This is a genomic window from Ensifer sp. LC163 (assembly GCF_001695855.1).
Lineage (GTDB): Bacteria > Pseudomonadota > Alphaproteobacteria > Rhizobiales > Rhizobiaceae > Ensifer.
In genome coordinates this window covers 171,237-218,198 of record NZ_MBSS01000066.1, presented here as the reverse complement: position 1 = coordinate 218,198, position 46,962 = coordinate 171,237, and the positions used below count along the sequence as shown (strand labels likewise).

Here is a 46,962-nt window from a genome sequence, read left to right as displayed (position 1 = left end):
GTGTAGGCCGTCTTGACGGTGGTGTAGAATTCGGCGGCATAACGACCCTGCTCGCGCGCGCCATGGGAGGAGCCCTTGCGGCCACCGAACGGCACGTGGAAATCGACGCCGGCGGTCGGCAGGTTGACCATCACCATGCCGGCCTCGGCCTGGCGCTTGAAATGCGTCGCGTGTTTCAGACTGGTGGTGGCAATGCCCGACGACAGGCCGAACGGCGTGTCGTTGGCGACGCTGAGCGCCTCGTCATAGTCCTTCACCCGGATCACCGACGCGACCGGTCCGAAGATTTCTTCGCGCGAGATGCGCATCGCATTGGTCGCCTCGGTAAACAGTGCCGGCTGCAGGTAGAAGCCGGGCGTGTCGCGCTGCAGCAGCTCGCCGCCGAAGGCGAGCCTGGCGCCTTCCTGCTTGCCGATGGCGATATAGTCGGTGTCCTGGTTGAGTTGGCTCTGGTCGACCACCGGGCCGATATGGGTGCCGGCCTTGAGCGCGTCGTCGATGACGAGGCCCTTCATCCGTTCCCCCATCGCCGCCACGAAGCGGTCGTGGATGCCGTCGGTGACGATCAGCCGCGACGAGGCGGTGCAGCGCTGGCCGGTGGAGAAGAAGGCGGAGTTGACGGCGGCTTCGACGGCAACACCGAGATCGGCGTCGTCGAGCACCACGAACGGGTTCTTGCCGCCCATCTCCAGCTGGTACTTGCGATTGTGCTCGACCGAGGCCAGCGCCACGCGTTTGCCGGTGCCGGTCGAGCCGGTAAAGGTGATCGCCTGGATGTCGGGGCTGTCGAGCATCGCCTGGCCGACGACCGAGCCCTTGCCCATCACCAGGTTCAACACGCCCTTCGGCAGGCCGGCGCGCACGAGGATATCGACGATCGCCCATGAGCAGCCGGGCACCAGTTCGGCCGGCTTGAAGACGATGGTGTTGCCGTAGCACAGCGCCGGTGCGATCTTCCAGGCGGGAATGGCGATCGGAAAGTTCCACGGCGTGATGATGCCGACGACGCCGACCGGCTCGCGGCTGATCTCGACGCCGATGTTCGGGCGCACCGAGGGAATGACCTCGCCGGCCAGTCGCAGTGTCTCACCGGCGAAGAAGTCGAAGATCTGGCCGGCGCGCACCGTCTCGCCGATGCCTTCGGCCAGCGTCTTGCCTTCCTCGCGCGACAACAGCCGCCCGAGTTCGTCCTTGCGCGCCAGGATCTCGTCGGCGGTCTTTCGCAGGATGGCGTGGCGTTCGAGGATGCCGGAGCGCGACCAGGCCGGAAACGCCGCCTTGGCGGCGGCAATCGCCGCCTTCGCATCCTCGGCCGAGGCGCGGGCATAGTCCCCGATCACGTCGTTGGTGTCGGACGGGTTGATGTTGTGGACCACTTCGCTGCCGGTGATCCATTCCCCATCGATCAGGTTCCTGTGCATGATATCTGTCCTCCGCGGCGATGAGCGCTTGAAATCTGTATTGGCTTATCCGACGGGAGAGGGCGCGAACAAAGAACAATCTTTCGAGCCCACAATTGCCGAAACGGCAAACCTCGGCGAAACCTGGGCGTTGCCATATCGGCAATGCCAACCGCTAAAAATTGTGCTTTATGAGATGCCGAATTCCATCATCATCGGTCCCGGCGATGAGGCGGCATCTAACCCTGAGCAGCAAGATCTCATCGCTCCCATAACAAGCAAGGGGAACGATATGTCTCATTTCATCATGAACCGCCGGGGTTTCCTTTCAAATGCCGCTGCGATAGGTGCGATCGCCGCGACCCACAGCCTTGTCAATGTTTCGGTCGGCCGGGCTGCCGATCCCGCCACGATTCGAATGCAGCTCGGTTGGCTGCCCTCAAACGGGCTTCTCGGAGAACTCGTCGCTCGCAAGAAGGGCTACTACACCGAGAACGGTGTCGAGCTGGAAATCGTACCCGGCGGACCGAATGTCGACGGCGTCGCCGGCGTCGCGGTCGGCCAGTCGACGATCGGCCAGATTTCCTCCAGCCCGTCGGTCATGCTGGCCCGTTCGGCCGGCGCGCCGATCAAGGCATTCGCGGCCGGCTACCAGAAGCATCCCTTCGCCTATTTCTCCCGCAAGGCAAATCCCATCGCCAAGCCCGAGGACATGATCGGCAAGACAATCGCTGCGATCCCTACCTCGGTTATCCTTCTGCGCGCACTTCTCGCCAAGAACGGCATACGGGAAGACCAGGTCAAGATCGTCAACATGGGTTCGGACATGAACCAGCTGGTGACCGGTCAGGCCGATGCGGTCTGTGGCTGGCTCACCAATGTCAATGCCCTGAAGGTTCTGGGGGACGACCGGGTCGACCTGACGCTTTGGGACGGCGGCATCCGGCTCTATGCCAACGTCTATTATACGACGGACGATCAGCTGGAAAATCACGCCGACCATCTTGCAGCATTCGTATCAGGTGCGGCACGCGGATGGGGGTATGCGCGCGACCACCAGGAGGAGGCCGTCGACATCCTGCTCGAAGCCTATCCGAACCTCGACAAGGCAAGCGAACTCGAGGCAATCGGGCCGCTGATGAAGTTCGTATTCAACGACACCACCGCTGCCGTCGGCTGGGGCGGCATGGAGCGGGCGAACTGGGAGGAGCAGATCAAGACCTATGCGGACCTCGGCCAGTTCAAGGGCCCGGTCCCCAATGCGGACGATGTCTACACGATGGCAATCCTCGATGCCACGGCCGATGTCCGCAAGAGCGTAGGGTAAGGCGATGCTGGAAACGCTTAGCAGATCCAAGCAGGCGTCGGTCGGTGCCGCCAGTGGCTCGGCGGTATCAGTGACGAACCTTCATATTCGCTTCGGCGCGAATGATTCCAGCTTTACCGCACTCTCCGACGTTTCGGTCGAGATACCGGCCGGTTCGCTCGTAACCATGCTCGGCCCTTCCGGTTGCGGTAAGTCGACGTTGTTGCGAACGGTCGCTGACCTCGTGCATATCAGCGATGGGTCGGTATCCGTGCATGGACAGACGCCGCGCAAGGCACGCGAGGGCCGCGACTTCGCCTTCGTCTTCCAGGAAGCGACGTTGCTGCCATGGCGCAATGTGATCGACAACGTGCGCCTGCCGCTGCTGGTGGGAAAGCGCGAGGCAGGCGCGACCTACGCCGATCCGGAAGAATTGATCGCCCTCGTCGGACTGAAGGGGCGCGAAAAGGCGATGCCGCACGAACTGTCGGGCGGTCAGCGCCAGCGCGTGGCGATCGCCCGCGCGCTGGTCACCCGCCCCCGTATCCTGTTGATGGATGAACCGTTCGGAGCGCTCGACGAGATTACGCGCGACAAGCTGAATGAGGAATTGCTGCGCCTCTGGCAAGAAACAGGGACCACGATCCTGTTCGTTACGCATTCGATCCCGGAGGCAGTCTTTCTCGGTCAACACGTCCTGATGCTTGCGGCCCATCCCGGCCGCGTCAAGGAGTTCATGACGGTCGACCTGCCCTATCCGCGATCCCTTGCGATGCGCGACACGGTCGAGTTCATTCGCGTTACCGCCCACCTGCGCACACTTTTGGGAGAATGCTGATGGCAAATGTGCTTCCTTCGCAAGCGGAAGGCCGCGCTTTGGTAGACGGCAACAGGTTTAAGATGCTCGATGCCGCCGCTGGTGCAGCCCTGCGTCACCTGCCGGCCACGCTCGCGATCCTCGGCTGCATCCTGCTGTGGCAACTCGTCGTTTGGGGCTTTTCGGTGCCAACGTTCATGGCGCCCGGTCCGCTCGACGTGATCAAGGCGTTCGGCGAAAACGCCGGCGTACTGTGGGCGAATTTCTGGCCAACGCTGATGGAGGCAGTTCTCGGTTTCGTGTTCGGTAACGTCGTTGCCGTCCTGCTGGCGGTCTGGTTCGTCCACAGCCCGCTCGCCGAGCGAGCGTTCTATCCGATCGCCGTGATCATCAAGTCGATACCGATCATCGCGCTTGCGCCGATCCTGGTGTTGCTCGTCGGTAACGGCATTGCGCCGAAGATCATCATCGCGGGCCTGATCTGCTTCTTCCCGACGCTCGTCAACATGGTGCAGGGACTGAAGTCGGTGAGCCCGGCAATGCTCGATCTCATGCGCATCCTGTCCGCCAGCAACTCCGAGATTTTCTGGAAGGTTCGTCTCCCAAGCTCGCTGCCCTTTCTTTTCGCGGCGCTGAAGATCGCGGCAACCAGCAGCGTGATGGGTGCTATCGTCGCGGAGTGGATCGGATCCAGCTACGGCCTTGGCGCTCTGATCATCGAGGCGACCTATAATTTCCGCTCGCCGCTGCTTTATGCGACCGTGGTGATCGCCGCCTCGCTTGCCGTGGTTCTCTTCTTCGCCGTTTCGTTTGCGGAATCGAAGATCGTCCGCTGGAAGCCGACGACGGACCACTGACCCCCAAACACTCGCTGCCGGACCTGGATATTCAGGTCCGGCCAACCGACGAAGTCACTGGCTGTGAACTCCTTCACATTTCGCCGGACACTTCCCCTATGGAGGAACGATAATGGAAACAATCAGGGAACCTTCGCGCAACGCCAGGATCGTCGACCGCTCGGACGTGGTCGTCGTCGGCGGTGGCCCGGCAGGGATCTCCGCCGCCGTGTCGGCGGCGCGCACCGGGGCCAGCGTCACTCTTCTTGAGCGTTATCCCTATGTCGGCGGACTTGCCTCAGGCGGCATGGTTCTGGTGCTCGACGATATGGTCAATGGGGTTGAAATCACCGTGCGCGGCATCTGCATGGAGATGATCGAACGGATGAAGACGCTCGGTCTCTGCGTCACGCCGACGGATGGCGACCGCCAGCTCGACCTTCGCGATACGCCGGAAGCCTGGCGCCGGTGGGCACGCTGCGGGTTGTTCGATTTCCACACACCGACCGCGCCGCATCCGATCTGCTACGCGGCCGCATTCGATCCCGATGCTTTCAAGCGCGTCGCCTATGACGTCCTGCGCGAATCCGGTGTGAAACTCAGGACGCACAGCTGGTTCTCGTCGGCGATCGTCGAGAACGGTGCGATCAAGGGTGTGGTCTGCCAGACGAAATCAGGCCGGGAGGCGATCATGGGTGACGTGGTGATCGACGCGTCGGGCGACCTCGACGTCGCCGCCGATGCCGGCGCTCAGCATACGGACGGCAACTTCATCCTGACCACGGTTTCCCGCTGGGGTGGTATCGACACCGACGCGGCCGAGCGGTTCGAATTCGAGGAACCGGAAAAGTTCAAGGCGCTCGATCATGAGGCCAAGCGCCTGATCGGCGGTTGCTGGTCGTTCTGGTGGCTGAAGACGCCGCTGCCGGGCATCATCTGGCTGAACTGCCCGCATATGCCGAAGCTCTCCGGTCTGAGCGTCGAGGACCTGACCTATGCGGAACTCGAGGGCCGCGCCCGTATCGCCCGCCTGCTCGAATTCGCTCGGGTGAACTTGCCGGGCTTCGAAAATGCCCATGTCATCGATTTCGCGCCACAGACGGGCGTGCGCCAGTCGCGACTGCTCCAGGGCGAGTATGTCGTCACCAAGGACGACGTGATGAACCGCCGTCACTTCGCCGATACGGTCTGCCGTGGCCGTGACTACTACACGCCCTACCGGGCCATGCTGCCGAAGGAGGTAGACCAGCTGATCGTCGCGGGCAGGCATTACTCTGCGACGATCCAGGCGCAGAAGTCGAGCCGCGAGATACCGCCGTGCATGGCGATGGGCGAGGCGGCCGGCGTCGCTGCCACCGTGGCGCTCAACGCCGGCGTGAAGGTGCGGGACGCCGATGTCAGGGCGATCCAGAAGCAGCTGCGGGCCCAGGGAGCCGATCCCGGGGACGTACCATCCGAAAACGCAACCTATCTGGAGACTGCAGAATGACATCACTTCCCCTCGACGGTATCCGCGTCGTCGATTTCACCCAGGTCATGCTTGGTCCCTGCTGCACGCAAATGCTGGCCGACTATGGCGCAGAGGTCATCAAAGTCGAAAAGGCAAAGATCGGCGATCTCTCACGCTGGTCGCTCGGGTCGGACCCGGACGGCCTCAACAATCCGGTCTTCTCGTCGCTCAACCGCAACAAGAAGAGCCTGGCGCTCGACCTCAAGCAGGACGAGGCGCGGGCAGCGGTGCGCGCCCTGATCGACACGGCCGACGTGGTCGTCAACAATTTTCGTCCCGATGTCATGGAGCGCATGGGCTTCGGTTACGAGGAGCTTCGAAAGACCAATCCGCGGCTGATCTACGCCGTCGGTACCGGCTTCGGCCTGGAAGGCCCCTATCGGCATAAGGGTGGGCAGGACATTCTCGCGCAGGCGCTTTCGGGCGTCATGCGGCGAAAGTCGGACGCGAGCCACCCGCTGTCGATCTATGCGACGCCGCTTGCCGACTACTCCGCCGGCATGCACCTCGTGCAGGGCATCCTGCTTGCGTTGCTGCACCGAGAGAAGACCGGTGAAGGCCAGCAGGTCGCGGTCAGCCTCTACAGCTCCATGCTCGCCATGCAGATGCAGGAAGGCACCACGCATATGATGCGGGAGAAGGACCTGAACTGGGGTGCTTTCCCTCTGACGGGCGTGTTCGAGACCACGGACGGCGCGATCGTCATGGTCGGTGCCTTCAAGCAGAACCCGTTGCGGGATATTTGCACCGCTCTGGAGATCGAGGACCTGTCCCTGCAGCCGCAATTTGCCGACTTCGACGCTCAGATGCAGCGCCGCCCGGAATTGCAGCAGCTCTTTCGTGAGGCGTTCGCCAGGAACAGCAGTGCGCATTGGCTCGCCCGCCTGGAGCAGGTGGACATTCTCTGCGCGCCGGTGCGTTCGCTGCCCGAAGCCCTCGACGACGAGCAGACGGCGATCAACGGCATGATCCTGGACGCTGGCGAAACGAAAGCCGGTCCGGTGCGTCTGGTTGGCTCGCCGATCGACATGTCTGCGGCGTCTGTGACGGTGCGCATCGCCCCGCCGAAGCTCGGTGAGCATAATGACGAGATCCTCTCGGCGCTGGCCGTCCGCCAGGGAGATGCGGCATGAGCGTCGAATTTCTCGTAGAGGACCGCGTTGCCACCATCACGCTCAGCCGTCCGGAACGGATGAATGCGGTGGACGTGGCAACCGAACGCGAGCTCGAAGCGATCTGGGAAGAGATCGAAGCTCGCGACGACATCAGCTGTGTCGTCCTGACGGGCGCCGGCGAACGGGCTTTCTGCGCCGGTGCCGACCTGAAGGGGGCTGAGACAACCGGCCTCGAATATTGGAGCGAAAGCCGGCCGAACGGTTTTGGTGGGCTGGCCTTTCGCCGCTCGCTGGATGTTCCCGTCATCGCCAAGGTCAACGGTTATGCGCTCGGCGGCGGGTTCGAGATGGTGCTCGGCTGCGATATCGTCGTTGCCTCGACGACGGCGGCGTTCGGCCTGCCGGAGGCCCGTGTCGGACGCCTGCCGCTCGATGGCGGCATGGTCCTTCTGCAACGCAGGATCCCCCACAATCTTGCGATGGGCGTGCTGCTGACGGGCCGGAGGTTTTCCGCAGCCGAGATGCAAGGGTTTGGCATCGTCAACGAGGTGGCCGAACCGGAGGAACTCGACGCTGCCGTTGCGCGCTGGGTCAGTGAAATCGTCGCCTGTGCGCCGCTTTCGCTCCGGGCGATCAAGCAGACCGTCAATCGCACCGGGCATCTTTCGCCCGCCGAGGCTCAGGGCCTGCGAACGCCCGCGCTCGTCAAGGCGCTCAAAAGCGAGGACGCCCTGGAAGGTGTCAACGCTTTCCAACAGAAGCGTGCGCCCGTTTGGAGGGGACGGTGAGCGTGCTATAAGTCCGTGCCCAAGGGGAGGGAAGGTTCGAATTGCATGCACGCCAGCATCCTGAAATATTTTGTCTCGGTCGCGCGGTCCGGTTCCATTCGCAAGGCGTCCGAGGAGCTTCATGTGGCGTCCTCGGCGGTCAGCCGGCAAATCAAGAAACTGGAGGACGAGCTCGGCATCGCTTTGTTCGAGCGACTCTCGAATGGCTTGAGGCTGACCGTTGCCGGGGAGAACGTGCTGCGCCATGCCCGGGCCACGCTCGAGAATTTCGAGCTTCTGCGCAGTGACCTCGGCGCATTGCAGGGAAAGAAGACGGGCCGTGTGCAGATGTCCTGTCTCGACAGTCTGGCCATCCAGTTTTTACCGGACATGGTGAACGCCTTCCACAGCATCCATCCCGGGGTGAGTTTCCATATCCACACGGCCGGTCACGGCAACATCAGTAGCCTGGTGGCCGAAGGCGACGTCGACATGGGGTTGACCTTCGATCTGGCCCGGCCGGACGACACGGAGATGCTCTTTCGCGTACCGATGCCACTGATGGCTTTCGTCGGGCGTGGGCACCCCCTGGCCAGACAGCGGCAGGTCTCGCTCGCCGAGTGCGCCCAGTACGATCTTCTGCTGCAACTCGACACGCAACCTATCCGTTCGCTCATCGAAATCGAACTGTCCGTCTTCGAGCGGACCGGGCGGCCCTTTGTGCTTTCGAACAGTCAGATGATGCTCAAGCCGTTCATCATCTCCGGTCAGGGCGTGGCCTTCTTCACGCCGATCGGTTTCCTTGCGGAGATCAAGGCGGGCGATGTCGTCGCCATACCGCTTTCCGGGTCGCGCCTTCAGAACCTGCACATCGGAATTCTCGTGCAGCGGCGTCGGCAGCGCACACACGCGGCGGAGGCCGTCATCGAGTTCGTCGGCGCGGAACTGCTGAGGTTCAGCGACCAGATCATGGAGGCAATCCGCCCATGAACGCAGAACCGATCCCGGGGCGACTGCTCTTGCGTCCCGGTCATGAGGCTGCACGGCGCGAGACGGACCTTCTGCGTCATTTGCCCGATGGTGTCTCACCGGCAACGATCCCGGCCAATGCTCTCCTCATGCCGCCGCCCGTCAACGCCCATGACCACGGCTACGGCATCCGCACGCTCGATTTCGGCAACATCGACGATGCCCTAGAAGTTTGGATCCCAGGCCTCCGGCTCAGACCGCGGACCGACCCTTACCTGGAAGCGCTCGTGGCGTTCTCCCGGCTCGCGCAAACGGGCGTCGGTGCGACCATGCATTGCCACAACTCGTTGAATATCGACAGGCTGGTGGAAGAGGCTGGCGCCGTGATGCGCGCTGCTCATGACGTGGGCATAAAGCTCGCGCTCTCCTGTCCGCTGCTTGACTACGACCCCTGGGCCTATGATGGCGGGCCGCAGCGACTGCGGCCGTTTCTCGCCACGGCAGACTGGGACGAGCTCAGTGCCTCGATCCCGAAATATGCGCCGCCCTCGATCCAGATTTCGGCGGCCGACGCGGTCGCCGCCGCAAACACCAGCCCGCTGATCGACGTTCAGTATGGTCCGATTGGGCCGCAGTGGTGCTCCAACACGCTGCTCGAAAATATCGCCGAAGCCTCTGCTGCAACAGGCCGACGCATCCATATGCATCTGCTTGAAAGCCCAAGGCAGAGGCAGTGGCTGGACCGGCGCTTCCCGCAAGGGGTCGTGCGATATCTCGACGATATCGGTTTCCTCTCGTCCCGCCTCGCGGTTGCCCACGGCGTTCAGGTGCGGCCGGATGAGCTGGAGCTACTGGCTGCGCGCGGTGTGCAGCTCGTTTCCAATCCGTCGGCAAATTTGCGCCTGCGTTCCGGCGTGGCGCCGGTCGCCGCCATTGCGGAAAGCGGGCCGGCTTTCGCCTTCGGTCTCGACGGGACAGGGTTCGACGACGATCAGGATTTTTGGCGGGAGCTGCGCCTTGCGCATTTGCTGCATGGCGGCCAAGACATGGCGCGGACCTTTACGGCGGCACAGGTGTTCGACGCGGCGATCCATGTCGGCGCCAAGGTCGTGAATGCGGCGGTGAACGAAGATCTGGTGCTCATCGACTACGGCGCGTTGATCGCCGACAGTCTGACGGACGATCTGGACGAGGCGGAGGTTCTGCTCGCCCGGATGACTGCGGCCCACGCGAAGGGGCTCTACGTCGGCGGACAGGAGATCATGCGCGATGGAAGGCTGACCCGGGTCGATTATGAAAGCGCCCGTGCCGAACTCCTGCAGCAGGCGCGCGCCGATCTTCCTCGGCTGACCGGCGAGCGTGAGCGCGTGACCAAACTCGCCGCTGCGACGCGGGCCTATTACTCCGGCTGGTGAACCTGGGCTGCGAGGAGGTCAAGCGTCTCCCGGTGCGTAGCCCCAAGTGAAGCTTGTGGCGGAGCGGCATTGTACCAGACCGGATTTCCTGACCTCTTGGCGACCAGGTATTTGACGGCTGGGATCAGCGGGCTGGCGGATATCGCCTGTCGCAACCGGAGCACGCGATCCCGCAAAGGAGCATCGGCCTGGTCTTTCCAGAGCCTGGCCGACAGCACCGGAGCGATATTGACCGTTGCGGAAATCGTGCCGGCGTAGTTGTCGGCGCCGGCAGCGGCGAGTGTCGCCTCGTTGCTGGGGAAGACGGCGAAGTTCGGTATCTCGGCCAGCTGACGGGCATAGTCGAGCTCGCCTGAGCTGTCCTTGGCGCCCTTGATGCGGTCCGGAAACGCTTCGGCAAGCCTCGCGGCAAAAGCCGGGTTGAAGGTGATGCCGGTCATCTGCGGAAAATTGTAGAGATAGATCGGGATCGGGCTTTTCGCGGTGCGTTGGACGAGCCGCGCAAACCAGGCGAAAAGCCCGTCGTCCAAAGCTGGCTTATAGTAATAGGGTGGCAAGACCAGCGCCGCCGCATAGCCGAGGCGATCGGCAAGTGTCGTCAGGGCGATCGTCGTCTCGAGATCCGGCGTTCCCGTGCCGACCATCAGCCTTTTCGTATCCAGCGCCTCGGCGGCTGCAACCATGACCGCACGGCGCTGCTCGAAGGAAAGCGAGTTGGCTTCGCCGGTCGTCCCAAGCACATTCAGGCCATCACAGCCATTGTTCAGGCACCAGCGGGCATGTTCGACAAAGGCAGCGGTATCGATCCGGCCCTGGTCGTCGAACGGCGTCGGCACGGCGGCAACGACGCCACCGAATTCTGTCACAGACATGTCTCGTTCCTGTTGCTGAAGTGTTGCTAGGCTACGGTTGCTGCTTTCTCGAAGGCGGCAACGAACGGGTGGTCCAGCGCTGTGGAGCATCCCTTGCTCCAACCGCCCGGCGATCCCATTCCAGTGACGTCGGAGCCGAAGAACTCTTTGTTGACGGCGATGAAACGGCGCTGGCTGTCAGGGATTTCTTGGTCCCAGACAATGGCGTCGACAGGACAAATCGACAGACAGAGCCCGCAATTTATGCATTCTTCGGGGTGGATGTAGAAGGTACGACCACCTTCGTAGATGCAGTCCACGGGGCAGGCCGCGGTGCAGTCGCCGTCCTTCACGTCGATGCAGGGCTCTGTAATGACATAGGCCATGTTGCTTGCCTCTGAGGAGTTGCTTGCAAGACCAATGTTTCAGAGTTTCTCCTGGCGAAGAAGCATAGATATTCGCAACAGCGGTTGCCAAAAAGGCAACGTTTGGCGGCTGGCAGCCGCAATCAGCTCAAAGTCTCGTTGGCGCTTGACGACATCATCGACATTGCCCGGTCGCTGGCCGGGGCGGGCAGGTGAGGGAGTCCCGAATCTGCGATCGCGATCGATCGCACGCAAAGCGATGCCCGCCACGAAGATGTTCGCGGCGGGCCGTTTTCATTGGAGGCGTCGTGCGACGGTGCCTCATTGGCGGATCGCTGGTTGCGGCGTCACCCACCTGTAACCGGCACGGGCCGCTCTTCGGGGGTGAAGAACACGTCGGCGTGCATGTCGTCCTTACGCAATCCGCGCGCAAAAGTCGCATCCATCGCCGCATCGACCATCGGTGGCGGGCCGGCCACATACGCTTTCCAGCCGTCCAAGTCCGGAAGGTCCTTTCCTACGGCCTGGGTCACCAAACCGGTGCGATACTGCCCGGACAGCGCCTCCGACAGCACCGGGACGAAGGTGAGATTGGGATGCCGTTTGGCGAGCGCCTGAAAGTGCTCGACCAGATAGAGGTCGCGTTCGCCCCGGACACCGAAGTAGACATGGATCGGTTGCTTCACGCCGTGGGCGAGAGCGGTTTCGACAATTGCCTTGATTGGTGCCAGCCCAGAGCCGCCTGCGATGCACAGGATCGGGCCGGAATGGTGCTGGCGCAGGTAGGAGGACCCTAGTGGAAATTCGAGCGTTGCCTTGTCGCCGGACTTCAGCCTGCTGTGCACATGCTGCGATGTGACGCCACCCGGAACGCGGCGAATGTGGAACTCAAGGCCGTCATCGCCATCCCGATTGGCCATGGAGTAGCTGCGGGCAGGCGCTCCATCAAAGCTGACCTGCGCATATTGCCCCGCGGCAAACCGCAAGGGAGGCCCGTCCTCCATCGTAATCCGGACGAACTTGATATCGTGGGTGAGGTCATCGAGATTGGTCACGATGCCCTTAAGCCGTCGCGGTGGCTGGACGGCATCGTTGTCGTCGCTGCCAAGCCATGCCACGGCCGTACTCGTTATGGGAAGCGCCCGGCATGCGAGGATCAGGCCATCGGCTTTCTCTTCATCGGTAAGCGCGAAGCGCGAATGCTGGAGCTGTTCCACCTCCCCCTCGACCAGCCGAGACTTGCAGGAGCCGCAGCGCCCGGACTTGCAGCCATGAGGGTAAGGAATTCCGGCAGTGAGTGCCGCGTCGAGGATGGTCTGCCCGACCTGGACCTCAAGGCTCGTCCGGGCCGGCCGGATGTCGACGAGTTTGGCTGTCATATCCAAGCTTCCCTCAAACGTCTTTCGACAGACGAAGCGCCGTTATCAGCGCTGGCTTCTGGCTTTCGAAGGTGCCGTAGAAAACCTCGTCGTTGATGATCGTGATGGGCGCTACCCGCACCCCTGTGCGTGCTTTCGCCTCCTCGGTGATCTCCGGATCGGAAAGGTCACGCTCGTCAAACGCGAGGTCCTCCCTAAGAAGCCAATTCTTCAGCGCGCGGCAATCCGGGCAGTTCGGCGCGGTGTAGATGAGGATATGCGGTGTGCTGGCTTCGGTCATGTTTTGCCTTTCTGTGAATTCCACATGATTTCGCTTGCAGCCGGTCGCCCTGGAACGGCCGGACTGAGGAAGATGGCCGTCAGGGTGCGGCTTCCAGCGCCTGTAAGGTCAAGGAGTGTTTTTGCATTAGTCGCGGCGTGGCGCGCCGGCGCTGTCTTCCATCACCTCAACGGGCGTGCGACTGCGCCGAGGCGAGGCTGGATCGACAGATCCTCATCCTCCGGATCAGTCTCGAGGCCTTGCAGGATTGGGCAATGGGGGCGGTGGTCGCCGTGGCAGGCGTTGACCAGCATTGTGAGCGTATGGGCCATGTCCTGAAGACCCTTGATCTTCTTTTCCAGTTCGTCGATGTGGCCCTGTGCCAGGCGCTTGATCTCGGCGCTCTGCCGGGTCTCGTCACGCCACAGGCCGAGAAGATCGCTGATCTCGGCAACCGAAAAACCGAGATCGCGCGCGCGGCGGATGAAGCGCAGCATATGCACGTCGGTGTCCGAATAATCGCGGTAGCCAGACGACTTTCGGTCAGCAGCCGGAATGAGGCCGGTCTGCTCGTAGTAACGAATCATCTTGGCCGAAACGCCCGATGCTTTTGATGCCTGTCCAATGTTCATCAGTATTCTCCCTAAAATGGTGCAGCAGCCGACCCGGAGATAGGGGCCGCTGCTGCGGTTCGTCAGTTCGCCACTTTGAACGTGCGCAACCGCAGCGCATTGCCGAGCACGAACACACTCGATAGTGCCATGGCGCCCGCGGCAAAGACTGGCGACAGCAAGATGCCGTAGGCCGGGTGGAGAACGCCCGCCGCGACCGGGATCAGAGCCGTGTTGTAGGAAAACGCCCAGAACAGATTTTGCCGGATGTTGCCGATCGTCGCCTTTGACAGAGCGATCGCGTTCGGTACGCCCTGCAGGCTGCCGGACATCAGGACCACGTCCGCCGCCTCGATTGCGATGTCCGTACCTGTGCCGATGGCGAGACCCACATCCGCCTCCGCCAGCGCCGGGGCGTCGTTAATGCCGTCGCCGACGAAGGCGACCTTGCCGAACTTGGCCCTGAGGCGGCGAACCGCATCGACCTTGCCGTCCGGCAACACTTCCGCCACCACCTCGTCGATCCCCAGCCGAGCCGCTATGGCCTTGGCCGTGCGGGCATTGTCGCCGGTGATCATCGCGACCTTGAGGCCGAGATCGTGCAGGGCCTTGATTGCCGCAGGCGTGGTGTCCTTGATCGGGTCGGCCACGGCGATGATCGCCGCGAGCTTGCCGTCGATCGCGGCATAGAGGGGCGACTTGCCCTCGTTGCCCAGACGCTCGGCAACCCTGGAGAACGCTGCCACGTCATGGCCGAGTTCGACCATGTACCGGTCTGCGCCGATTTCAACGCGCTTGCCGTCCACCATGGCCTTGACGCCGAAACCCGTCACCGATTCGAAGTCCGACACGGCCGGCAGCGAGATGCCTTCCCCGGTGGCCGCGTCCACGATCGCACGGGCAATTGGGTGTTCCGATTTGGTCTCGACGGCGGCGACAAGACCGAGCACGTTCGACCGGTCGAAACCAGCAGCCAGTTCCAGATCGGTCAGGGCCGGCTTGCCCTCGGTCAGAGTACCAGTCTTGTCAAGCGCCACGACCTTGGCGTCCTTCAACAACTGGAGCGCTTCCCCCTTACGGAAGAGCACACCGAGTTCGGCGCCGCGACCGGTGCCAACCATGATGGAGGTCGGCGTCGCCAGACCCATGGCGCACGGGCAGGCGATGATCAGGACGGCGACGGCATTGACCAGCGCGAAGGTAAGCGCGGGCGACGGGCCGAAGTAGAGCCAGGCCGCAAAGGTCAGCGCCGCTACGGCGAAGACTGCCGGTACGAACCACATGGTGACCTTGTCGACCAGCGCTTGGATTGGCAGCTTGGAGCCCTGAGCCTCTTCGACCATGCGGATGATCTGCGAAAGCACCGTATTGCCGCCGACCGCCGTCGCGCGGAACGCGAACGCGCCCTTCTGGTTGACCGTGCCGCCGACGACCTCGCTACCCACCGACTTCGAAACCGGGATCGGCTCGCCTGTAATCATCGACTCGTCTACATAGCTGGCACCTTCGACCACCTCGCCATCGACGGGCAGACGTTCGCCAGGACGAACCTCGACGATATCGCCGGAAACGACCGAGCCGATAGGCAGATCGACAGCCTTGCCGTCCCTGCGGACGCGCGCCGTCTTGGCTTGAAGTCCAGCCAGGCGCTTGATCGCTTCGGATGTCCGGCCCTTCGCGCGGGCCTCGAGCAGGCGACCGAGCAGAATAAGCGTCACGATGACCGCGGCTGCTTCAAAATAGACGTTGATCGTTCCGGGCGGCAGGAAGCCGGGTGCGAAGGTCGCGACCAGCGAGTACCCATAGGCTGCAAGCGAACCGACCGCCACAAGCGAGTTCATGTCCGGGGTAAGGCGCCAAAGCGCCGGGAGCCCCTTGTCATAGAAACGAATACCCGGAATGAAGAGCACAAGCGTTGTCAGTGCGAACTGGATGTACCAGCTCCACTGCATGCCAATCGTCGATTCGATGAGGCCGTGTACACCCGGAATGAGGTGCGATCCCATCTCGATGAGAAAGATCGGCGCGGTAAGCACCGCCGCGACGGTGAAGTCACGGGTCAGTTCGTGTCGCTCTGCTTCCTTCTTCTCTGTTCGCTCGGCGTTGTCATCCTCGCCGCCATTGCCGGCGGCCGCGCCGATCACCTTTGCCTCGTAACCGGCATCTTCGATCGCCGCAATCAGGGTCGCCGCATCGGCGTTTCCGTGGATCGTGGCGCGCTCTGTCGCCAGATTGACGACCGCTTCCGTCACGCCGGGGATTGCCTTCAGAGCGCGCTCGACGCGGCCGACGCAGGATGCGCAGGTCATACCCTCGATCGATAGTTCCGTGGGACCAGCCGAACCGGCAGATTTCGCCGGCACGGAATAACCGACGTTTTCGATGGCTTCGACAAGCTTTTCTCGGCCGACGGCCGATTTGGTCGTGATGCTCGCCCGTTCCGTCGCCAAGTTGACCGACGCGGTCTCAACACCTGGTACGGCCTTCAGGGCTCTTTCAACACGCCCAACGCAGGACGCGCAGGTCATGCCCTCGATGGGCAGCGATATTGTTCCAGACAAGTCTGTTGCTCGAACGGGGGCATTCATAGCCGCTCCTTTTCTCGTTCCGAAATTCAAGTTCGGACGGAAGGTGAGGCTTCCAACAATGGGAAGGTCAACACCAAATTTTCCATTTCTGCACCTCTTGACCTTGCCATTGTTGGAAGCCTCACCTTGAGCGTCATGAGACCCAAACCAAGGAGAATTCTCATGGAACTCAGAATCGAGAACATGACCTGCGGCGGCTGCGCCAAATCCGTGACAAGGGCGATCCAGTCAGTCGATCCCAACGCCAAGATTGAGACCAATCCTGCCGCCCGCACGGTCAAGGTCGAGACGACCGCTACCTCGGCGGCCCTTCAACAGGTTCTCGAAGAAGCCGGCTATCCGGCAACCGCGAACGGAACGGGAGCGATATGATGAACAAGCTCACCCCGATCTTCATCGCAGGTGCGATCGCCATCAGTGCGGGCCTCGCGATCGCGCAGAGCCAAATGGACAAGGACGATCCCATGCAAGGTCACGATATGCCGGGAATGAACATGTCGGATTTGGAGGTGCCGGCCTCCGACAACCCGTCCACGAAAGCTTACAGAGCCGCCAACGACAGCATGCATGAGATGATGGTCGAGTTCACCGGCGATGCCGACATCGACTTCATGCGCGGCATGATCCCGCACCATCAAGGCGCGATCGAAATGGCGAAAGTCGTGCTTGAATACGGCAAGGACCCGGAGGTCCGCAACCTCGCCGAAGAGGTGATCAAGGCCCAGGAAGGCGAGATCGCCATGATGAAGAAGTGGCTCGCCGACCGCGGCAAGTAGCAACCGGAGGGTGGCTCTCAGGAGCCGCCTAAGAAAGAAACTCAAGACATAGTCGAGCGGCCTCGCCGTTGACTGTCAAACGACAGAGAGGAAGACGATCGATGCACCGGCGGACTTTTCTGGCGAGCCTTGCGGGTCTCGTCGTTGCCGGGCCCGCGGCAGCCCAGATGAAGCACGATATGGGCGGCATGAGCGGCCACGGTAATCACAACATGCCCGCGACGGGCACCAATCCGGTTTTGCCGGAAGGCCAGCCGCTCAAGGAGTTGCCACGGCTGTCCAACCAGTCGGCCGTGCCGGGCGTATTCAAAGCAGAGCTGGCAGCAGAACCAGGCGTCGTGCGGTTCGCCGAAGGGCTCAATACGCCTGTGCTGCTTTACAACGGCACCAACCCCGTGATCGAGGCAAGTGAGGGCGACAAAGTCGAGATCAGCTTCAAGAACAAGATTCCAGGCGAACCCACGACGGTCCATTGGCATGGCATGCCAGTGCCGGCCGACCAGGATGGCAATCCGATGGACCCCGTAACCTCGGGTGGCGAGCGCATCTATGCGTTCGAACTGCCGGAAGGCAGTGCGGCATCTTACTGGTTTCATCCCCATCCCCACGGCTTGACCGCAGAGCAGGTCTATCGCGGACTCGCGGGTATCTTTCTGGTCAAACCGAAGGACGATCCCATCCCGCCGGAATATGGCGACACGATCCTGATGCTCACCGATCTCAGAATTGCCGCCGACGGGAAGATACCGCAAAGCACGATGACCGATCTTATGAACGGCCGCGTCGGGGATCATGTGCTCGTCAATGGGCAGAAGAACCCGGCGATGGCCGTAGCGCTTGGCGAAAGGCGCCGTCTACGTCTCTACAACGCGACGAACGCGCGCTTCCTGCGGCTGAAGTTCGAGAATGCCAGCATGACCGTGATCGGAACGGACGGCGGTCTGATCGAAGCGCCCGTCGCCGTCGATGAACTGCTGCTCACGCCGGCCGAGCGCGTTGAATTGATCGTTTCCTTCGACAAGCCGGGAGCGGCCAGGCTCACGACGCTCGAATATGAGCGCGGTTGGATGGGGCCGGGCAAGCCGAACGAGGCCGGCATGGTCCTGCTGACGGCAAACGTATCGGATGAGGCGGTGGCTGCGATGCCGCCCCTGCCGGCAAAGCTGCGCTCCATTGAATCTCTTGGGAATCCGGTTGTCACGCGCCGGTTTGTGCTCACGGAATCCATGGGCGGAATGAACCATGGCAACATGTCCATGCCCTCCGACAGCATGGAGATGAAGTTCCTGATCAACGGTGCCAGCTTCGACATGAACCGCATAGACGAAGTCTCGAAAGTCGGACAGGTCGAGCTTTGGGAGGTCGTCAACGAGGCGGATATGGATCATCCGTTCCATGTGCATGGGACGCAGTTTCAGATCGCAGAGCACGAGAAGGACGGGAAGGTAACCACGCCATCCTATCGCGCGTGGAAAGATACCGTGAACATCGTGGCCGGCGAGACGGTCCGGATTTTGCTGCGCCAGGATCTGCCGGGGTCGCGCATGTATCACTGCCACATCCTCGAGCACGAACAACTCGGTATGATGGGCACGGTCGACGTTCAAGCCTAGTCTGGATCAGCGAATGAAACAAAGGCCCGCCGCGAAGATGTTCGCGGCGGGCCTTTGTCATTGGGGGGCGAGCGACGGGACCTCATGCAGGCGCCGGCAACATCAACGGGTGTTCTGCATTCCAATGACCTTGTCGGACCAGGGATCTCAGCCCGTCGCCAAATGTCAGAATATGGGGTTGGAAGGCGGTGTCTCTGCTGATCGAACACGCTTGCGCTCCGCCGTAGCTAATTTATGTGCCGGCCTCATCGGTCTTGTCCTTAAGCGGGCGGCCGTAGATTCACTCCGTCATCACTGAATCGCGGGCTGGGCCGATGCATCTGGCCGTTGGGTCGCGACATTGTCGTGTGTTGTGATTGCTCACTCTTTGGGTAGATTGGGGCTCGACATATCAATGTGGACTAATTCTCGCTCTGAATGAGACTGCGAGCTTCGTCCCGTCTACAGGTAGTTCAAGTACATGACCTCTCGTACGCCGAAAGCCAACGTTGCAAAGCAGGACGACCTCGCAAGACGAGTTAGTCCAGCGGTATCCGACCAGCCCTTGGATCATTCCTCTCTGTCGCACAACGAGATCACAATTCTAGCGGAAACCTTCCGCCTGCTCGGCGATCCGTCCCGACTGAAGATCCTCCTAAGCTGTCTGGCCGGGCCCATATCGGTGGGCGACATCGCCGAAAGACTGGATCTGTCGCTGTCCCTTGTCAGCCATCACCTGCGCCTTTTGCGAGGAGCGCATCTCGTCAAGGGCGTGCGTCAGGCCAAGCAGATATTCTACGAGATCGCCGACCAGCACGTCAGCCAAGTGCTGCAGGACATGGCAACGCACATCTCGGAAGACCATGCGGACGAGTGAACTCGGCCAGCACAGCGGCGCCTCAGTCGACGTATTGCCGGCAGAGTCTGCGGACGTCGATGGCGCCCACCCGGCCGTCGTCCCAAATGCCAACACGGATAGGCGCCAGGGATTTTAATCGACTAACACTTGAATAGATGTTCAATTGTGGTATCGACTTCTTTCGAAGCCACGCAGCTGACTAAGGGCGAACACGCCCCAGCTGCGCCGGCGAGAAAGGAGATCGGAATGACAACAGCACTTTCAACGTCGAGCGTAGGTGAACGGCTCGGCTTCCGCGTCGACGGCATGGATTGCGCAAGCTGCGTCGGCAAGATCGAGACTGCGTTGGGCCGTTTGGGGGAATCTCCGACGTCGCCGTCAACTTCGCCAACGAGACATTGGCGCTTTCGCGCGACCCCTCCAGCAAGACGACAGCGAAGGACATCGCCAGGAAGATCCGTTCGCTAGGATTTGATGTCACGGAGCTGTCGGCATCCGCAGTCCCTTCGGCGCCAGCCGAGCGCTCGGGCTCTCATACCGGGCATGACCACAGCGGCTGCTCCGGCCATCATGACCACGATCACGGCCATGTGGAGCACGATGACCGCGGCTGCTGCGCCGCCGACGATCACAAGCATGATCACGGGCATGGTCATCATGATCATGATCACGGAAGTTGCGGCGGACATGATCACGCGGCACATGCTTCCACCCCACGCGCCGCGCCAAGCTCCCCGCCCAACGTTTCGATGCGGGTCGAGGGTATGGATTGCGCGAGCTGCGTCGGCAAGATCGAGGTCGCGCTGGCCCGCATGAGCGACGTCTCGGATGTGCGCGTAAACTTCACGACAGAAACGCTTGAGCTCACGCTTGCCGCCGGCTCGATCGCCAAGGTCGGCGACATTGAGAGGATGATCAAGAGTCTCGGCTTCGGGGTGTCTGACACACGCCAGATGTCGTCTTCATCCGACGCTGCTGTCGAGGTCGTACCGGGGCCGGCGATGCGCAATCAGCGCTGGTGGCAGACCCGCAAGGGCAAGCATGTTCTCGGTCTCGGCCTACTAATGGGCTCGGCTTATGCCATCGCCCAATTCATCCCGCTCTACGCGGAATGGATCTTTGCCGCTGCCGTCGTGGCAGGGGTTATCCCGTTCGCCCGCAAGGCCTTCGCGCTCGCAATGTCCGGGTCTGCGTTCTCGATTGAGACGCTGATGTCGGTGGCCGCAATCGGCGCCCTTGTCATCGGCGAGGCGGAAGAAGCCGCTGCGGTCGTATTCTTGTTCGCTGTCGGCGAGCTCCTTGAAAGCGTGGCCGCAGGGCGGGCGAGGGCCGGCATCAAGGCGCTTGCGTCACTCGTGCCGAAGACGGCGGTTCTGATTGACCCCAATGGTGGCCAGCGTAGCGTTCCTGCGGCTGCCTTGCGCGTGAACGATCGTGTGCTGGTGCGTCCGGGTGACCGCGTACCGGCTGACGGGCAAATCGTCCAGGGGGCCTCCAGCCTGGACGAGTCTCCCGTCACCGGCGAATCCATGCCGCGTGCAAAGGCAAGGGGGGACAGCATTTTTGCCGGTTCGATCAACGTCGACGGTGTTCTTCAGGTTTGCGTCAAGAAAACGGCCGCCGACAACACCATCTCGCGCATCATCCATCTCGTTGAGCAGGCTCAGTCCTCCAAGGCGCCGACCGCACGCTTCATCGAGAAGTTCAGCCGCTACTACACCCCTGCCGTGATGCTCATCGCGGCCCTGATTATCATGGTGCCCCCCGTGGCCATGGGCGCGGACTGGGATACGTGGCTATACCGCGGCCTCGCGCTGCTGCTGATCGCTTGCCCCTGTGCGCTGGTACTGTCCACCCCCGCCGCGATTGCCTCGGGCCTGGCTGTCGGCACACGCCGCGGCCTGCTGATCAAGGGAGGCAACGCGTTCGAAACCATCGGCAAGGTCAACGCCATCGCCTTCGACAAGACGGGCACCTTGACCGAGGGCAAGCCGCGCGTCACTGAAGTCTTCGCTTGTGGGAAGAATGAAGAGAACGACGTTCTTGCCTTTGCCGCGGCAGTAGAGAGTGGTTCGAACCACCCGCTTGCGCGGGCGATCATAAGGCATGCGGAAGCCGCCGGGATCGCTATCCCACCCGCAAACGACGCATCCGCGACGGCCGGCAAGGCGGCACATGCCACGGTCGGTGGCCGTCGCCTGGCTATCAGCTCTCCGACACATGCCGAAACGGCGGCAACCCTCGGGGTCTTGGAGCAAAAGGCCATCGAGAAGCTTGAGGAGGGCGGCAATACCGTCGCGGTTCTCTTCGACGAGCAGGCGAGGGAGGTCCTTGGTCTTGTCGCCCTGCGCGATGAGCCGCGACGTGATGCGCGCGAGGGTGTCGGCCAACTCAAGGCAATGGGCATTCGCTCTGTCATGCTGACCGGCGACAATCGACGCACCGCCCAAGCGATCGCCAAGGACCTCGGGATCGAATGGAAGGCCGAGCTGCTACCCCAGGATAAGCTTAATCTCGTCAATGAGTTGAAGCAGAAGTCCAAGGTGGCCATGGTCGGCGATGGCATCAACGATGCCCCGGCTCTGGCGACGGCCGATGTCGGCATCGCCATGGGTGGCGGCACCGACGTGGCGATCGAGACAGCGGATGCCGCCCTTCTGAAGAGCCGTGTCACCGACGTCGCCCATCTCGTGGCACTTTCGCGCGCTACCATGGCCAATATTCACCAGAATGTGGTCTTTGCTCTGGCGCTGAAGAGCCTCTTCCTGGTCACCAGCATCCTCGGCATCACGGGTCTCTGGATCGCTGTTCTCGCCGACACTGGCGCCACCGCGATCGTGACACTGAACGCGCTGCGGCTTCTGCGCTTCAAGGGCGCGAAATCGGCCGATGGTGGCCGGGACGAAGGCTTGCCTTCGCGCCCACTGGTCCCGGCCGAGAGCCGTTGACTGATCGCGTCAGGCAAGCCGCCGATCATACGTGATTGGCGGCTTTCCACCTGCTGGACCACTTCGCAGCAAAGCCGATCCACGGCGCCCATCCGAAGACGAACTCCTCTCATCCAAACTATGTCGGCGAAGTAAAGCATGCCGTTGGCCGCGACGGATGCGTCACGGGCCTCTTCGGAAATAACTTTCTAGGGGCCTTGACCTTTCCATCGTTGGAAACCGCACCTTCGTCAAAGAATCGTCCGCTGCCGTCGCCTGCCGGCCGGGCGCGTGCACAAATGAAGGTGAACGAGCATGAGTAAAAAAGCCGCCATCCTGTTCTTAGCCGGTGTCGCCGTCGCCGGGGGCACTTTTGCCCTTGTCTATGGCGATGAAGCGGGAACCTACACCAGTCGCCTCTTTGAGCTTGCCTCGTCGGCCAGTGCGTCCGAGGCAGTCGCGGCCGGAACCGGGGGAACGCCCACGCCCCAGGTTCCGGTCGCCGAGGTTATCACACGCGAGGTTGCGCCTTCGGTGGAGTTCACCGGCCACCTCGAAGCGGCCAAGGCGGTTGACCTGCGCCCGCGTGTCGGCGGCGCCATCGACGTCGTAAGTGTTCCCGAAGGCGGTCTCGTGCGCCCGGGTCAGCTCCTGTTCCAGATCGACCCCAGGCCGTTCCAGGTTGCCCTGGATGCCGCCAAGGCTCAGTTGAAACAGGCGACCGTTCTGCTTGATCATGCAGACATCGCTTTCGGGCGAGCCGAATCGTTGGCGCCGAACGGCACGGTGTCGCGCAAGACCTTTGACGATGCTGAGGCCACCCGCCGCCAGCGCCAGGCACAGGTCGAAATCGCCAAGGCAGCCGTGGCCGCCGCCGATCTCGATCTGTCTTTCACGCGCGTCACGGCTTCGATTGGCGGGCGGGTCGACCGGGTGCTTGTCACCGAAGGCAACCTGGTTACCGGCGGCAATGCGGGAGCTTCTACGCTTCTCACCACGATTGTCTCGACGGACCCCGTCCACGTCTATTTCGATATAGACGAGGCCACCTTTCTCGATTTCGTTGCTCGGGCCCGCCCAAACGAGAGCGAAAATGCAACCGAGAAACTACCGGTGCAGGTCGGTCTTATGACCGATGCCGGTTTCCCCCATGCCGGCGTCCTCGACTTCATCGGCAACCGTGTCGAACGGAGCACCGGCACGATCCGAGCCCGGGCCATCGTCCAGAACCCGGATGGTCGGCTAGCTCCCGGTCTCTTTGCGCGGGTGAACCTGGTTACGGCGGAGCCGGCTCACACCGTGCTGATCGACGATCAGGCGATCGGTATCGATCAGGGCCGCCGCTATGTGCTGGCGCTTGGGCTCGAGAACAAGGCCGAGTACCGCCCGGTTGAACTCGGACCGATGATCGACGGTTTGCGCGTTGTCTCTAGCGGCCTCAAGCCGGGCGAGAAGATCATTATCAAGGGGCTCGTTCGTCCCGGAATGGAAGTGGACCCGCAGATGATTTCGATGCTGCCAGCCCAATCCGCCGATGGCGACCGGGCGGCGGCTGAAACCCAGGAGGCGCGTCGATGAATATCCCTCGCTTCTTCGTCGATCGCCCGATCTTCGCGGTCGTTCTGTCTGTCTTGATGCTGATCGCCGGTGGCCTGACGCTCCTGAAGCTGCCATTGAGCGAGTACCCCCAGGTGACCCCGCCCACCGTGCAGGTCACCGCAAGCTATCCGGGCGCCAATCCCGAAGTGATCGCCGAAACGGTTGCCGCACCACTGGAACAGGTGATCAACGGCGTCGAGAACATGCTCTATATGAGCTCGCGGGCCGCGACCGACGGACGCATGACGCTGACGGTGACCTTTCAGCAGGGCACCGATCCCGACATGGCGCAGATCCAGGTGCAAAACCGCGTGTCGCGCGCGCTTCCGCGTCTGCCGCAGGAAGTGCAGCGGATCGGCGTCGTGACGCAGAAGACCTCGCCCGACATCCTGATGGTCGTGCATCTCGTCTCGCCCGACGAGCGCTATGATCCTCTCTACCTCTCGAACTTCGCCACTTTGCAGGTGCGCGACCAGCTTGCGCGCCTGTCAGGTGTGGGTGACGTTCTGGTCTGGGGTGCTGGCGAATATTCGATGCGGATCTGGCTCGATCCGGCCAAGGTGGCGGCGCGCGGCCTGACTGCCTCCGACGTGGTGGCGGCAATCCAGGAGCAGAACGTCCAGGTGGCAGCCGGCTCGGTCGGCCAGCAGCCGGACGCCTCGGCGGCGCTCCAGGTCACGGTCAATACCCTTGGCAGGCTTTCGAACGAGGAGCAGTTCGGCGACATCGTCGTCAAGACGGGTGTCGACGGCCAGATCACCCGTCTGCGGGATGTTGCCCGTATTGAACTTGGTGCGGACTCCTACGCGCTGCGCAGTCTTCTTGACGGCAAGCCGGCGCTGGCGCTGCAGATCATCCAGAGCCCCGGCGCCAACGCGCTCGACGTGTCGAGCGCCATTCGCGGCACCATGGAAGAACTACAGAAAGGTTTTCCTGAGGGTATAGAGTATCGCATCGCTTACGACCCTACCGTCTTCGTCAAGTCTTCTCTGGAAGCCGTGGTGATGACACTGCTCGAAGCCACCGCGCTGGTCGTGATCGTGGTCGTGCTCTTCCTTCAGACTTGGCGCGCCTCGATCATCCCGCTGGTTGCCGTGCCGGTATCGTTGGTCGGCACATTCGCCTTTATGTACATGTTCGGCTTCTCGCTGAACACGCTGTCGCTGTTCGGGCTCGTCCTGTCGATCGGGATCGTGGTCGACGACGCCATCGTCGTCGTCGAGAACGTCGAGCGTCACATCGCGCTGGGCGAAACGCCGAAGGAGGCAGCGCGCAAGGCCATGGACGAAGTGACCGGACCGATTATTGCCATTACTTCGGTGCTGTCGGCCGTGTTCATTCCGTCAGCATTCCTGTCCGGCCTGCAAGGGGAGTTCTATCGGCAGTTCGCTCTCACGATCGCAATCTCGACGATCTTGTCGGCGGTCAACTCTCTCACGCTTTCTCCTGCGCTCGCAGGCGTGCTCCTGAGGCCGCACCACGGCGACGTGAAGCGCGACCGGCTGACGATCATAATCGACACCCTGTTCGGGCGGTTCTTCCGGTCGTTCAACCGCTTCTTCGACAGCGCCTCGAATGCCTATGTCTGGTCGGTGCGCCGCGCCGTGAGGCTCAGCGCGCTCGTCTTGCTTGTCTACGCCGGCCTGGTCGGAATGACATGGATGGGGTTCCAGACTGTGCCCAACGGGTTCGTGCCGGCGCAGGACAAGTATTACCTTGTCGGCATCGCCCAGCTTCCGACCGGAGCCTCGCTCGATCGGACCGAGGCGGTCGTCAAGAAAATGTCGGAGATCGCGCTTGCCGAACCGGGCGTTGAAAGCGTCGTCGCGTTTCCGGGTCTTTCGGTCAATGGCATGGTCAATATTCCGAACGCCGCGGTGATATTCACGATGCTCAAGCCCTTTGACCAGCGCAAGGATCCATCCCTGTCGGCGTTTGCCATAGCTGGTCGCCTGATGGGCAAGTTCAGTCAGATACCCGATGGTTTTGCCGGCATCTTCCCGCCACCACCTGTTCCGGGCCTTGGCTCGACCGGCGGTTTCAAGATCCAGATCGAGGATCGGGCGGGACTTGGCTTCGAGGCGCTGGCGCAAGCGCAGGGCGCGATCATGGGCAAGGCGATGCAAACACCTGAGCTGGCTGGCATGCTCGCGAGCTTCCAGGTGAATGCGCCGCAGGTGCAGGTGGACATCGACCGGGTGAAGGCGAAGTCGCAGGGGGTGCCGCTCAACACGATCTTCGAGACGTTGCAGGTCAACCTTGGCTCGCTCTACGCGAACGACTTCAATCGTTTTGGCCGCACCTACCGCGTAATGGTCCAGGCGGACGCGCCATTCCGTATGCAGCCGGAGGACATCGGCCGACTGAAGGTGCGGAACGCGGCGGGGGAAATGATCCCGTTGTCGGCCCTGCTGACCATCAAGCACAGCTCCGGGCCGGATCGCGTCATGCATTACAATGGGTTCCCGTCGGCCGATATCAGCGGTAGCCCGGCGCCCGGATACTCGTTCGGGCAAGCGACCGCAGCCATAGAATGGGTCGCATCGGAAACGTTGCCACCCGGCATGGCCTTTGAGTGGACCGAGCTCGCCTATCAGGAGAAACAAGCCGGCAACACGGCTCTGTACGTCTTCCCACTGTCTGTTCTGCTCGCGTTTCTGATTCTCGCGGCGCAGTATAACAGTTGGTCATTGCCGTTCGCCGTGTTGCTGATCGCCCCGATGGCGTTGCTTTCCGCGATCGCAGGCGTCTGGTTCACGGGAGGCGACAACAACATCTTCACGCAGATCGGCTTCGTCGTTCTCGTGGGTCTCGCAGCCAAGAATGCCATCCTGATCGTCGAGTTCGCCAGAGCGAAGGAAGACGAAGGCGTCGATCCCCTGAACGCCGTGCTGGAAGCAGCCCGGCTTCGCTTGCGGCCGATCCTGATGACCTCACTCGCCTTCATCGCCGGTGTCGTGCCGCTTGTTGTTGCCACGGGGGCTGGTGCCGAGATGCGGCATGTCATGGGCATCGCAGTCTTCGCCGGCATGCTCGGCGTCACCCTGTTCGGCCTCGTCCTGACACCGGTGTTCTACGTCGTCGTGCGCCGCCTGGCGATCAGCCGCGAGGCGCCAACGAGCTCCGGTCCGGCCCTGGAAACGCACGTCTAGGCGATTCGGTGTCTGAAGCTGCACAGAGGGCCTGTCGCTGCCCCTGTGCAGCTTGACGTGCCCAAGGCGCCGCCAGTTCCTAGGGTTGCGCATGATGAAACGAAGCCCCATGACGTTGAGCATTGGTGAATTGTCTGCCGCGACTGGCGTCACTTCCTATTCGCTGCTCGGAATGTCAGCGTGCAAATTCCAACCGTGGCACCGTCAAGCCTCAATTTCTTCATCTCAAGGACTTGACCTTGCAACGGTAGGAAGCCCCATTTGTCGTGGAGGCAAAAACAAGGAGCCTCCATGTATCTCTTTACTGTTCCCAACATGACGTGTGGCGGTTGCGCCAAATCGGTCGCCAGAGCGCTGCAGAGCGTCGATGCTGGCGCGAAAATCGAGACCGATCCGCCGAAGCGGGAAGTCCGAGTCCAGACCTCTGTGAGTGAGGCGGATCTGCGCGCGATTCTGTTTGAAGCCGGCTATCCGGTCGAGGATGAGACGGATGCCGCCTGACGCATTTCGCTTGTGTCAGCGCAAGCTTGCGCTGGTGATGCAGGCGGCGGCGGTGCCTTTGGCAATCTAAGCAAGAGGGCAGCTTTCCGGCTGCCCTCTGTGTTTGTGTCTGGGTTCTGGCTGCCGTCGCAAGCCAGCCAGAAGCGGTACAGGAGAGCGGCTTTCCAAGAACACCTCAATACCGAGGTTGCCGCCGCTGAAGGTCAAGGGTTGCGCAGCAGGCTGAGGATTCTCATTCACTGTGAAGACGGACCGATCTTTCCAAGACGCTTGAACTGTCACAATCACTTGTAGCCACCAATTGCGGCTCCTTCGCGCTGTGCGCCTGGTGACACGCGTCCGACTTTCAAGCAAATGTTCTATGAAATACCCGACAGGCGAGGGCGGCGTCTCAGCGCCTGCCCGATCGGCGTAAAAATCCCCACCGCAACCAGGGCGATTTAAAGGGATCGGGGAAAACATAAGGCGCTCGTAACATGCGGCGATCCCGCCGAGGTCTATGGGAGAGGGGGTTGGTTATCCAATCCCGACGCTCGGAGCTGTAAATGGCGAGGATGGGAAGGACGACCTCTGGAGGGTTGTCGTTGCACCGCCTGCCTCGTAGGCTTCTTCCGAAGGGACAGTGCCATCCGCTTCGTGCTGTAAATACCAGATATCAATCGGCAAGCGCCGTCCAGCGAGCGCTACTTCATTCTGTACCGTCCACAGCGCCCGTGGTGCAGGTTTGCGCAACTGGTTGATCAGCGCCGATGAGACAACAAGCGGCGAACTCAGAGCCTTCGTAAGTGCCTCAAGTCGCTGGGCGACATTGACCGCATCTCCAATGACTGTGAATTCGCTATGGCATCCGCTGTCCAGGATGCCGCCGACAACTGACCCATAGTGCAACCCTATGCCAGCGTTTAGGGCGGGAAACCCGCTTAGTAAACTCTGGTGCTTCCAGTCGCGCAATGCATGGACGAGGTCCAGAGCACAAGCCAGCGCACGGTCCGCATCATCCTTCATTGCTGTCGGTTGCCCGAACACCGCCATGACGCCATCACCGATGAACTTGTCGACGGTTCCGCCGTGCTCGAAAATAACTCCGGATACGAGATGACGGTATTGTGCCAGGACTGTTGCGAGTTCTCGAGCCGGTGCTGTCTCAGCAAAACTGGTGAAGTCGCGCAGGTCGACGAACATGATCACGGCATTGCGACGTTCGAGTTCGAGGGCCGAACTTCCCTCCTGAAGATCGGCGACGACGAGTGGCGAGAAGAACCGGGAAAGATTCAGGCGTCGCCTGTCTGCCAACAGCGCCTCCTTTCGCGTTCTGTCGTGATCCCTAGCCAAGAGGTAGATGGCAAAGGCGGTGAAGCCATAGCTCACCGTGAGGCCAAGGTCTTGATTGAAAAAGGAAGCAATGAACGAAACTGCGTTAGCCGTTTGATGCCTGGCCGCGGTAACCGCAAGCATCACGACCCAGGCAACAAGGACGATGCCTGAAAAGACAAGGACCAGCCGACGGTCGAGCTTCAGACCAACATGATTGAGGAGAATGAACGCGACAACGAGACCGGTGGTTGTAACATTGTGGTTCTCGGTGGTTGGACCGCCAAGAATGTGGGCGTAGAGGATCAGCGCGACCAGCAGCGCATCAAGAACGACAAAAACCGTTATTAGCCAGGATCGGCCGGGCAGGAAGCGGGCACGCGTCACAGATGCGATGCTGATGATCAGGTAGCAGAGGACGACGGCGAAATGTGTTCCTTCGGCCCCCGCATCCCCACCAAGCAGGAAATTGGCGAGAAGGATGATGAAGGCGACGAACCGCAGAAGTATTGAGCGGATTTCCCGCTCGAAATCCCAGTCGGCGCTGAGTGAGGACGTCATGTTCTTCTCTGAACGGGCGGGTCGGTTTTGGAGCCTCTCACGGTCAGCCAAGCCCGCTTGCTCTAGGCATCATGAGGGACAAGCCGCGGCCATATTTGAGGCCGCGCTCTCGTTTGTTTCCTATTTGGCCTGCGTGACCGTCAACGTGCCATCGACGCGCTCGGCGATGAACTCGACGCTCGCGCCTTCCCAAAGCTTGTCCATAAGTGTGCCATCCTGAACGCGGAAGACCATTGTCATCGCTGGCATCTCAAGGTCTTTCAGTTCCTCATGAATGAGTGTGACTTTCTTCGCGTTCACGTCCACATTCTTGACGGTTCCCTCGCTGAACTCCGCTGCGAGTGCTCCGTCGACCAAGCCGAGCGCGACGGCGGAGGCAAGCGCAAGTTTGATGAGTGCTCTCATTGTTCCGTTCCTTTCAACGTGAATACTTGGCAGCGACGCGGACGTCGCCGTGCATTCCGGCGTCCAATGGTCGAGCGCGACGCGCGTCGATTCTGCGGCGCAGCTCGACCTGCCCGCTTGTCGAAACAGCGCTTGGGACCCTTGTAGGGCTTCCAACGATAGTAAGGTCAAGAGGTTGCACCGCGAACGCCCAGAGGCCCGCGAAAGGAACAGACTTGGATGAATTTACGCCATTTGCCGTGCTTCTTGGATGGTAGCGTCGCCTTAGATTATTGAATGACGCAAGACGCGATATCAAGCCCGCGTCAGGCGGCCATCGACAAAGCGATTTCGTTCCACACCGACCTGGCTGAAGCACGCAGTTCGCGGTGATCTTCGGCCGTGAGGTGTTCGCGCTGGAGATGGAAGAGATTGGAAATCGGACCGTGGATGGAGACGAAACGCCAGCATTGCGCCGGTGACTTGAACCGGATCATACCCCGCTCCCGTCGTCGTACGGCCAGATGCGAATTCTCTGCCCGATTGTTGAGGTCCTTGTGCGAACGATGCTCGATACCGGGCATCAACTGGGTTTGCCCTTTGACCACCGCCACAGTGAACGCGCAAATTCCGGGCCGAATTTCAAAGTCCATTCCGAGACGGTCTGGAACGAGACCTCGATACCGCGCTCGGCCAGCAGATTCTCGACATGGCGCAGTGATTGCCAGGCTTCGGCATCTGCCCCGAAACGTACCGATGCCCGCCGCCGCCAATGCGGCGGCGGGCGGATGTTGCCGGCTTCAGGATTGTGCTGCCTTAGCTCGTTGCTGGCGATACTGTACGGTCGGGAGGCCGCCCCAGCCCCAGTTGTCGAGATCAACCTCTTCGATCACCACGTAGGTCGATTCAAGTGGCTTGTTCAGGACGTTGAGGAGCACCTCGCTGACACCCTTGATGATCGCGGCCTTCTCTTCTGCGGTGACCGAATTGCGGCTAGGTGCGCTTCCCTCGCGGGTAACCTGTACGGTGACGATAGGCATTGCAGTCTCCTTTTCGAGAGTGATTTGGCATTGTTTCACGGCGACCGCGCGCATAACTGCGGCGCGGTGCCTTTGACGTACTGATTACCAGCGCCCGGCGTTCTGGCCGCCGTCGACGTGGAGGATCTCGCCGGTCACGAAGCCCGCGTTCTCCAGGTAGAGGACGGCGTCGACGATATCGCGCGTTTCGCCCATCCGACCGACGGGATGCGGGGTCGAGAGCGCCGCGTGCGTTTCAGGCGGATGCATCGGGGTCTTGATGATGCCCGGGGAGACCGCGTTGACGCGCACGCCGCTCTTGGCGAATTCGATGGCCAGTGCCTGGGTGACAGAGTTCAGGCCACCCTTGGTCAGCGAAGCGAGCGCGGCCGGCACGCCGGCGATGGGCTGATTGACGAGGCTCGTGGTGATGCTGACGATGTGGCCCGAGCCCTGCTTCAGCATCTCGGCGGCAGCGCGCTGAGTGATGTGAAAGAAGCCGGCGACGTTCACGCCGAGGTTCTGATCATAGTCTTCCTGGGTGAAGTCAATGAACGGCTTGGCGGTGAAGACGCCGGCATTGTTGACGAGCGAGTCGATGCGGCCGAATCGCTCCAACCCCTCGCGGACGACCCGCTCGGCGGTTTCCGGCTTGCCGATGTCGCCTGCGACGGTGTGGATGCCGGCGTCGGCACTTTCCTTGATCGACCGGGATGTGGCGATGACGCGGTAGTTGCGGTCGCGATAGGCGCGAACCAGAGCGGCGCCGATGCCTTGCGACGCGCCGGTGATAATGACGACCTTCTGTTCGGTGCTCATGTCGTGATCCTCTTTCGATTGCAGCGGCGCCTCATTTGCGTCCGCCCGACGCCCTCGGCGTTGGTGCAATAGATTTAGATCCATCCGTTATTTGGGAGAATTGCCGATGATTGACGGACACTCGACCGTATATCGGCATAATTATCTGAGCGGGCCGGCTTCGGCTGCCAAGCGTGCGAACTCTGAGCGCAGGCGCGGCGTGGCGAAGTCGACGAAGGCGCGAACCTTCGGCACAGACATGCGGCCCTGTGGCGCGATCAGATGAACCGGTAGCGGTGGGTGCTCGGCATCGGCGAGCACGATCTTCAGCCGCCCGTCTCTCACATATTCCGCCACGTGATAGGAATAGAGCCTCGTGAGACCGCGGCCGGCGGCCGCCGAAGCGGCCGCGGCGCGCACGCTGTTGACGATGCATCTCGGGGTGAATTGGACCGTCCGCGGAATGGACGAGCCCTCAGCCGGCGTGAAGTTCCAGGAGTCGAAGCCGAAATTGGTGAAGGCGACGATCTGGTGTTTTGCGAGGTCCGCTGGCGTTTCGATGCGGGGATGCGTGGCGAGATAACGTGGCGAAGCGACCACGACACGCCGGACATCGCCACCGAGCCGGGTGGAGATATGGGATGAATCGGCGAGATGGCCGATGCGCAGGGCGATATCGACGCCTTCGTCCACCAGGTTGACGAAGCGATCGAAGAGCAGGAGCTGGGCGGAAACCGCCGGGTGCAGATCAAGAAAGTCGTCGAGGATGGGCCGCAGCACCTCTTCGCCCACGATTGGCGGTGCCGAGACCGTTAACATTCCGCGCGGAGCCGAGCGCTCGCCGCCGGCAAGCATGTCTGCTTCCTCGATATCGACGAGCACCCGCCGGCAGGCGGCGGCATAGCGCTGGCCGGCCTCGCTCAGTTTGAGTGTGCGGGTCGTGCGATGCAGCAGTTCGACGCCCACATGCGCCTCCAGGAAGCTCAGCGCCCGGCTGACCGCCGTCGGCGAGCGCCTCAACCGGCGGGCGGCGCCAGCCAGGCTGCCTTCGTCGATTGCCGTGATGAACACTTTCATTGCATCGATGCGATCCATTGTTCTGCCGATCTTCGGGATAGTGACTGCCGATTGACGAGTATTCACCCGAAATTGGCCATAAGTAAATATGGCTGCAGACCCAACCGCGTGTACGCCAACAGATCCAGACCCGCACGCTCAACGAAGGAGACGCGACGATGAAAACCTTCAGCTTCCGGAAACGAGCCGTTCTGCTCGCCACCTCGGTGATGCTCTACTCGTCCACGCCAGTTTTCGTGCCACCCGCGACGGCAACGGACCGCGTCAAAGCACAAGTGGTGGCGGTCGAGGAAACGGCGAAGATCCAGCTAACCCGTAAGAGCGCCGCCTACTGGCAAGTCACCTTTAACAACCCGCCGCTCAACATCATCGGGCCTACCGAAGTGCGCGAGTTGGTGAAAATTCTCGAGCAGGCCGAAGCGGACCCGAACGTCAAGGTCATCGTCTTCGACAGTGCGGTACCGGGCTATTTCATCGCGCATTACGACCTGCTGAAACCGCTCGAAGCGTCCACCGGGATGGAGCCGGGGCCGACGGGCATGCATCCGGTGCCCGACCTGATGGTCCGCCTCAGCCGTCTCAAGGCGGTGACGATCATATCCATTCGTGGTCGAGCCAGTGGCATCGGCAGCGAACTCGCTCTCGCGGCAGACATGCGTTTCGCCAGCCGTGAGAATGCCGTGCTGTCGCAATTCGAAGTCGGCGCGGGGTTCGTCCCGGGTGGCGGCCCGATGGCCTACCTGCCTCGCCTGGTCGGTCGGGGTCGCGCACTCGAGATCCTGATTGGCGCCGATGACTTCAACGGCGAACTGGCCGAGCGTTACGGCTATGTCAACCGCGCCCTGCCAGACGTCGAACTCGATGGTTTCGTCGACGCCCTGGCAAGTCGCATTGCGTCGTTCGATCAGCACGCAATTGTCGAGACGAAGAAACTGGTCGATCTCGCCAGCATGCCTCCCGAAGATGAAATGCAGCCAGGATGGGATGCATTCATCACCTCTGTCCAGCGTCCTGCTGCACAAGTGCGGGTCAAGGCCCTTGTTGAACAGGGGCTTCAGCAGCCCGGCGACGTCGAGAAAAGTCTCGGCGCATACACGGCCAAGTACCGGGACTAGGCTGCAAACTCCGCGCCGTCGCCGATTTAAGGATAAAGCATGCAGCAAATTCAAAGTGCTACAGCGACCTTTGTGCGTCTGATAAGACGCGCGGCGCCGTAGTGCAGTTCGCTCAGCGCGACGCCCGGACCGTATGTATCGCGGTCCGGGCGTCGCCTTTGGTCTTTGTCAAGCGTCCGTGCGGACACCAGTCATTTCTTCGCTGACAGCCCAAAGGTAGTCGGCAGTCTGCCGGTCGATGGCATATGGCTCGACGCCGGCCACGCGGTTGAGCGTCGTGCTCCTGGCAATGGAGAAAGTGGTGCTCTCGGGAAGCACCGGCGCGACATCCGAATCCATACAGAAGACACCGCCCTTTCCATCGAGCTGCGGGCTGGTCGCACACCAGACCTGCGTCGCAGCGCCCTGTGGCACGGACTTCAAGTCGCGCAACGGATCGAGGATTGGTTCGCCGTTTTGATCCAGCACGCCGTGGGCTTGCAATGTCTCGACTGTGAGGTGGCGAGTGAGCCCGGTTCCGACGATGCCGCCCGGATGCAGCGAAAAAGCGCGGATACCGTGCTCCTTCCCACGTTGGTCCAGCGCCACGGCAAAGAGCACGTTCGCCGTCTTGGACTGGCCGTAGGCTTTCCAGGGATCATATGCGCGACGCTCGAAATTGATGTCATCGAACACCACCGGCGAAAAACGATGGCCGTGCGAGGAGACGGAAACGACGCGCGCCACTTGAGCACGCACCAGGGCTGGCCAGAGCCGCGCGGTCAGTTGAAAATGGCCGAGATGGTTGGTGGAGAACTGAATCTCGTTGCCGCGTGCGTCCCGCGTCAGATCGTCCAGGGCCATGATCCCGGCGCTGTTGACGAGGATGTGCAGCGGCAGACGCGAAGTATTGAAGTTGCGGGCGAATGCATCGATGGAGTCCGGATCGGCAAGGTCCATCGGCTGGACCTCGATGCCACCGCTGATTTCGGCGATGGTCGAGCGTGCACGGTCGACATCGCGAGCGGGTACGATCACCCGCGCGCCGGCCAAGGCGAGGGTGCGCGCTGTATCGAGGCCAAGGCCGGAATAACCGCCCGTGACGATGGCGACCTTGCCTGAGAGATCGATGCCGCGGATGACATCAGACGTGGTGGAGGCGGCGGTGAAGCCGGAGTTGATGGGCTGTTGCGCTGTGGACATGGTTGGGTCTCCAGTTGTGTACTCCAGAGATACCGGCGGCCATCCGAATTATGAATGCTTGATAATCCGTATTACTTTCGCCATAGTTCAAGAATGAGCCGTGATCCACTATCCGCAGTCCTGTCGCTGATCGAAGCGCGCGCCGTCTATGCTGGCGGCTTCACTGCCGGTGGCGATTGGGCCATCCGTTTTCCGCCTCCGGAGAAAATCAAGTTCTTCGTTATTGCGCGCGGTGCGTGTGTCATTGCCGTCGATGGGTTTTCCAGTGCCTTCCATCTGCGCTGTGGTGACGTCTTCCTTCTGTCGGCGCGCGCGTCCTTTATCGTTGCCAGCGATCTTGCCGTGCCGCATGTCGATGCGCGACAGGTGTTCGAGGGAGCCGACCCCCTGTTGGCGGCTATCGGGCAGGGCGACGACTTTCTGTTTCTGGGGGGTCATGTCGACCTCGGCTCCGCGGGTGGGCGCCTGTTCGTCGACAATCTGCCGCCGGCCATTCACTTGCACGCGGAGGACTCGGGCGTCGGCCAGTTGCAGTGGCTGATCAGGGAGCTCGTCCAGGAAACCATGGCCGCCACGCCGGGTGCGGATGCTGCCTGCTCTGGGCTCGCCCATCTGATGTTTCTGCAGATCCTGCGGAGTTATCTGTCCAGGGAGCGTGGCGTCGATGTCGGCTGGCTGCGCGCCGCCTGCGACGCGAGACTCGCGCCGGCGCTCGGCCTTATGCACAGCGACCCCGCGCGCAACTGGCATCTACCGGAACTGGCGAAGGAGGCGGCTATGTCACGGACGACCTTCGCGACTTATTTCAAGGCCGTCGCCGGGGTTAGTCCGCTCAATTATCTTGCCGAATGGCGAATGCGGCTTGCGGAAAGGCGGCTGCAGGAAGGAGGCCAATCGGTCGCGATGATTGCCCAGTCCGTCGGCTATGCATCCGAAGCGGCATTCAGCACGGCATTCAAGCGGGTTATGGGCCACTCACCGCGACGGCGGTCGCAGGCAAAACAGCGGCGTACGGGTCTGGCGGCGACGGCTTTTCCAGGAGAATGAACTGGCCCCTTCGATTGGAGCGCGACAGACCGATATATTCTGTCATGGCTGTTCTTCGTTAGATGCTGGGCCCGGCGTCCAGTCGTGGACCGCGCTGTCACAAAACCTTCATGCAATCTTCATCTTCGATTGGACTTTGATTAACCCAGGGTAGCTAAACGGCAAGGATCACGTGAAGCCGGAGTATGGCAGTGTCATTCGTATCCAAACCTAAGATCGCTCACCGTGTTTTTCTGCTCGCATGCGTGGCTCTCGCTGGGCTTCTGACGATTTCGGGCATACTCCTCGCCCAACGAACGATCGAGGCGGGCTACCGCGCCACGGCTGAGCGATTGTCGCAGCGCGAAACCGAGATCGCCCGAACGATGGGCCATTTCCGCGATACGCTTCTTTGGGAGCAGGACTTCCTGCTGCACCGGCAAGCCACCTCGGTGGAAAAATTCGACCGAGCGCTTTCCGACGCGACCACCATTGTCGAGGCGCTGAAGGCAACGGCGCCTTCGCAGGACGCCGTCGACCTGGACGCGCTGCAGTCCGGCCTGAGGAAGTACGCCACGGCATTCTCACACCTGGTCACCAAGGACAAGGACCTCGGATTGGACGCATCGAGTGGACTGGAGGGCGCCATGCGTGAGGCCGTCCATTCGATCGAGCAGCAGTTGGAGGCGACAGCCGACTTGGAACTGAGGGCCAGCATGCTGATGCTGCGCCGCCATGAGAAAGACTTTATCCTTCGCCGTCAGTCTCAATACATTGAAACGCACTCCGCCGAGATCGAGACTTTCTCAAAGCTGACCAAGAAGGCGTTTCGTCCGGGTGCGCAGCGCATGCGCATTTCGGAGGCGCTCAAGGTTTACGCCGATGCGTTCAGACTCTATGCCAGCGGCACGCTCGAGGAAGCGGCAGCGCGCGCGGTCGTGACGTCGGCCTATGGCGAAGTCGAGCCGATCGTCACGCGCATCCTGGATCGATACTCGGAGGAAAAGGCCGCCACTCTGTCGGAGAATGCCGCCGTCGCTGAGCGAAATATTACGCTCGCAATCGGCCTCATCGTCCTTGCACTCGTCATCATCCTGTCGAGCGTGTGGTTGATTGGCCGATCGATAAGCCGCCCCGTATTGGTCCTTGCCGCATCCATGCGCTATCTGGCCAAGGGCGATACGATGCGGACTGTTCCAGGTCTCGGGCGGCGAGACGAATTGGGCGAGATGGCAATGGCATTGGAAGTTTTCCGCCAGTCGGCCATTGAAAGAACCAAGCTCGAGCATGAGGCAGAGCGGCTGCGTGCCCAAGCCGAAACAGAACGGGTGCGGATGCAGGAAGAAGCGGATGCCCGCGCGCAGGAGCGGCTGGCACAGGCAACAGCCGACCTGGCCGACGCTCTCAGACGGCTGGCCGCCGGCGATCTTTCGTTCCAGCTCACAAATCCGTTCGCTCCCGATTTTGAGCCATTGCGCCACGATCTGAACGCGACGCTTGCACAACTGTGCGATGTCATGGCGCGGATTGCACACGCAAGCCGATCGATCGACAAGCGGAGTTCCGACATCAGCAGCAGCGCGAACGAGCTCGCGCTCCGCACCGAAGGCCAAGCCGCGTCGCTCGAGGAAACCGCAGCCGCGCTCGATCAGATCGCGGCCAATGCCGCCATCGCATCAACAAGGCTTCAAGAAGCCCATGCGGCTTCACAGCAAACAAACCAGCGCGCTTGCGAAAGCACGGACCTCGTCGACCAGGCCATCGACGCGATGCGGGGCATTGAAGAGTCCTCCGCTCGCATATCGAGCATCATCGGCGTCATCGACGAGATCGCATTCCAGACCAATCTGCTTGCCCTGAACGCGGGCGTTGAGGCCGCCCGCGCCGGCTCCGCGGGCAAAGGCTTTGCCGTTGTCGCCCACGAGGTACGGGAACTCGCGCAGCGATCGGCACGGGCCGCCAAAGAGATCAAGGAACTCATCCTGAGCTCCGCGTGCGAGATCGAGAAAGGCACGGCGACGGTGCGCAAAACCGGCGAAGCGCTCAACGATATCAGCAGGCAGGTCAACGCCGTCGGTCGGCATGTGGAGGCAGTGGCCCTTTCCTCCAGCGAGCAGTCAGCCGGCCTGTTCCAGATCAATTCCGCGGTCAATCAGATGGACCAGTCGACACAGCAGAACACGGCGATGGTGGAGCAAAGTACCGTCGCAAGCACCGCTCTCGCAACTGAAGCCGCACGGCTTCGCCAACTATTGTCGGTTTTCCAGCTTGGGCAGGCGACGACCGACGAGAGGAGCGATATCAACATACGCACTGCCGCCTGATAACAGCAACCCGGACGTAGCGACTTGCTTCCCGACTAAAGGTGGCCGAGTGCTCGTCGAGCTCGCTCCCCATCAGAAACGCCACAGATCCTGTAGGTCTTGCGAAGAACCTGTCGGCGTTAATTGGCCCGCCGCTCCCGGAACAGCGTCTCGATCAGCGGACATTCCGGGAGTGTGCCGTCGCCGCACTGGGCAACGACGTCTTTGAGCACCCGCTCCATGCGCCTCAGGTCGGCGATCTTCGCCTGCACGTCGGCAAGGTGGACGGCGGCGACGTCTCGTGCCTCGACACACGGCCGGTCACGCTCGTCAACGAGACGGAGGAGCTCGCGGATTTCATCAAGGGAGAAGCCAAGCTCGCGCGCCCGCAAGACGAAGCGGAGTCGCCGCTCATGCGTCGTGTCGTAGCTGCGATAGCCCGCCATTGTGCGCGGTGGTTCGGGCAGAAGACCAACCTTCTCATAATAACGCACTGTCTCCAGATTGCAGCCCGTCCGCTGAGCGAGCTCGGCCCGCTGCAGACCCTTCACCATGGTGCGATCGCGCATCGCAAAAAAACCTCTTGACCCTGTAGTCACTACAGACTGCATGCTACGATGCAATGAGGATTTCGGCAAGGAAAGAGAGCGCGGATATGGTTGCATGGCGATCAGCAACGGCAGAGACGGTTCCCGTCGCGGTAGCCGCGCGGAGCGAGATCCGCCGGCAGCGACTGGTCGCTGTCGGCGGCGTTCTCGGCGCGCTCGCGGCTTCCTCCTGCTGCATCATTCCCCTCATCCTGTTCAGCCTTGGCATCGGCGGCGCCTGGATCGGCAACCTGACGGCTCTGGCGCCTTACAAGCCGCTCTTTGTCACCGGAACGGCGGCCGTCCTCGGGTATGGCTTCTACCTCGTCTACCGGAAGCCACGGCGAGCCTGCGTCGACGGCGCTGTCTGCGCCCGCCCAATCCCCAACCGCGTCGTTCAGATCGGGCTCTGGCTCGCGACGGTGCTTGTCGCGGCCGCCTTTGCCTTCGATTACGTCGCGCCGCTGTTGCTCGCGGCCTGAGACCAGGAGGAGATCCAACCCATGAAGAAGAGCTTAAGCGTCATCGCCCTGATCGTCCCGATGCTGACGGCATCCGCCGCGTTCGCCGCCGAGCGGACCGTCACCTTTGCTGTCGACAACATGACCTGCGCCGCGTGCCCCTACATCGTGAAGACCTCGATGGCGGCAGTCCAGGGCGTTTCGAAGGTGGCCGTCTCGTTCGAAGCCAAGACAGCGACCGTGACCTTTGACGATGCGAAGACCAACGCTGATGCTGTCGCTGCCGCCAGCATGAATGCGGGCTATCCCGCGCATCCGACACAGCAAGGCAGTTGAGATGGGCCTGATCCGCGCGGGAGCGGCCGGCGCCATCCTCGCGATCTGCTGCGCAACGCCGCTGCTTGTGGTGTTCCTGCCGCTGGCGAGCCTTGGCGTTTGGTTCGCCCGTCCGGACCTGATGGCGGCTTCACTGCTGGCGGCCAGTATCGGCCTCGTAATGTGAGGTCTCTCTCGCCGCCGCGCCAAAGCCACCTGCTGCGAGACCGATATTCATAAGAAAGGCGAGAAGCCATGAACGATTGCTGTGCATCCTCCACATCCCCGACGCCACCGAGTTTTTCCGTGCGCCCGGGCGTGACGTTTCCGGACTGGTCGGTGGTCACATCGCCTGTGGTCAAGGACGCGCTTCTTGCAATGGTCGGGTCCGGTCATGTGCTCAATCGCTGGAGCGGCTATTCGCCGTCTGCCGATCGTGTCCGCACCGCACTGCTGCGGCTCTATAGCGAACACGGCCGAGCCCCGACGCTCGCCGTCCTAGCAGGACAAGCAGGGCTGTCCGAAGCCGATGTTCGGTCGCTCCTGAACGATCTGCGGCGGCGTGACCTCGCGGTCCTCGACGGCGAGCGGATCATCGGCGCCTATCCGTTCACTGACGGGGACACCGGCCATCAGGTTAGACTGGATGCTCGCACCGTCAACGCCATGTGTGCCGTCGATGCGCTCGGCATCGGCGCCATGCTGAATCGCGACGCCGCGATAACCTCCCGCTGCCGCCGCTGCGCTGCGCCCATCCGGATCATGACACGAGAGCAAGGCCGAGCCCTTGCAGACATAGCGCCACGCACGGCTGTTGTCTGGCTCAGCGTGTGCTACGAAGACGGGTGCGCCGCGAACTCGCTCTGCGCGACGACGGCCTTCTTCTGTTCGGATGAGCATCTCTCGGCTTGGCGCCGCGAGCGTCGCGCCGACGAGCCGGGGTTTCGGCTGTCGATCGAGGAAGCCCTCGAAGCCGGCCGGGCGATCTTCGGATCGAGCCTAGCCGGTCTGGATGCCGCTTCCGGCGAGGGGGACGGAATGAAGGAGGCGCGCAGCGCGGCGCCGCTGTCGATCCAGACCGTATCGAAGGACACGCCGGTCGTAGCTCGGCGCTCGGCCATCAATGGCCGGAACGGTGTTTCCTATGATCTCGCGGTGATCGGCGCCGGGTCGGCTGGCTTTTCGGCCGCCATCACGGCCGCCGAACAGGGTGCGCAAGTGGCCCTCATTGGCAGCGGCACCATCGGCGGCACCTGCGTCAACATCGGCTGCGTGCCGTCGAAGACGCTTATCCGCGCCGCCGAGACGCTTCACAATGCCCGGGTCGCGGCGCGTTTTGCCGGTATCGCGGCGGACGCCGAAGTGAGAGATTGGCGAGCGACGGTTGGCCAGAAGGACACACTCGTTTCCGAACTGCGCCAGGCCAAGTACATCGACCTGTTGCCGGCCTATAACGGCGTCGCTTACCACGACGGGCCGGCGCGGCTCATCGAAGGCGGGGTCGAGGTCAACGGCACGCAGCTTCCCGCCGGCAAGATCATCATCGCGACCGGCGCGCGGCCGGCGGTGCCCGCAATTCCCGGCATCGAGACCGTCCCTTACCTGACCAGCACGACGGCACTCGACCTCCAGGAACTTCCGACATCGCTGCTTGTCATCGGCGGCGGCTATATCGGGGCGGAACTTGCGCAGATGTTCGCCCGCGCCGGCGTCAAGGTGACGCTCGTCTGCCGCTCGCGTCTCCTGCCCGAAGCCGAGCCCGAGATCGGCGCGGCGCTGACGGGGTATTTTAAGGACGAGGGCACTACCGTGGTGTCCGGTATCGCCTATCGTTCGATCCGAAGGACCGAAGGCGGTGTTTCGCTCACCGTTGAGCGCGACGGCGAGGAGATGGCGATCGATGCGGGCGAGGTGCTGCTGACCACTGGGCGTACCCCCAACATCGACGGTCTCGGTCTCTCCGAACACGGGGTCGCTATCTCGCCGTCGGGTGCCGTTGTCGTCGATGACCGCATGCGCACGACAAGATCCGGCGTCTATGCCGCCGGCGACGTCACCGGCCGCGACCAATTCGTCTACATGGCCGCCTACGGCGCCAGGCTTGCGGCAAAGAACGCCCTCAACGGCGACAGCCTGCGCTACGACAACGGCGCCATGCCGGCCATCGTGTTCACCGACCCGCAGGTGGCGAGCGTCGGCCTGACCGAGGCCGCCGCACGTGCGGCCGGGCACGCCGTCCGCGTTTCGACGATCGGCCTCGACCAGGTGCCGCGCGCGCTCGCCGCCCGCGACACGCGTGGGCTCATCAAGCTTGTCGCCGATGCTGGCACTGGCCGGTTGCTCGGGGCGCACATCCTGGCGCCGGAAGGTGCCGACAGCATCCAGACGGCGGCGCTTGCCATCCGCCAAGGCCTCAGTGTCGACGACCTCGCCAATACGATCTTTCCGTATCTCACCACCGTGGAAGGCCTCAAGCTTGCCGCGCTCGCTTTCGACAAGGATGTGGCGAAGCTTTCTTGCTGCGCCGGATGAGCACAGACCGGTGTCAGCGGCGTTTTCCGCCCGTGATCGCTATGATGACGGCGGCGCGGCTCTGGCGCCGCCGTTCCTGAAGCTGATCCAGCGCGCGAACTTGATGATGCTGGGCGAGCAGGTTTTCGACGATACGTTTGTGGCTTTTACTTCCCGATTTCGATTGATGCCGTAAGCTGAAGACTGACAGCGTGATTTTGACGTTACCGTTTCACCCCGGGCAGGGCAGGGGCATTCTCAAAGCCCTGATGCCCTGGTGAGATTGACGCGGAACCGATCGCGCTCAATTCATGCCCGCAAGGCGGGCTCTTGCGCACAGCCAGTGGTCGAGCGAAAGCGCGCCTGGCCCCGAGGCCATGATCGCGAGCGCCATCGCCGCCCAGGTGATGTGAATGGGCCAGCCGTCGGGGACCGTTAGCTGGATGACCAGCGTCATGGCGAGGAGGCCGAGCGCGGCAAAGCGCGTGGTGAGCCCAAGGACGAGCAGAACGGGAAACATCGTCTCTGCCGACGCGGCAGCAAACGCCACCAGGGCCGGCGCGGGGTAGGCGTAGGGACCGCCCGGCAGGTGTAGCTGAAACTCGGAGCTGAAGAGCAGGACGGCGACGTCGTTCAACTGCAGGAAGCCGTCCCACTTGCTCATGCCGGAGCGATAGAACGGTGTGGCAAGCCCGAAGCGCAGGACGAGTTGCGCGAGCCAGAGGGGCGCGACCGTCTTGATTGCGCGGCTGGCGCGGCCGGTCCAGAGGAAGAGGCCGGACTGCCAGTGTTCGATGAGAAATTTTCGTGCCGAAGCCAAAATCCTATCCTCCTTGATGAATGGCCGTAAACGCCCCGGCCTCGAGCATGACGGCGATGCCAGCCGCTAGGTCGAATGTCGGGCACTGCGTGGCCGCGATCTCCGCTGCTTCCGCGAGTGGTCTGCCGCGGAGAAGTGCATCGAGCAGGATGTCCGTACCGGTCGACAGCCTGCGGACGATGACGTCCAGGTCCGGGCGGGTGACAAGTGCGCTTTCCGGCGCCGCGTTATCGACGCGGCTGACCGGCCCCTCGGCCCGGTTCGCGGCAAAGATCGTCACTGCGGGGTATACGGAGCGGACGAGGCGGGTCGCCGGATGCGGCTCGAAGACGATCCCTCCCAGCCGCTCCGCGGGAATGGCGGCGATCGCGTCGGCGGCGAGCACCTTCGCGTCGGCGGCGTGGTAAGCATCGAGCCACGCCCGCTCGATCCGGGCGACATCTGCCAACCAGGGCATCGACTGGGCATATTCGTAGCGCGCGATGAAATCGGGGAAGTCGCGGCCATATTCGAAGAGAAGCGGCGAGGTCGGCGGGCTCTCGCGCACATGGAAGCGGGCCATGGCGCGGAAGAACACCTCTCCGGTGACCCGTTGAACCGCCGGAAACGTCGCCGCCAGCGCCTCGATCAGGCTGACCGTCACGTTGTTGCGGTAGACGTTGAAGCGTTTATCCGCCCGCTTGCTGTTCGGTCCAGCGACAAGCGCGGGCGTCGTGCACGCGGGATCGAGGAGCGGCGCCGCGAAGCGGGCTGCATAGTCGCACGCTTCCAGGGGAACACGGGAAGGAACGTCAGCCATGAGTCAACACTCTTTCGTCGAGGATTGCGGCCGCCTCGCGGTCGAGAATGGCCTGGGCGGCTTCAGCCTCGGCCTTCAGGATCGGCCAGTCGGGTATCGCGCTGTCCCATTCGATCAGGGTCGGGATCGGTCCGGCTCGGCGAATGACGCGCTGATAGAGCGTCCAGACCGCATCGGCCACCGGGCCGTCATGGCTGTCGATCAGCAGCCGCTCGCCCTCGTCGTCCTCCTGTTCCTTGTGCCCGGCGAGATGGATCTCGCCAACATGCTCGAGCGGAAAGTCGGCCAGATACTCAAGGGCGGAATAGCCGTGGTTGATCGCCGAGACGAAGACGTTGTTGACGTCGAGCAGCAGCCCGCAACCGGTGCGCTTCGCCAGCTCGCGGATGAAGCTCGTCTCGCTCATAACCGATTCCTTGAGGACGACGTAGGTCGACGGATTCTCAAGAAGCAATGGCCGGCCGATCGTTTCCTGCACCTCGTCGATGTGGTCGCTGACGCGCGCCAGGGTCGCCGCGGTATAGGGGAGCGGCAGGAGGTCGTTGTAGTAGGTGGTCCGATGCGTGGACCAGGCGAGATGCTCTGAAACGAGCGCCGGCTCGTAGCGTTCCACGAGACCGCGAAACCGCTCAAGGTGGGCCTTGTCCAAGCGCTCAGGCCCGCCGATCGACATGCACACGCCGTGGAGCGAGACCGGGTAGTCCTGACGTAGGCGGGCAAGCGCTGCATGCGGAGGGCCGCCGGCGCCCATGTAGTTTTCCGCGTGAACCTCGAAAAAGCCGCGCGGCTCCCCGTCCTCGAGGATCGCGAGCAGGTGCTGGGGCTTGAAGCTGGTGCCCGCCAAACCGCCGATATCATAGCCGGGAAAATGCGCGGTCGCGGGAGCAAGCTCAGGCGCCGCCCTTGTCGAGATGGTCATCATTGTCTCTCCTTCATGCGGATGTCGTCCGATCATAGCAGCCGACGAAGGTGCGCCTGAAGGTGTGGCGCTGCCGGCCGTCGAGCCTTCAGGCGGGACGAGAGTGACGAGGCCGTCGCTCCCGCCCCCGCTCAAGATGCTTAGACCGGCAGGTCGCGCGTCAACTCTTCCGGCGAACCCTTGCGGTCGCCCGGCAGCTCCATTGTTGCGCAGGTGCCGCCGTCGACGAATTTCCAGGCATTGCCCTGATAGTCGACCGTGGAGGTTGCCTGGCAGGTCGTGCCCGGGCCCGCCTTGCAATCGTTCTGGCCCTTGAGTGCCACGCCGAAGCACTTCTCCTTGCCGGCATCCATGGCCGCCTTGACTTGCGCTTCGGTCAGGGGTGCGGCGAGCGCCAGCGACGACAAGGCGGTCGCTACTGCACCGGCAAGCATGGCCGCGCTGATCTTGGATTTCGTAGACATGATGTTTCTCCGTTCTGGATTGTCCCGTGCGTTTTTCTCAAGCGCACGAAGGGTTATTCGCAACGGAGGATGGGTGCGTTACATGACGCGGCCTACACGCTTTCGTGATCGCGTCGGCGGAGACGATCCGCTTCCCCGTTCAAGTTCGTGGTGACGGTCGCGTTGGCCGTGGTTGCATTTACTGCCCTGCGGGTGGCGGCCCGTCCCGAGGCCGAACTTTTCGCGCTGCCACCGGAAGCCTGGAGGGCGAGCCTTGTCGGGACGAACAGCATGGTCTCACACCCTCAGGGGCCGCTTTTAAATTTTGTACACGCGTACATTTTGTCATCTGCCTGTTATCGGGCGCCTCTACACCGACCCACGTTGAGCACCTGCTCAACGCTTCCGCGGTCGCGCACGGCGGATCGCAGGATGCGGGAAGCCAGTTCCAATCTCCGGGGTTAGCCATGACCATTGTTTCGATATTGAGATCCGCGACGCTCGCAGCCGCCCTGCTTGCCTCGACGGCAGTTATCGCATCCGCAAAGGACGTCACCATTTCGGTCTGGTCGGGCGGTTCCGGCCCGAATGATAACTACCGCGTCGATGCAATCGAGATCGCCGCCGAACTGCTTGAGCGCGAAGCGGCTATCCGAGGCGAGGAGCTCAACATCACCGTCCAGAAGACGCCCTATTCGGGATGGGAAGAGTTCAAGCAGGCATTGACGCTTGCCGCCGAAGCGAAGAAGGCGCCGAACATCGTTGCCACCGGTCATGAGGACATTGGCCCCTGGGCCCAGGCTGGCCTCATCGTGCCGGTCGAAAACTATATCGACCTCGACGGCTGGCCGATCAGCGACATCTATCCGAACCTTATGAACGTCGCCTCCTTCAACGGTACGGTCTACGGCATCCCACAGGACGCCGAATCCCGCCCGTTCTTCTTCTGGAGGCCGCATATGAAGGCGATCGGTTACACCGATGCCGACCTCGATGCGTTGCCGGCGAAGGTCGAAAAGGGCGAATACACGCTGAAGAACGTGCTCGAAGACGCCAAGAAGATGCAGGACAAGGGTCTCGTCCAGCCCGGCTACGGCTTTTATCCACGCACGAACAACGGTCCGGATTACTGGCAATTCTACACCAGCTTCGGCGGCCTGATGGAGGACGATGGCGAGCTCGTCTTCGACAAGGCGGCCATGAAGCGTGCCTACCAGTATTTTGCCGATCTCGTCGCAGCCGGCGTCACCAAGAAGAACCACATCGGCATGCCGGGCGACCAGTGGTGGAAGGAAGTCGCGACCGGCAAGGCGGGCATCTGGCACGGCGGCACCTGGCACTATGCGCGCCTTGTCAACCAGGAAGGCCTCAAGGACTTCTTCGACAACGTTCAGTTCACCTTGATCCCGGCCGGCGAGGGCGGCAAGGCCAACACGCTCACTCATCCGCTGACTTATCTGCTGATGGCCGGCCACGATGAGGCGACGACGCAAATCGCCGCCGATCTCGTCAAGATCGCCTCCGAGCCGCGCATCAACGCGCTGCATGCAATCAAGTCCGCGCATCTCGGTATCTCGCAGGCCGAAACCAAGGTCGACCTCTACGCTTCCGACCGCTGGGCGAGCGAAGCGACGGAGCGTCTTCTGCCGCACGCGAACGCCATGCCCAACAATGCCGAGTTCGGTAAGTATTGGACGATCATGTGGAAGAACCTCGAAGCGTCCTGGACAGGCGCGA

Annotated in this window: 45 protein-coding genes and 1 pseudogene (1 of these 46 cut by a window edge); 26 read left to right on the top strand and 20 right to left on the bottom strand. The window is 62.1% G+C overall.

From position 1 onward, the window contains the following. Window positions 1-1,421: aldehyde dehydrogenase family protein (locus BC360_RS28535; protein ID WP_065797719.1), on the bottom strand; the 1,421-nt coding region annotated here is incomplete at its 3' end. 271 nt (window positions 1,422-1,692) lie between these two features. Between BC360_RS28535 and BC360_RS28530 the strand changes: the two genes are divergently transcribed. The 8 genes from BC360_RS28530 to BC360_RS28495 all read left to right on the top strand — a co-directional run bounded on the left by BC360_RS28530 (window position 1,693) and on the right by BC360_RS28495 (window position 10,135). Then, on the top strand, window positions 1,693-2,727 hold the full coding sequence (locus BC360_RS28530) for an ABC transporter substrate-binding protein (RefSeq protein ID WP_065785862.1): 1,035 nt from the start codon (window positions 1,693-1,695) through the stop codon (window positions 2,725-2,727). Window positions 2,728-2,731: 4 nt separating this feature from the next. Continuing rightward, complete coding sequence (locus BC360_RS28525; RefSeq protein ID WP_065797718.1) at window positions 2,732-3,544, top strand: ABC transporter ATP-binding protein; 813 nt, start codon at window positions 2,732-2,734, stop codon at window positions 3,542-3,544. Next, a complete protein-coding gene (locus BC360_RS28520) occupies window positions 3,544-4,380 on the top strand; it encodes an ABC transporter permease (protein WP_065797717.1) in 837 nt (278 codons plus the stop codon). The genes BC360_RS28525 and BC360_RS28520 overlap by 1 nt, the downstream gene beginning before the upstream one ends. Before the next feature lie 112 nt (window positions 4,381-4,492). Continuing rightward, on the top strand, window positions 4,493-5,848 hold the full coding sequence (locus BC360_RS28515) for an FAD-dependent oxidoreductase (RefSeq protein ID WP_208858222.1): 1,356 nt from the start codon (window positions 4,493-4,495) through the stop codon (window positions 5,846-5,848). Continuing rightward, window positions 5,845-7,002, top strand: coding sequence for a CaiB/BaiF CoA transferase family protein (locus BC360_RS28510; protein ID WP_065785835.1), 1,158 nt, complete (start codon window positions 5,845-5,847; stop codon window positions 7,000-7,002). The genes BC360_RS28515 and BC360_RS28510 overlap by 4 nt, the downstream gene beginning before the upstream one ends. Beyond that, entirely contained in the window at window positions 6,999-7,772 is a 774-nt protein-coding gene (locus tag BC360_RS28505) for an enoyl-CoA hydratase-related protein (RefSeq protein WP_065785834.1), read from the top strand. The genes BC360_RS28510 and BC360_RS28505 overlap by 4 nt, the downstream gene beginning before the upstream one ends. Window positions 7,773-7,817: 45 nt before the next feature. Continuing rightward, window positions 7,818-8,741 (top strand): LysR family transcriptional regulator, encoded by a 924-nt coding sequence (locus tag BC360_RS28500; RefSeq protein ID WP_065797715.1) that lies wholly within the window; start codon window positions 7,818-7,820, stop codon window positions 8,739-8,741. After that, entirely contained in the window at window positions 8,738-10,135 is a 1,398-nt protein-coding gene (locus BC360_RS28495; RefSeq protein ID WP_065797714.1) for an amidohydrolase family protein, read from the top strand. The genes BC360_RS28500 and BC360_RS28495 overlap by 4 nt, the downstream gene beginning before the upstream one ends. Here the strand turns inward: BC360_RS28495 and BC360_RS28490 are convergent. The 6 genes from BC360_RS28490 to BC360_RS28465 all read right to left on the bottom strand — a co-directional run bounded on the left by BC360_RS28490 (window position 10,120) and on the right by BC360_RS28465 (window position 16,188). Beyond that, window positions 10,120-11,007 (bottom strand): dihydrodipicolinate synthase family protein, encoded by an 888-nt coding sequence (locus tag BC360_RS28490; protein ID WP_065797713.1) that lies wholly within the window; start codon window positions 11,005-11,007, stop codon window positions 10,120-10,122. The two genes, BC360_RS28495 and BC360_RS28490, sit on opposite strands and share 16 nt — an antisense overlap. Window positions 11,008-11,033: 26 nt before the next feature. After that, complete coding sequence (gene fdxA, locus BC360_RS28485) at window positions 11,034-11,372, bottom strand: ferredoxin (RefSeq protein ID WP_065785830.1); 339 nt, start codon at window positions 11,370-11,372, stop codon at window positions 11,034-11,036. Between the two features lie 326 nt (window positions 11,373-11,698). Then, entirely contained in the window at window positions 11,699-12,730 is a 1,032-nt protein-coding gene (locus BC360_RS28480; protein WP_065797712.1) for a 2Fe-2S iron-sulfur cluster-binding protein, read from the bottom strand. A gap of 13 nt (window positions 12,731-12,743) precedes the next feature. Next, a complete protein-coding gene (locus BC360_RS28475) occupies window positions 12,744-13,010 on the bottom strand; it encodes a glutaredoxin family protein (RefSeq protein ID WP_065785827.1) in 267 nt (88 codons plus the stop codon). 161 nt (window positions 13,011-13,171) lie between these two features. Continuing rightward, complete coding sequence (gene cueR / locus BC360_RS28470) at window positions 13,172-13,621, bottom strand: Cu(I)-responsive transcriptional regulator (RefSeq protein ID WP_065785826.1); 450 nt, start codon at window positions 13,619-13,621, stop codon at window positions 13,172-13,174. A gap of 62 nt (window positions 13,622-13,683) precedes the next feature. Further along, window positions 13,684-16,188 (bottom strand): heavy metal translocating P-type ATPase, encoded by a 2,505-nt coding sequence (locus BC360_RS28465; RefSeq protein WP_065797711.1) that lies wholly within the window; start codon window positions 16,186-16,188, stop codon window positions 13,684-13,686. Between the two features lie 162 nt (window positions 16,189-16,350). Here BC360_RS28465 and BC360_RS28460 point away from each other — a divergent pair, with 162 nt between their 5' ends. From BC360_RS28460 to BC360_RS33085, 5 genes are all read left to right on the top strand, one after another. Further along, window positions 16,351-16,560: a heavy-metal-associated domain-containing protein gene (locus tag BC360_RS28460; protein ID WP_065797710.1), complete on the top strand. Its 210-nt coding sequence runs from the start codon at window positions 16,351-16,353 to the stop codon at window positions 16,558-16,560. Further along, on the top strand, window positions 16,560-16,964 hold the full coding sequence (locus tag BC360_RS28455) for a DUF305 domain-containing protein (protein ID WP_065797739.1): 405 nt from the start codon (window positions 16,560-16,562) through the stop codon (window positions 16,962-16,964). Before BC360_RS28460 ends, BC360_RS28455 begins: the two co-directional genes overlap by 1 nt. 179 nt (window positions 16,965-17,143) lie before the next feature. After that, window positions 17,144-18,577 carry a multicopper oxidase family protein gene (locus tag BC360_RS28450; RefSeq protein WP_244512956.1) on the top strand — a complete coding sequence of 478 codons (1,434 nt, stop codon included), beginning with the start codon at window positions 17,144-17,146 and terminating at the stop codon, window positions 18,575-18,577. Window positions 18,578-19,037: 460 nt separating this feature from the next. Continuing rightward, complete coding sequence (locus tag BC360_RS28445) at window positions 19,038-19,433, top strand: ArsR/SmtB family transcription factor (protein ID WP_083222771.1); 396 nt, start codon at window positions 19,038-19,040, stop codon at window positions 19,431-19,433. Between the two features lie 228 nt (window positions 19,434-19,661). After that, window positions 19,662-19,883, top strand: coding sequence for a heavy metal-associated domain-containing protein (locus BC360_RS33085; protein ID WP_320416837.1), 222 nt, complete (start codon window positions 19,662-19,664; stop codon window positions 19,881-19,883). On the opposite strand, the gene BC360_RS33080 is transcribed toward BC360_RS33085, so the two are convergent. Beyond that, window positions 19,880-20,074: a hypothetical protein gene (locus BC360_RS33080; protein WP_208858225.1), complete on the bottom strand. Its 195-nt coding sequence runs from the start codon at window positions 20,072-20,074 to the stop codon at window positions 19,880-19,882. The genes BC360_RS33085 and BC360_RS33080 overlap by 4 nt on opposite strands. 90 nt (window positions 20,075-20,164) lie before the next feature. On the opposite strand from BC360_RS33080, the gene BC360_RS28435 reads away from it, so the two are divergent. The 4 genes from BC360_RS28435 to BC360_RS28415 all read left to right on the top strand — a co-directional run bounded on the left by BC360_RS28435 (window position 20,165) and on the right by BC360_RS28415 (window position 27,594). Continuing rightward, window positions 20,165-22,363, top strand: a complete 2,199-nt coding sequence (locus tag BC360_RS28435) for a heavy metal translocating P-type ATPase (RefSeq protein WP_065797706.1) — start codon at window positions 20,165-20,167, stop codon at window positions 22,361-22,363. A gap of 294 nt (window positions 22,364-22,657) precedes the next feature. Beyond that, on the top strand, window positions 22,658-23,920 hold the full coding sequence (locus BC360_RS28425) for an efflux RND transporter periplasmic adaptor subunit (protein ID WP_065797704.1): 1,263 nt from the start codon (window positions 22,658-22,660) through the stop codon (window positions 23,918-23,920). Then, complete coding sequence (locus BC360_RS28420; RefSeq protein ID WP_065797703.1) at window positions 23,917-27,093, top strand: efflux RND transporter permease subunit; 3,177 nt, start codon at window positions 23,917-23,919, stop codon at window positions 27,091-27,093. Before BC360_RS28425 ends, BC360_RS28420 begins: the two co-directional genes overlap by 4 nt. A 291-nt stretch (window positions 27,094-27,384) precedes the next feature. Continuing rightward, window positions 27,385-27,594, top strand: a complete 210-nt coding sequence (locus BC360_RS28415; protein ID WP_065797702.1) for a heavy-metal-associated domain-containing protein — start codon at window positions 27,385-27,387, stop codon at window positions 27,592-27,594. Window positions 27,595-28,110: 516 nt separating this feature from the next. On the opposite strand, the gene BC360_RS28410 is transcribed toward BC360_RS28415, so the two are convergent. The 6 genes and pseudogenes from BC360_RS28410 to BC360_RS28385 all read right to left on the bottom strand — a co-directional run bounded on the left by BC360_RS28410 (window position 28,111) and on the right by BC360_RS28385 (window position 32,762). After that, window positions 28,111-29,466 carry an adenylate/guanylate cyclase domain-containing protein gene (locus BC360_RS28410; protein WP_065797701.1) on the bottom strand — a complete coding sequence of 452 codons (1,356 nt, stop codon included), beginning with the start codon at window positions 29,464-29,466 and terminating at the stop codon, window positions 28,111-28,113. Window positions 29,467-29,586: 120 nt separating this feature from the next. Beyond that, a complete protein-coding gene (locus tag BC360_RS28405) occupies window positions 29,587-29,871 on the bottom strand; it encodes a copper-binding protein (protein ID WP_065797700.1) in 285 nt (94 codons plus the stop codon). A 305-nt stretch (window positions 29,872-30,176) separates the two neighbouring features. Further along, a pseudogene (locus tag BC360_RS28400) lies at window positions 30,177-30,571 on the bottom strand (IS6 family transposase); the annotation flags it as partial. 79 nt (window positions 30,572-30,650) lie between these two features. Beyond that, on the bottom strand, window positions 30,651-30,890 hold the full coding sequence (locus tag BC360_RS28395; RefSeq protein WP_065785814.1) for a tautomerase family protein: 240 nt from the start codon (window positions 30,888-30,890) through the stop codon (window positions 30,651-30,653). Window positions 30,891-30,974: 84 nt separating this feature from the next. Next, the gene (locus BC360_RS28390) at window positions 30,975-31,688 is read right to left on the bottom strand and encodes an SDR family NAD(P)-dependent oxidoreductase (protein WP_065797698.1); all 714 of its coding nucleotides are present in this window, start codon (window positions 31,686-31,688) and stop codon (window positions 30,975-30,977) included. A 141-nt stretch (window positions 31,689-31,829) separates the two neighbouring features. Next, on the bottom strand, window positions 31,830-32,762 hold the full coding sequence (locus tag BC360_RS28385; protein WP_065797697.1) for a LysR family transcriptional regulator: 933 nt from the start codon (window positions 32,760-32,762) through the stop codon (window positions 31,830-31,832). Window positions 32,763-32,902: 140 nt separating this feature from the next. On the opposite strand from BC360_RS28385, the gene BC360_RS28380 reads away from it, so the two are divergent. Next, window positions 32,903-33,859 carry an enoyl-CoA hydratase/isomerase family protein gene (locus BC360_RS28380; protein ID WP_244512954.1) on the top strand — a complete coding sequence of 319 codons (957 nt, stop codon included), beginning with the start codon at window positions 32,903-32,905 and terminating at the stop codon, window positions 33,857-33,859. 168 nt (window positions 33,860-34,027) lie between these two features. Here BC360_RS28380 and BC360_RS28375 read toward each other — a convergent pair whose 3' ends face one another. Continuing rightward, a complete protein-coding gene (locus tag BC360_RS28375) occupies window positions 34,028-35,041 on the bottom strand; it encodes an oxidoreductase (RefSeq protein ID WP_065797696.1) in 1,014 nt (337 codons plus the stop codon). Window positions 35,042-35,095: 54 nt separating this feature from the next. Between BC360_RS28375 and BC360_RS28370 the strand changes: the two genes are divergently transcribed. Then, window positions 35,096-36,088: an AraC family transcriptional regulator gene (locus BC360_RS28370; RefSeq protein ID WP_065797695.1), complete on the top strand. Its 993-nt coding sequence runs from the start codon at window positions 35,096-35,098 to the stop codon at window positions 36,086-36,088. A gap of 695 nt (window positions 36,089-36,783) precedes the next feature. Further along, a complete protein-coding gene (locus tag BC360_RS28365) occupies window positions 36,784-38,391 on the top strand; it encodes a methyl-accepting chemotaxis protein (protein ID WP_244512952.1) in 1,608 nt (535 codons plus the stop codon). A gap of 119 nt (window positions 38,392-38,510) precedes the next feature. Here BC360_RS28365 and BC360_RS28360 read toward each other — a convergent pair whose 3' ends face one another. Continuing rightward, complete coding sequence (locus tag BC360_RS28360) at window positions 38,511-38,939, bottom strand: MerR family transcriptional regulator (protein ID WP_065797693.1); 429 nt, start codon at window positions 38,937-38,939, stop codon at window positions 38,511-38,513. A gap of 86 nt (window positions 38,940-39,025) precedes the next feature. Between BC360_RS28360 and BC360_RS28355 the strand changes: the two genes are divergently transcribed. The 5 genes from BC360_RS28355 (at window position 39,026) to BC360_RS32260 (ending at window position 42,440) form a co-directional block, all read left to right on the top strand. Then, entirely contained in the window at window positions 39,026-39,439 is a 414-nt protein-coding gene (locus BC360_RS28355; RefSeq protein ID WP_065797692.1) for a mercuric transporter MerT family protein, read from the top strand. A gap of 21 nt (window positions 39,440-39,460) precedes the next feature. Beyond that, window positions 39,461-39,754, top strand: a complete 294-nt coding sequence (merP, locus tag BC360_RS28350) for a mercury resistance system periplasmic binding protein MerP (RefSeq protein ID WP_065797691.1) — start codon at window positions 39,461-39,463, stop codon at window positions 39,752-39,754. A gap of 1 nt (window position 39,755) precedes the next feature. Continuing rightward, window positions 39,756-39,920, top strand: coding sequence for a hypothetical protein (locus BC360_RS28345; RefSeq protein ID WP_244512950.1), 165 nt, complete (start codon window positions 39,756-39,758; stop codon window positions 39,918-39,920). A gap of 68 nt (window positions 39,921-39,988) precedes the next feature. Next, window positions 39,989-42,265, top strand: a complete 2,277-nt coding sequence (gene merBA, locus BC360_RS28340; RefSeq protein ID WP_065797690.1) for a bifunctional organomercurial lyase/mercury(II) reductase MerBA — start codon at window positions 39,989-39,991, stop codon at window positions 42,263-42,265. 10 nt (window positions 42,266-42,275) lie between these two features. After that, the gene (locus BC360_RS32260) at window positions 42,276-42,440 is read left to right on the top strand and encodes a hypothetical protein (protein ID WP_161491404.1); all 165 of its coding nucleotides are present in this window, start codon (window positions 42,276-42,278) and stop codon (window positions 42,438-42,440) included. Window positions 42,441-42,548: 108 nt separating this feature from the next. Here the strand turns inward: BC360_RS32260 and BC360_RS28335 are convergent, their stop codons facing one another. The 4 genes from BC360_RS28335 to BC360_RS28320 all read right to left on the bottom strand — a co-directional run bounded on the left by BC360_RS28335 (window position 42,549) and on the right by BC360_RS28320 (window position 45,246). Further along, on the bottom strand, window positions 42,549-43,064 hold the full coding sequence (locus BC360_RS28335) for a DoxX family protein (RefSeq protein WP_083222769.1): 516 nt from the start codon (window positions 43,062-43,064) through the stop codon (window positions 42,549-42,551). A gap of 4 nt (window positions 43,065-43,068) precedes the next feature. Beyond that, window positions 43,069-43,863: a DUF2063 domain-containing protein gene (locus tag BC360_RS28330; protein ID WP_065797689.1), complete on the bottom strand. Its 795-nt coding sequence runs from the start codon at window positions 43,861-43,863 to the stop codon at window positions 43,069-43,071. Continuing rightward, on the bottom strand, window positions 43,856-44,785 hold the full coding sequence (locus BC360_RS28325; protein WP_208858221.1) for a DUF692 domain-containing protein: 930 nt from the start codon (window positions 44,783-44,785) through the stop codon (window positions 43,856-43,858). The genes BC360_RS28330 and BC360_RS28325 overlap by 8 nt, the downstream gene beginning before the upstream one ends. Window positions 44,786-44,922: 137 nt before the next feature. Further along, complete coding sequence (locus BC360_RS28320) at window positions 44,923-45,246, bottom strand: DUF2282 domain-containing protein (RefSeq protein ID WP_065797688.1); 324 nt, start codon at window positions 45,244-45,246, stop codon at window positions 44,923-44,925. A 446-nt stretch (window positions 45,247-45,692) separates the two neighbouring features. Here BC360_RS28320 and BC360_RS28315 point away from each other — a divergent pair, with 446 nt between their 5' ends. After that, window positions 45,693-46,962: the 5' portion of an extracellular solute-binding protein gene (locus BC360_RS28315; protein ID WP_065797687.1), read on the top strand. Its footprint extends 77 nt past the window's final position; 1,270 of the gene's 1,347 nt are visible here — the first part of the coding sequence; it begins with the start codon at window positions 45,693-45,695; its stop codon lies off the right edge, out of view.

What these genes read in the sequence shown, in the direction of transcription:
- BC360_RS28325 (WP_208858221.1), bottom strand. Translation starts at nt 44,785, where the DNA reads ATGATGACCATCTCGACAAGGGCGGCGCCTGAGCTTGCTCCCGCGACC.
- BC360_RS28510 (WP_065785835.1), top strand. Translation starts at nt 5,845, where the DNA reads ATGACATCACTTCCCCTCGACGGTATCCGCGTCGTCGATTTCACCCAG.
- BC360_RS28385 (WP_065797697.1), bottom strand. Translation starts at nt 32,762, where the DNA reads ATGGATCGCATCGATGCAATGAAAGTGTTCATCACGGCAATCGACGAA.
- cueR (WP_065785826.1), bottom strand. Translation starts at nt 13,621, where the DNA reads ATGAACATTGGACAGGCATCAAAAGCATCGGGCGTTTCGGCCAAGATG.
- BC360_RS28425 (WP_065797704.1), top strand. Translation starts at nt 22,658, where the DNA reads ATGAGTAAAAAAGCCGCCATCCTGTTCTTAGCCGGTGTCGCCGTCGCC.
- BC360_RS28450 (WP_244512956.1), top strand. Translation starts at nt 17,144, where the DNA reads ATGGGCGGCATGAGCGGCCACGGTAATCACAACATGCCCGCGACGGGC.
- BC360_RS28455 (WP_065797739.1), top strand. Translation starts at nt 16,560, where the DNA reads ATGAACAAGCTCACCCCGATCTTCATCGCAGGTGCGATCGCCATCAGT.
- BC360_RS28515 (WP_208858222.1), top strand. Translation starts at nt 4,493, where the DNA reads ATGGAAACAATCAGGGAACCTTCGCGCAACGCCAGGATCGTCGACCGC.
- BC360_RS28395 (WP_065785814.1), bottom strand. Translation starts at nt 30,890, where the DNA reads ATGCCTATCGTCACCGTACAGGTTACCCGCGAGGGAAGCGCACCTAGC.
- BC360_RS28405 (WP_065797700.1), bottom strand. Translation starts at nt 29,871, where the DNA reads ATGAGAGCACTCATCAAACTTGCGCTTGCCTCCGCCGTCGCGCTCGGC.
- BC360_RS28480 (WP_065797712.1), bottom strand. Translation starts at nt 12,730, where the DNA reads ATGACAGCCAAACTCGTCGACATCCGGCCGGCCCGGACGAGCCTTGAG.
- BC360_RS28415 (WP_065797702.1), top strand. Translation starts at nt 27,385, where the DNA reads ATGTATCTCTTTACTGTTCCCAACATGACGTGTGGCGGTTGCGCCAAA.
- BC360_RS28330 (WP_065797689.1), bottom strand. Translation starts at nt 43,863, where the DNA reads ATGGCTGACGTTCCTTCCCGTGTTCCCCTGGAAGCGTGCGACTATGCA.
- BC360_RS33080 (WP_208858225.1), bottom strand. Translation starts at nt 20,074, where the DNA reads ATGATGACCATGCCCGTGATCATGCTTGTGATCGTCGGCGGCGCAGCA.
- BC360_RS28520 (WP_065797717.1), top strand. Translation starts at nt 3,544, where the DNA reads ATGGCAAATGTGCTTCCTTCGCAAGCGGAAGGCCGCGCTTTGGTAGAC.
- merP (WP_065797691.1), top strand. Translation starts at nt 39,461, where the DNA reads ATGAAGAAGAGCTTAAGCGTCATCGCCCTGATCGTCCCGATGCTGACG.
- BC360_RS28370 (WP_065797695.1), top strand. Translation starts at nt 35,096, where the DNA reads ATGCTTGATAATCCGTATTACTTTCGCCATAGTTCAAGAATGAGCCGT.
- BC360_RS28490 (WP_065797713.1), bottom strand. Translation starts at nt 11,007, where the DNA reads ATGTCTGTGACAGAATTCGGTGGCGTCGTTGCCGCCGTGCCGACGCCG.
- BC360_RS28460 (WP_065797710.1), top strand. Translation starts at nt 16,351, where the DNA reads ATGGAACTCAGAATCGAGAACATGACCTGCGGCGGCTGCGCCAAATCC.
- BC360_RS28495 (WP_065797714.1), top strand. Translation starts at nt 8,738, where the DNA reads ATGAACGCAGAACCGATCCCGGGGCGACTGCTCTTGCGTCCCGGTCAT.
- BC360_RS28505 (WP_065785834.1), top strand. Translation starts at nt 6,999, where the DNA reads ATGAGCGTCGAATTTCTCGTAGAGGACCGCGTTGCCACCATCACGCTC.
- BC360_RS28380 (WP_244512954.1), top strand. Translation starts at nt 32,903, where the DNA reads ATGAAAACCTTCAGCTTCCGGAAACGAGCCGTTCTGCTCGCCACCTCG.
- BC360_RS28475 (WP_065785827.1), bottom strand. Translation starts at nt 13,010, where the DNA reads ATGACCGAAGCCAGCACACCGCATATCCTCATCTACACCGCGCCGAAC.
- BC360_RS33085 (WP_320416837.1), top strand. Translation starts at nt 19,662, where the DNA reads ATGACAACAGCACTTTCAACGTCGAGCGTAGGTGAACGGCTCGGCTTC.
- BC360_RS28390 (WP_065797698.1), bottom strand. Translation starts at nt 31,688, where the DNA reads ATGAGCACCGAACAGAAGGTCGTCATTATCACCGGCGCGTCGCAAGGC.
- BC360_RS28410 (WP_065797701.1), bottom strand. Translation starts at nt 29,466, where the DNA reads ATGACGTCCTCACTCAGCGCCGACTGGGATTTCGAGCGGGAAATCCGC.
- merBA (WP_065797690.1), top strand. Translation starts at nt 39,989, where the DNA reads ATGAACGATTGCTGTGCATCCTCCACATCCCCGACGCCACCGAGTTTT.
- BC360_RS28345 (WP_244512950.1), top strand. Translation starts at nt 39,756, where the DNA reads ATGGGCCTGATCCGCGCGGGAGCGGCCGGCGCCATCCTCGCGATCTGC.
- BC360_RS28525 (WP_065797718.1), top strand. Translation starts at nt 2,732, where the DNA reads ATGCTGGAAACGCTTAGCAGATCCAAGCAGGCGTCGGTCGGTGCCGCC.
- BC360_RS28500 (WP_065797715.1), top strand. Translation starts at nt 7,818, where the DNA reads ATGCACGCCAGCATCCTGAAATATTTTGTCTCGGTCGCGCGGTCCGGT.
- BC360_RS28320 (WP_065797688.1), bottom strand. Translation starts at nt 45,246, where the DNA reads ATGTCTACGAAATCCAAGATCAGCGCGGCCATGCTTGCCGGTGCAGTA.
- BC360_RS28355 (WP_065797692.1), top strand. Translation starts at nt 39,026, where the DNA reads ATGGTTGCATGGCGATCAGCAACGGCAGAGACGGTTCCCGTCGCGGTA.
- BC360_RS28465 (WP_065797711.1), bottom strand. Translation starts at nt 16,188, where the DNA reads ATGAATGCCCCCGTTCGAGCAACAGACTTGTCTGGAACAATATCGCTG.
- BC360_RS28435 (WP_065797706.1), top strand. Translation starts at nt 20,165, where the DNA reads ATGCGGGTCGAGGGTATGGATTGCGCGAGCTGCGTCGGCAAGATCGAG.
- BC360_RS28420 (WP_065797703.1), top strand. Translation starts at nt 23,917, where the DNA reads ATGAATATCCCTCGCTTCTTCGTCGATCGCCCGATCTTCGCGGTCGTT.
- BC360_RS28360 (WP_065797693.1), bottom strand. Translation starts at nt 38,939, where the DNA reads ATGCGCGATCGCACCATGGTGAAGGGTCTGCAGCGGGCCGAGCTCGCT.
- BC360_RS28445 (WP_083222771.1), top strand. Translation starts at nt 19,038, where the DNA reads ATGACCTCTCGTACGCCGAAAGCCAACGTTGCAAAGCAGGACGACCTC.
- BC360_RS28375 (WP_065797696.1), bottom strand. Translation starts at nt 35,041, where the DNA reads ATGTCCACAGCGCAACAGCCCATCAACTCCGGCTTCACCGCCGCCTCC.
- fdxA (WP_065785830.1), bottom strand. Translation starts at nt 11,372, where the DNA reads ATGGCCTATGTCATTACAGAGCCCTGCATCGACGTGAAGGACGGCGAC.
- BC360_RS28530 (WP_065785862.1), top strand. Translation starts at nt 1,693, where the DNA reads ATGTCTCATTTCATCATGAACCGCCGGGGTTTCCTTTCAAATGCCGCT.
- BC360_RS28365 (WP_244512952.1), top strand. Translation starts at nt 36,784, where the DNA reads ATGCTGATGCTGCGCCGCCATGAGAAAGACTTTATCCTTCGCCGTCAG.